This is a genomic window from Gillisia marina, assembly GCF_000258765.1.
In the GTDB taxonomy this organism is placed as follows: Bacteria; Bacteroidota; Bacteroidia; order Flavobacteriales; family Flavobacteriaceae; genus Gillisia; species Gillisia marina.
Genome location: NZ_AJLT01000021.1, coordinates 1 through 52,653 on the forward strand (window position 1 = coordinate 1; position 52,653 = coordinate 52,653).

Sequence of the window (52,653 nt, forward strand, 5' to 3'; positions counted from 1 at the left end):
TTTTTTATTTTACTTATGTTTGGGCGAGAAGCCTGTCTCGAGCGAAGTCGAAGGAAGTCAGTCTATCGGCTCTAAAGTAAAAAAAACCTCCAACTAAGAGAGTTTTTTTTTGTTTAAGGATTTATGAGATTCTTACTTAACTACATTAGTTTGTAAGTGTTCTTAGCACTTCAATTTTAGTGCTTGAAACAATAAGAATTTGAAAGTTATACTCCGGATACTATTTGTTTTAGTTTACTTGTAGAACTTGAATGGGAGTAAGGCAATTAATAAGAATAGAAATAAAAAAAGGCTCCACTTTTTAAGTGGAGCCTTTTACTTTAAGAAAATTGAGTTTTACTGAGCTTCTACTTTTTCTTCAAGCTTTTCATTTTTTCTTCGAACCTTTAAGAAAGATTTTAATTCTTTTCCGTATTTAGATTTTCTAACTTCTGGAGTAAGAGAAGTATAAATAGTATCTAGATATTTAATGTTTGCATCAAACACTTCAGATAATGCTAGATAAGGAGCAATCTCCAAATCTTTGTTATTCATAGCGTAATTAACAGTGTATAAATATTTTCTAGTTAAAAGTTTATCGAAATCTTGATTGGTAGAAAGAATCAATTCTTCATTTTCATCACGTTGCGCTTCAAAATTCTTTTGAATTAATTCTAAATTCTTGTCATTAAAGCGCTGCATCATCTTTCGGTATTCCATCAATTTTTCCTGATTTGCAGAACCTACTACCTTCGCATCGACTTCAAAATTCTTTAAGGTAGTATTAATCGTCACTTCGCCTTCTTCAGCAAAAAACTCGATACGATCATTATAAACTGTGTTGTCTACCTTATCTAAAAATAGATACATAATTTGAGGACTTTTTAAATAATCGCTTAATTCAAAATTTGCATCCCCATCTATCTTTACAGAATCTACGTTGATCAATAAGGTATCTTCAATTTTTTGTAAATAAATGGTTCCCTTTTTTAATCCTTTTACTTGGCCTTTAACAAGTAGGTTATTTTCTTTATCGGAACATGCGGCAATACTCAGGATAATGAGTAATAAAAAGCTAATCTTTTTCATCAATTTCTGTTGGAATGTTGGTGGGCAAATATCTTATTAATTTTCATTTTATACTAACTCCCGGCAGCCATTTGCATAAGAATTGTACACAAAATTGCACCATAGGTTCCAACCACATATCCAAATACAGCCAATAGCACTCCTACAGTAGCTAACGAGGGATGAAACGCAGCAGCAACTACCGGTGCACTTGCCGCACCACCAACGTTCGCCTGGCTTCCAACCGCCAAGAAGAAATATGGAGCTTTTATCAATTTTGCAACTAATATTAATAATCCCGCATGAATTGTCATCCATACCAAACCTATCGCTATTAAACCGGGATTTTCAAAAACCATCTTTAGATCCATTTTCATTCCAATGGTCGCTACAAGTATATATATAAATACGCTTCCTATCTTACTTGCTCCGGCACCTTCATAAGACTTAAATTTCGTGAATGAAAGTAGTATCCCAATTGCAGTTGCAATAGAAATCATCCAGAAAAAAGAGGAGGAAAAGGAGGATAAGGCACTTTTATTATCTGTAAAAACTTCAAAGTTGGCTGATAGATAAGCTGAAATTCCATCTGCTCCCCAATGGGCAATCCCCACCGCTCCAAAGGCGAGTGCTAAGAGGATCATGATATCTGCAAGCGATGGATTTCTGGTAACTCCTTCGGCATAAGCGGCCACTTTATTTTTAAGATTTACAATGGCAGAATCATCTGCACCAAGCCATTTATCGATTTTTTCATTTCTACCAATTCCAAATAAGATAATTGCCATCCAAAGATTTGCTACTACAATATCCACCAAAACCATCCCGCCGTAAAGATCTGGATTGTATTCGTAGATTTCTAGCATCGCTGCTTGGTTGGCTCCACCGCCTATCCAGCTTCCAGCCAGGTAGATAGTCCTCTCCAAACTGCATCTGGCCCAATGCCTCCAACAGTTTCCGGAGATACAATGGAGATTAGAAGGATTGCTATAGGTCCACCTATGATTATTCCAATAGTCCCGGTAAAGAACATGATTAATGCCTTAGGTCCTAAATTAAAAATAGCTTTTAAGTCTATACTTAAGGTCATTAATACCAAAGAAGCCGGTAACAAATACCTACTGGCTATATAGTAGAGTTGTGAGGTTTCATCTGAAATTATATTCAAAGAATTGAATATTGCCGGAATTAAGTAGCACATTAAAAGTGCAGGAACTATAGAATAGAATTTTTTCCAAAACCCTTCTTCCTTTGATGATGTTAAAAAGACAAAGCCTAAGGAGACCATTAATATTCCTAATACAATGGCATCGTTAGTAAATAGGGGAGCATTTTCCATGAATTATTTTATTTGCCCGCCAAAATACAATTTTTATCCCTCATTGAGGGGTAAAATATTTAAGTCTATTGTTGAAGATCTAAATGGTTTTTCCTCCCAATAATAATCGGGAGATACCTCATTAGTATGTATTGAGATTCTTAATTTTGGACAAGAGAATAAAGTTTACCAACTCTCTAACGGGATTAATTGTTTTAAGCTTTGAGCCACACCATCTTCAATACTTAATGCTGTGATATGATTTGCAACAAGTTTAGCCTCTTCTCTCGCATTTCCAACGGCAACACCAAAGCCAACATGGTTTAGCATTTCTACATCATTATAATTATCCCCATAAGCGATTACATCACTAAGGTCAAGATTAAAATGATGATTCAATAGAAATTTAATTGCTGTAAGTTTTGAAATGCTTTTTGGAGAAATTTCCAAATAGGTGTTTTTGGATCGGTATAAATGAAGCTCATTAGAATGCTCTTTGGAAAGAAAATCTACAATTTGATCTATTTGATCCTCTTCGCCCATGGCCATGATTTTATGAGCGCCTTTGTTCTCAGCACTCCATTTTGTAATAACCTCGTCACCTATTTTTACTACTGGTGAAATCTTGGTGTTATTCTCTTCCCGTTTAGCCCAAAAATCCATGGAGGGAACATACCATTCGTCGTTGTGATATAAGCTTAAATGACAGTTTAAGCTAGCATTCCAATCTGTCAAGTTTTTAATAATAGAAACTGGAATCTCCGTGGTACTTACAACTTGATCGTTTACTAGTATTAATCCGCCATTATAACTTATAATGGGAAGCTCTTCTATCGCTAATTCTTTCTGAAGATGCCGCATGGCTGCCGGCATTCTAGCTGAAATGAGAATAAAAGGAATTTTATTTTTTAATTTTTTTATTTCTGAAATTGTTGAAGGAGATAACTGGCGTTCTTTATTTAGTAAAGTGCCATCTATATCTGAAAAAACTATTTTGTACTTCATTTAATTTTCTTCTTTCTTTTTGGGTTGCCTTTTGGCTTCCTTTAATGCTTTAGAAAGCATCCATTCTATCTGTCCATTAGTACTTCGGAAATCATCCGAAGCCCATTTCTCGATAGCTTTTAGCATATCTTCATTTAGCCGTAAGGCAAATGCTTTCTTTTTACTCATTTTATTTAACGGACTTTATAAAATCGACCAAATTCGGAATTAATTCGGGGTGCAATGGTCTGTTAGGTTCGTTGTAAGCCTTTGTGTTCTCTAAGTCGTCTCCTTCAATTTTTCTGAAGATATGATTCATCTTATCCAAAATCACTAGTTCAGCTTTCGGATTAGCTTCTGTCAATAAATTGGCTTCAGTAGTGTCTACTTGAATATCGAAACTTCCATTTATAATAAGAATAGGCATATCTAATTTTGCAATTTCTTCCCTAGGATCATATTTCATCCAGGATTTTAAAAATGGCTGCACACTTGGTCTAAATATAGATTGAAGCAGGGGGCTGTAATTTGAGGTTTTTCCTCGTTCTTGAATTTCTTGAAAGGCATCTTTTGCATTTTCAGATAATTCCGGAGATTGCTTTGCTAATTGATCGATTACAATTTTATCTATACTTCTTCCGGGACCGGCAAGAGAAATAAATGCATCGGCTTTATTGGCTGCAGCAATCATTCCTATTAAAGATCCTTCGCTATGACCGGCAATAATAATATTTTCGAAGCTGTCTTGTGCTTTAAAATGATCTAAAATAGCACTAACATCTTCTATAAAATCTTCAAAGCTGAGCTCTTCTTCACGAATTTTATATTTATTCATTTTAAAGATGCGTTTGTCGAACCTATATGAAGCAATACCATTTTTCGCAAGTTCTCTTGCAATAATCTTGGAGCCATCGTTTTTCATCATAAAGCCATTCCCATTTCTATCTGTAGGGCCCGAACCTTGAATTAAAATAACAAGGTCTGGATGCTCGGTACTTGCGGGGGTGGTTAAAGTACCATCAATAAACTTATTGACGGACACTTCACTTTCCATAATGGAATCATTTTGAGAAAACCCAAAACTGAAGGTCAATACTGTTAATATTATTAAATAGTTTTTCATGATTTTAGTGAGGGTTTATTGCCTAATTTTTTCTGCATATCTTTTTAAAACTCGTTCTACATCTTGAGGTTTTTGAGTTCCAATTAAAAATTTCTTTTTCTCTTTGGTTACAATTTGGATGCCATATTTGCCTGATACATTATAGGCTTTCGCTTCACCCAAGCCTCTAACTCCCCAACCGCCATATTCTGTTAATGGGGAATATTTTCTAACATATACTTTTTCTATCTGAGACCATAAATACTTTTTTCTAAAAAAAGGGAACGGATAAAAATAAGCCTAATTCCTATGGCATCTATATTTGTTCTTAATTCTAATATAAAAATGCAGCCTAAAATTAGTATCACTATTAAAACCGTAAGAATTGAGGAAGTGTTAGTTGCAATATAGCTAAAGCCATCTGTTTCATAGTAGGCATTTATACTAACTCCTATTAAAGGAATAGCCATAATAGCGATTAACCACCACTGGCTGAATTTTTGTTTTTCCTCAAAAATTCTCATACTAATGATTCAAAGTTCCTGCGTTAACAATTGGGGATGCATCTTTATCTCCACAAAGGATAACCATTAAATTACTAACCATAGCGGCTCTGCGCTCATCGTCCAAGTGCACAATGTTTTTCTTGCCTAATTCATCCAAAGCCATTTCCACCATACTTACGGCTCCCTCAACAATTTTATGTCTGGCAGCAACAATGGCAGTTGCTTGTTGACGTTTTAGCATAGCACTCGCAATTTCGTGAGCATAAGCTAGATAACCAATTCGTGCTTCTAAAACTTCGATACCTGCAATATCTAAGCGTTCTTCCAATTCTTTCTCCAATGCTATACTTACTTCATTTACGCTAGAGCGAAGTGTAATATCTTCTTCCAGACCTTCATCTGCAAAATTATCATAAGGATACATACTTGCAAGTTTTCTTACCGCTGCATCTGTTTGTACCACCACAAAATTTTCAAAATTATCTACATCAAACGAAGCTTTAAAAGTATCCTTTACCCTCCATACAAGAATAGTACTAATCATGATTGGGTTTCCAAGCTTATCATTTACTTTTAATCGTTCACTGTCAAAATTTCTTGCTCTAAGTGAGATCTTAGTTTTGGTAAAAAAAGGATTAACCCAAAAAAGGCCGTTATTTTTTACGGTGCCTTTATATTTTCCAAAAAGTAATAATACTCTGGATTCATTTGGATTTACTAAAATTAATCCCGGAATAAGAGAAAGAGTTATCAGAATCAATAAAATGAATAAGGGCATCTTCATCATAATAAGGCCCGTAACACCTATAATTAAGAAAAGAACTATAAGCGAGAGCATTACATAGCCATTGGAAGGAGTGGTGATTTTTTCGTTGGTATCCATATTAGTATAATTAAAAGTGATATTAAAATGATATCATAAATGTATTGTATTAAATTGTAATATCCTAATCAAATATTAACAATTGGATTATTCTAGGATGTATATATTTGTAAAAAATGATTTTATGAAACAATTATTAGTGTTTGCCTGTTTTTTATTTATTATTTCAACCGGATTTGCAGGAGAAAATGATTGGGGCCAAACTGGGCACAGAGCCACAGCAGAAATCGCACAATCTCACCTTAGTAAGAGTGCCAAAAAAGAGATCGCCAAATTATTAAATGGCAGAAGCCTTGCATTTGTATCTACTTTTGGCGATGAGATTAAAAGTGACTCTAAATATAGAAAATACAGTCCTTGGCATTATGTGAATTTGCCTGAAGGTGCGACTAAATATATGGCTGAAGATGCTAATCCCGACGGAGATTTACTAATGGCATTAAGAAAATGCGTGGAAGTATTAAAGGATAAGAATTCACCTAATGAAGAAAAAGAATTTTACTTAAAAATGTTGGTTCATTTTATGGGAGACCTACACCAGCCATTACATGCTGGTAGAGGTGAAGACAAAGGAGGGAACGATATACAGGTAGGGTGGTTTGGCGATGGTACGAATCTTCATAGAGTTTGGGATAGCGAAATGATCGATTCTTATGATATGAGTTATTCAGAAATGGCAGATAATACCTATAATCTTTCAAAAGAAGCTAGACAAAATATTGCTGCCGGAACTTTTGAGGATTGGATGTACGAATCCAAGGCATTAAGCACAAGAGTTTATGCTTCTGCGGAAGTTGGTGAAAAACTAAGTTATAGATATATGTACGATTGGTTTCCAGTGGTTGGAGAACAACTTCAAAAAGGAGGAATTAGACTTGCTCAGGTATTAAATGAGATTTTCGATTAGGCTAATCTTTTTGAAACTTTATTATTAGAAATATTTTCAGAGTCGGCTGCTTTTAAAGCGGCCGATTTTGTTTCTGCTTAATTATTGATGGTAGATAAATGAGTTAATAAATAGTTCTAAAAGTAAGGTTAATTCGTGGTTCGATATTCTTTTTTGTTTTTGGTAACTGATGTTTCCAGAATTCCTGAGTTTGGCCTTTCATAATTAGTAAACTTCCGTGGGCTAGCTGGATTGTCTGTTTTAACGTCGGATTTTTTTTATGCTTAAGCTGAAAATTTCTGATTGCACCGAGACTTAATGAGGCAATTATTGGATTCGTACCTAATTCTTTTTCATCATCTGCATGCCAGCCCATACTGTCATTTCCATCTCTGTAAAGATTTGCTAAACAATGAGTAAAAGTGTTCCCGGTAAGTTTTGCAATTTCAGCATGTATAATTTCGAGCTCATTAGTAAAGATTGTTGGTTTCAATTTAAGCCCTGAATAGGAGTAAGTCTCAGAATTTAAAGCATATAATGCTGTTAATCGAGGTTGCGGAATTGTTTTTCCAAATAATTTAATTGAATATTGTTCCCATTTTAAGGTATTTAAAAGTTTTTTTAAGTAGTAATCAGCTAATTCAGCATCTAAAAAATTTGGATAATATTCCAGATTCGCATTTGGAAGAGTGATTTCTTCGTGAATAAAACTTGAATTCATTTTAAAGATAGAAATAGGCCCACCATATTAAAACAAATTGTAATGGTAAGCGAAGGATTAATGCCCAAACAGGTATTCCTGCAGCTGCTTTTTTGGAGCTTAGCATATAAAAATGGACTAGTAAGAAAATTAGCAACATTAATATTATTCCGTAAATAGCCAGCGTTTTAGTTGCTGTAATAACTAGCCCGATGCCTAATAAGATTTCGGCAGCCCCACTTAAATACACTAATAATTTATGTTGAGGCAAATACCTAGGCATAATTCGCAGATAAGCTTTAGGTTTTAGGAAATGAAAGATTCCGGCTAGAATGTACATTCCAGCCATGAGTAAAAAATGCCAAGGATAAATCATTAATTATAGATTTGAATCATTATAATATTATTCTCAAATTAAATAAAATGTTGATTAAAACCAGTTGCTTTTAAGAAATTCATTTTTAAATCATAATTTTTTTTCAATTTTTTTGCCTAATTAATTAGAATAGAGTAACTTCCCGCCCCTGTTTCGTTTCACTTAACCGTCGTTATATTTGAAAAAAAATTACTTTTTTCTATTATTTTTTGTCTTTATCGCTGGAAATTTGCTTTCTCAGGAGAAATCCTATGAAGATAAATATCTGGATTCTCTTCGCAATGTAACCTCAGACCATTTAGATAAATATGAATATAAGGAATCTATAGAAGTAGCCATGCTATTGCTTGAAGAGTCCAAAAAAAAGTGAGAATGATTATTATAAGTATCATTCTAATAATATTTTAGGCATGAGCTATGCGACTTACAAGATACTATTCATTCAAGAAAATATTATGAGAACGCCTTAAATATAGCTTTAAAATTAAAGAATGATACGCTGCTGTTGACGTCTTATAACAATCTAGGTAATATCTATTCTGAAGATCAGAACACTACGCAGATTGGAATAGATTATTATAATAAGACAATTGCTTTAGCTAAAAAAATGAAACTTGATGCTAGGCTTTTAGCTCCCACAGCTAATATTGCTTGGACTTATTTAGATAATGGGTTGTATAATAAAGCTCTCCCTTATTTAAATAAGACTTGGAAATTGATGGGTGATAGGGATGATAATTTTACTAGAGCTCAACTCCTTACTTTAATGGGTCGCTATTATATGGGAGTAAATGAATTGGAAGAAGCACAATCTCATTTTGAAGAAGCAATTCAGATGGTTGAAAAAGACACCTTGATCCTTGAGGCTACCTTAGTTTATAAGGAATATGCTCAACTGCTTTCAAAACAAGGAAATTACAAGGAGGGCTTTAATGCTTTAGAGAAATTCCAAAAATATAATTCTCAAATTTTTGAAAGACAAAGATTGTCAGATATTGCATCAGCTAACGTCAAATTTGATGTAATCCAATATCAAAAAGATCTGGAAATTGCTAGGAAAGAGCAGTTATACAAAGATGGCTTGATAGAGAAGTCTCAGGAGCGTATGTATGTTATGATTATTGCTTCGATTGTTCTAATTGTTATTATAATTCTAGTTTACCGTATAAATCTTTCCAGAAGAACCTTGATTAATGAATTAAGTGAAAAGAATAAAGAGTTAATAGCAGCAAAAGAAGAAGCCGAAAGGCTTACAATGCTCAAAACAAAGTTCTTTTCTACTATAAGTCATGAGTTGAGAACTCCGCTTTATGGTGTAATTGGACTTACCTCCATATTAATGGATGATGAGTCGCTGCATAAACATGAAGATGATCTTAAATCCCTAAAATTTTCGGCGGATTATTTATTAGCACTAATCAATGATGTGCTTCAAATGAATAAGATGGAATCTAATTTGTTGGATCTAGAGCCAATGCCATTTAATTTGAATGAGTTAATGAGAAGTATTGTGAAATCCTTCGAATTTACCAGACTTCAAAATAAAAATTCTATTCATTTAGAATTATGCAAGGATGCAAATGCTAATTTGGTAGGAGATAAGGTGAGGCTTTCACAAATTTTGATGAACCTTGTGGGGAATGCCATGAAATTCACGGAGCGTGGAGATATTTGGATTAAAACTCAACTTATTGAAAGCTCAGAGAAACGTTCTAAAATCTATTTTGAAATTAAGGATAATGGCTCGGGGATTTCTAAGCATAATCAAGAACTAATTTTCGAAGAATTTTCTCAATTACAATCTTCTAACTATAATTACCAGGGAACAGGTCTCGGTTTGCCTATTGTTAAAAAGCTATTGATCTTATTTAATTCTGAAGTCAACTTAGTTAGTGAAGAAGGAGAAGGTTCTACGTTTAGCTTTACGATTGAATTTGATAATGGAGAAGTTCCTAAAGATAATTTAGAAGTGGAATTACAAAATCAGGCCTTGAGTTTGCAATCTCTCATGGCCTCAGGAGAAAAGCGAATTTTAGTAGTGGATGATAATAGAATTAATCAAGTTGTTACTAAAAGAATACTGGAACAGCAGCAATTCGTAGTAGATATTTGCGATAATGGGATAGATGCTATAGAAAGGGTAAAACTACATCCTTTTGAATTGGTATTAATGGATGTAAATATGCCTGGGATCTCAGGTTTGGAAGCAACAAAAAGGATACGTGAGTTTAATAAAAACCTTCCAATTATAGCATTAACAGCTATGGAAATAGATGAAATAAGAGAGGAGATCTTCGAAGCTGGACTAAATGATATTATTGTTAAACCATATGATACAGCTAGATTTTATCAAGTAATCTTCAAAAATCTCCCTTCTCAAATTTTAAATTAAATTACTCTTTCTCTATAACCTTAGAGTCTTCTGGTTTTTCGAAAAGTTTATCTTCAGCATTAAAAAATACAATATTGCTTAATGTGGCTTCTCCTAACTTATCTCCAAAGCCATCTTTTAAATTCCAATCATGGAAAGACCACTTTGTGGCAACAGGAACTCCATCTATAACTTTATAATCTGAATATACAATGGCGTGCGGATTTTCTTCTGCTTTCTTCTGATCTCCGCTACCATAGGTAACAATATAACCCGCGGCATGTAATAAACCCGTTTCTCTTTCTTGATACACTACATACCAATCATCTGGCGCATCTCCAATGTTTTCCCCAAAGGTTAGTTTTCCAACATCGTAGGTGTTGTTATCCATTTCTACAGATTCTAATTGTTCCCAATTTGTTCCAGGATCTGTTAATTTAAAAGGTAGCGCAAAGAAATACTGCCATGTAAACATATCGAATCTAGCACCTTTAGCATCAGCATTTGCAGGGCATAGAAACACTTGTTCTCCATCATAGATCAACTGCGTATTATTGTTTTTATCTACGCGAACTTTTGAAGAATTTGTAAGGCTAGTAACTTTTCCATTCAATCTTTCCTGTCCGCCAAAGCTTAGGGAAATATCAAAAGAAACAGCCTTTTTGGCATTCCAGTCTTCTTTATTATGAGCACTTTCTATTCCTTGTGCAAATGCCACCTCGGGAGAAACAGCTCCATTGCCAATTCCGCCATCTGGTTCGGTCATTATAATTTCCTCGTTATTTTTTTCGCTCTTTTGTTCCTCTTTACAGCTTATTATTGTGAGGATAGAGAGTAGCAGAATTAGATTTTTCATAATTAGTTTTTTGTTTAGGTCTATAAAATTACGAAAGCTTTCATTAAAGCGTAAAAAAAAACCGTCTAGTCGTAATTATACGAACTAAACGGTTCCATTCTAACAAAGTTGAAAAAGTGCTTATTTCACCATTTCAAAACTTCTTTTTATAAATGCCGTTAACTCTTCACCTTTTAATAGGTTTTGGGATAATCTGGCTAAGTCTAAAGACTGCTTAATTAAACGCTCTTGTTTCTTCTCTGTTTTCGTGTTTAATATTTCAGAAATTAACTCATGGTTGGTATTTACCACCAAATTGTACATTTCTGGCATATTGCCCATTCCAAACATTCCACCGCCACCGGTTTGCTGCATCTCCTTCATTCTTCTCATGAATTCAGGTTGCGTGATGATTAGCGGAGAAGCATTGCTATCCATAGATTCTAACTGAACAGTATATTTTCCTTGTGGAATCACCTTTTCGAAATCTGCTTTTAATTTCTCCTTTTCTTCTTCAGAAAGTTTAGAGATTTTATCGTCTTCTTTCTTGATTAAATTATCAATCTGATCTCCATCTACACGAACAAAAGAAATCTTCTCTTTACTTGTTTCTAATTTCTGAATTAAATGCGAAACAATTGGAGAATCTAATAATAGCACTTGGTAACCTTTTTCTTTTGCAGCTTCAATATAACTGTGCTGCGCATCGGTATTAGATGCATAAAGAATAATTAGATTTCCATCCTTATCTGTTTGAGAATCTTTAATTTTCTCCTGAAGCTCTTCAAAAGTGAAATAAGTATTATCTACAGTTGGGTATAGTGCAAATTTATCAGCTTTTTCAAAGAATTTATCTTCAGAAAGCATTCCGTATTCAATCACAATTTTGATATCGTTCCATTTCTTTTCGAAATCTTCACGATTATTATTGAAAAGAGATTTCAACTTATCGGCAACCTTACGAGTAATGTAACTGGAGATTTTCTTTACAGCACCATCTGCTTGAAGATAAGATCTGGAAACATTCAACGGAATATCCGGAGAATCTATTACCCCACGTAACATTGTTAAGAATTCCGGTACGATCCCTTCAACATTGTCTGTTACATACACTTGATTTTGATACAATTGGATCTTATCCTTTTGCATATTCATATCCTGACCCATTTTTGGGAAATATAAAATCCCGGTAAGGTTAAAAGGATAATCTACATTAAGGTGAATATGGAACAACGGATCTTCAAATTGCATTGGGTATAATTCCCTGTAAAATCCTTTATAATCTTCATCTTCCAAATCGGCTGGTTGCTTTGTCCAAGCCGGAGTTGGATTGTTGATAATGTTATCTACTTCTTTAGTCTCTGGCTTTGCATCTTTCTCTGCATCCTCCGGAAGTGGTAATTCTTCTTCTTTTGTACCGAATTTAATTGGCACAGGCATAAACTTATTATACTTAACTAAAAGTTCTTGAATTCTTCCTTCTTCCAAAAATTGTTTATCCTCATCATTTATATGAAGAATGATCTCTGTTCCTCGTTCAGTTTTATCTGAAGCTTCTAAAGTGAATTCCGTAGTCCCTTCACAAATCCAGTGAGCAGCAGGCTCGTCTTTATAAGACTTAGTGATGATCTCTACTTTATTTGCAACCATAAAGGCAGAATAGAAACCAAGACCAAAATGTCCTATAATTCCGCTATCCTTAGCAGAATCTTTATATTTTTCAAGAAATTCTTCAGCACCAGAAAAGGCAACTTCGTTTATGTATTTTTCAACCTCATCTTTGGTCATCCCAATTCCTTGGTCAATTACATGAAGCGTATTGTTTTCCTTGTTTATTTTAACCTCGATCTTCGGGTCTCCGTAAGCAACATCTATCTCACCAATACTAGTAAGATGCTTCAATTTTAATGTAGCATCTGTTGCGTTAGAAATTAATTCTCTTAAAAAGATCTCATGATCACTGTATAAAAACTTCTTTATTAACGGAAAAATGTTTTCTACAGATACATTAATGTTTCCTTTAGCCATATATCAAAAATTTATTGAATTATTACTTTCCACTTTACAGTCAAAAAAAATACCAAGACCGATGCGCTGACAAACTGACACTTGTAATGAGTATTTTCCAATTACGTCTAAAGATTATTGGCAATTTGATGACAATGAAGATTTAACAAATATTTCTGTTTAATATTTGAGCGTAAAGATTAAACAATTTGTATCTTTGGAAAAGAAAGAAAGAATTATGGCAACGAAAAAGCAACCACAAGAAAAGAAGTTTAGTAAAGAGATCTTAATTGGGCTTTATATGAATTACGTTTTAGAGCATGAACAAATGCCTAAAAGTGTTTATAAGTTCGCAAAAGAGCATAAGATCACAGAAGATCAGTTCTACGAATATTTTGGAAGTTTTGAAGGATTGAGAAAAGGAGTCTGGAATCAGTTTTTCGTAAATACTATGGAAGTAATGCATAAAAGTCTCGAGTTCGAAGCTTTTAGTCCTAGAGAAAAATTACTCACTTTTTATTATACCTTTTTTGAATTATTAACTGCCAATAGAAGTTATGTGCTGTTAACTCTAAATGAACATCCAGATAAATTTAAAAATTTAGAGCAGTTAAAAGAATTGCGAAAAGATATTAAAGGCTACGCAAAGGAATTGATTTCTGAAGGGAATGAATCTAAAAACGTAGAAATCCTTAAACAATCTGAGACAATCTTTTCTGAAGCAACTTGGGTTCAGTTTTTATTTATTTTGAAATTTTGGTTGGATGACAATTCTGCAAAATTTGAAAGTACCGATGTTGCAATAGAAAAATCTGTAAATACTATATTTGACCTTTTTGATAGTACTCCACTAGAGCGGGTAATAGATCTTGGAAAATTTCTATGGAAAGAAAAAATGAACTAAATAGTTTTTAATAATCATTCAGGTGTGGTACCCTACAATTGTATTCCCTATAATTAATTTCTATACCTGAGTGGTTTTAAAAACATTCCAATAATATGAAGACAATAGATAGCATACCCACTGGAAAACTTGGAAGAACGAGTAAAATGGTTCAAACAGGAGTTAAGATTGGTGGGAATTATATAAAATATTACAGTAAAAAGGCTTTCGATAAAAATTTAAATCGAGATGAGTTAAATGAAGATAATGCATCAGATATTTATGATGGATTAAAAAGTTTAAAAGGAAGCGCACTTAAAGTAGCACAAATGCTTTCTATGGAAAAAAGCTTGATGCCCAGCGCGTATGTAGAGAAGTTTTCTTTGGCACAATTTAGTGTGCCACCATTATCTGCCCCCTTAGTTAGAAAGACATTTAAAAAATATAATGGAAGCTACCCCGAGCAACTTTATGATACGTTTGCAACGCAGTCGGTAAATGCAGCTAGCATTGGACAAGTGCATAAGGCTACAAAGAATGGGAAAAAACTTGCTGTGAAAATCCAATATCCGGGCGTTGCAGATAGTATCAGTTCAGACTTAGCAATGGTGAAACCTATTGCAACACGAATGTTCAACCTGCAAGGGAAAGATTCAGAAAAGTATTTTAAAGAAGTAGAAAGTAAACTATTAGAAGAAACAGATTATTTGTTGGAAGTGCAGCAGAGTAAAGAGATTTCTTCGGCTTGTTCACATATTCCAAATCTAAAATTTCCAAAGTATTACGAAGAGCTTTCCAGTGAACGTATTATCACAATGGACTGGATGGATGGCGAACATTTAAGTGAGTTTTATAATCGAAATTCTAATCAGGAATTAGCTAATAAAATTGGGCAGGCTTTGTGGAATTTTTATATGTTCCAGATGCACGGACTAAAAGCTGTTCATGCCGATCCGCATCCGGGTAATTTTTTAGTAGATAAAGACCACCACTTAATAGCAATCGATTTTGGTTGTATTAAAAGAATACCGGAAGATTTTTATACTCCTTACTTTCAGTTAGCCGAAAGAAAAAACTTAGATGATAAAAAGTTTTTCAATGAGAAGTTATTTGAGCTAGAGATTTTACGTGAAAGCGATTCAAAAAAAGAAAGAGTTTTCTTTTCAGAAATGTTTTATGAAATGTTCAATATGTTCTCAACTCCGTTTCAATCGGAAACTTTCGATTTTACCGATGAGGCTTTTTGGAATAATCTCACAGATTTGAGCGAGCGATATAGCAAGGATCCGGAATTACGAAAAATGAATGGTTCTCGGGGAAGTCAGCATTTTTTATACATGAGTAGAACTTTCTTCGGACTATATAATTTATTGCACGATTTAAAAGCTACCATACAAGTAAATGACTATAAGAAAATGATTTAAAGATTAATATTGGTTAGGTTGAATAGAAGAGCATCACTATTGCGAGTGGTGCTTTTCTTATATAATTCTTATGTATATCCATTTTCTGTCCTAAGAGTTCTCTCGTCACCCTGAATTTATTTCAGGGTCTCAATGTTTTATTGATTTACATTGAAATGAGATTCTGAAACAAGTTCAGAATGACGTCATTTTTCAGTTTAGGATAATTTAAGGACAAATATATATTTTTTTGCTATTCAATAAAAATGTCAGAATTAAGTGAGAAATTTTTTCTTTAATCTTTAACCGTACACTAATATCTAAAAAGTCATAAAAATCAATAGGCTGTCTAAATTAGACAGCCTATTGATAATAGTATATCAGATTTCTTAATCTTGCATCATCTCTTCTTTTTTACTTATTTCGGTTTTTACTCTATTTTTCACATAGGTCTCCAACCATTGGTCTTGTTCCCAAAGCACATGCAGTACAGATTCTTTTGCGCTATACCCATGACTTTCTTTAGGAAGAATTACTAATCTGGCAGTTGCTCCAAGCCCCTTTAAAGCATTAAAGTAACGTTCGCTTTGCATAGGATAAGTTCCAGAATTATTATCGGCCTCCCCATGAATTAATAACAATGGCGTTTTCATTTTATCGGCATGCATAAAAGGAGACATGGTATTATAGACATCTGGTGCTTCCCAATAGCTACGCTCTTCGCTTTGAAATCCAAATGGTGTTAAGGTTCTATTGTATGCACCACTTCTTGCAATTCCGGCAGCAAAAAGATTAGAGTGAGATAATAAGTTAGCTGTCATAAATGCACCATAACTATGGCCACCCACAGCCACTCTATTTCTATCTACATATCCCATTTCGTCTACCGCATCAATCGCAGCTTTTCCATTAGCCACCAATTGTTTTCTAAAACTATCATTAGGTTCTTCGTCTCCTTCCCCAATTATAGGAAATGAAGCATCATCTAAAACTACATACCCAAGATTAACCCAGTAAATTGGGGATCCATAGTACGGATATGTAAAATCGTTTGCATTTGAAGTATTTTGAGAAGCTGAATTCTTGTCCTTGAATTCTCTTGGATACGCCCAAAGGATCATTGGTAATTTTTCTTTTGCGTCCTTATTGTAGTTGGCAGGAAGATATAAGGTTCCGTTTAATTCCAGTCCATCATCTCTTTTATAGGTGATCACTTCTTTGTGAACATCCTGTAAACTTTTAAAAGGATTTTCGAAGTTGGTGATTTGATCTAAAGCATCTTTCTTATTGATATCTCTCATATAATAATTAGGATATTCTGTAGAAGATTCTATTCTCACTAAAATTTTACCCTTAGCAATATCTATAGCTTCCACTAAAGTTTCCTTTTTCTTATTGTAGTTGGAGCGATATAAATTAATAGTTTTTGCAGATTTAAGATCTATCTGATCTACAAAGGGGAATTGCCCTTTTTCAGTAAAACCTCGACCTAATAAATAAGCATTTCCATCTTTAAGGTCCAAAGTACTCAGTCCGAATTGATTCTTCTTAGTCACAAAACTTCCAGGATCGCTGTATTGATCTTGATAATTTCTATTAAATAAAACCTTAGGCTCTTTCTTGTTATCTGAAGGATCAAAAACATAGGTTCTGGTATTTCTATTATTCCACCAGTAATCGTAAGCAATGGCTGTGTTATTTGTTCCCCAAGTAATTCCCGAGAATCTGTCTTTAGTTTTTAAAATAGATTTTCCTTCCCCGGTGAATGGCGCATCTAATAAAAAAACTTCGTCTCTAAATGCTACATCGTTTTCTGGATCTCCACCATCTAATACTTTTGCATATACCAAAGTGGCCGGTGCATCACTTCTCCAGTTCATATCTCTTCTTCCTTCTCTTTCGGCCATAAATCCAATTGGCAATACTTCAGAAAGAGGAACATCATTCACTTTGCTTACTTCCTTTCCGGTTTTATCATAGATCACCGTTTCAAAAGGAAACCTATAATAAGGCACTAAATAGGAAAATGGCTTTTTAATACTAGAGACCATTACATAATTTCCATCTGGAGAAAAAGAAATGTTACTATACATTTTAGAGCTTTTCCATTCTGTAGCCGTACCATTTAAATCTACTTTTACTAGAGAAGCATGAGCTAATTGCTCAAAATTAAATTCATCATTAGGAGTTTGAAGCAAATCTTGATAGGTTCTGTTTTGTGCTTTTTGCCCATCGCTGGTAGAAATAGTTGGTCCTGTTGGTACTGCTGTATTCGTATTAATTAAGTCTTTTCTATTCTCTGGCAACATTTTTACTAATATGGAAGAGCCGTCTTTAAACCAATTTATAACATCTCTCATATTGGCATTAAGTGTTCCTTCAGTTAATTTCTTAGCCGTAGCAGTTTTAAAATCTGCAACCCATAATTCTACACCGGTAGCAGTAGTATGCGTCATAGCCATCTTAGTTTCATCTGGAGACCAAGAAAAATTAGCCAAGCGTGGATTTTCCGGTAATCCGGCAATAGCTTTTGCTTCTTTATCTTTTATAGATTTTACTTCCAGATTATTATAATAGGTTGTTCTACTATTTATATTAGTAACAGGATTAATTCGGAGTCCGCCTAATCTTAATTCCTGCTCGCTTAATTCAGCTATAGATTTATATTGATCTCTGTATATAAAAACCATCATTTCCCCTTTACTATCTACAAGAGTTGCAGGTGCTAAGGTACATCTACCAATTCCATTATTTCCTGTGGTGGTTTTTGGTAGGTTAAATTTTCTTGAGCCTGAATGCTTGTAAACAGAAAACTCGCTAAAATGCATAAAAGGATTTTTTTCATAAGTTGTTTTTTAAATATTTCACTAAGCCTTGCTAATATTAGAGTTTCAAAAAATTAATGTTTCTTATATTGCGCTGCCAAAAATTATTAATTGCTTAAATTTAAGGAGAATAAATATTAATACCATAATTATAAACGTATGTATCAATCTAAAATAGCAGGATTGGGAAGTTATGTTCCTGAAAATGTAGTAACAAATGACGATCTCTCTAAATTGATGGATACCAACGACGAATGGATTCAGGAGAGAACAGGAATTCAGGAACGTAGACATATTAAAAAAGGAGATGGCAATTCTACTGCTGTCATGGGTGTAAAAGCAGCTAAAATTGCTTTAGAGCGCGCAAAAATTTCTAAGGATGATATAGATCTAATAGTATTTGCCACTTTGAGTCCAGATTATTATTTCCCAGGATGTGGGGTGCAGGTTCAAGAAATGTTAGATATTCACACTTGTCCGGCTTTAGATGTTCGCAATCAGTGTAGCGGATTTATATATGCACTTTCTGTGGCAGACCAGTTTATAAAGACCGGGATGTATAAAAATGTACTGGTTATAGGAAGTGAAAATCATAGTGGAGGTTTGGATTTTACAACTCGTGGCAGATCTGTATCTGTGATTTTTGGGGATGGGGCAGGAGCTGCAGTATTAACCAGAAGTAACCATATTGGGCAAGGAATTCTTTCTACTCATTTACATTCTGAAGGAAAACATGCTATGGAACTTTCTTTAAAAGGGCCAAGTACAATGCACTGGGTGCCGGAGATAATTGCTGAAAATCCACAAGGGGAGGATATTCCTTATTATCCGTATATGAATGGACAATTCGTTTTCAAAAATGCTATTGGTCGATTTTCTGAAGTGATCCATGAAGGGCTAAAAGCGAATGGACTGGAAGTAAAAGATATAAATTTGCTTATTCCTCATCAGGCAAACTTGAGAATCTCTCAGTTTATTCAGAAGAAAATGCAATTAAGTGACGATCAAGTGTTTAATAATATTCAGAAGTATGGAAATACTACTGCGGCGTCAATTCCTATTGCGCTTACTGAAGCTTGGGAACAAGGAAAAATAAAAGACGGAGATGTTGTTGTATTAGCTGCTTTCGGTAGCGGCTTTACCTGGGGTAGTGCTATTATAGAGTGGTAATAGTTACCATTATTTCAATATTCAGAAAATAAATAAAACCCGCGTAGGTGATGCTTCGCGGGTTTTTTGGCTAAAGAAATAAACGACTATTAAAATAATCCACCACCATCTTTCTCGTTGTCATCTCGATTTTTACGTCTCAATGCTTTATTTTTTCCGCCTCCAAATCTATAAGAGAAGCCTACAAACACGGTCTGGCTGTCCGGGTTAAATTTCCCTTCCTGTCGTGAAGGACGATCTGCTGTAAAAGAGAATTGTTGCGTATTAAGTATATCGGTAAAATTTAAACTTAAGGTTGCCTTGTCTTTTAAGAAATTATAGCGTGCGCCGGTATTTACAAAATAGAAGGCATCAGATCTAAATTGAAGATTTTTTTCTGGAGCACGGTAATATCCAAATAACTGAAAGGTTAGATCTTTGGTTGCCTTAAAGCTGTTATTAATTCTGAAGTTAAAACTGGTATTTTCAACCTCTACCTGCTCATCTCCTAAAACGCCTCTACTGTTACTATTATATACTTCAAAACTAGTATTGATGCTCCACCACTTAGCAGGCTTGTAGCTTCCGGATAATTCAATTCCAAAAGCGTTGTTATCGTTCCCATTTATATGGGTTAAAAGTAATTTTGATGGATCTTCCGGGTCTTCTAAAAATGTCTGTTGGATCTCATTCTGAATAAATCTATAGAACGTCCCTGCGGTTAAACTTCCTTTTTCGAAATTTTGAGTGTAGTTTAATTCAACCGAATTTGTGAATTGAGGGTCTAATTGAGGGTTTCCAACACCGGTAATTCTTGGAGAACTAAATTCTCTAACAGGATTCACTTGGCTTAAACTAGGTCTATCCACACGTCTTCCATAATTAATTTGAAGAGTTTTCATTTCAGATAGCGTATAGCTCAAAAAAGCTGTAGGGTACAAAGTGATATAGTCATCTTCAAAAACCTTTGTGCCGTTCAAGACTGCTTCAACATCGTACTGCTCTAATCTGGCTCCTAATTGATAAGACCATTTTTCAAAACTTTGCCCATAGGTGCTGTATAGAGAATAGATTGTATTGTCGTAAGTATATTCAGAATCATTTAAATTAGAATTTGTGGTTTTGTAGCTGTTATTGCTTTCACGTAGACGAACTTCAGCCCCTAACTCTAATTTGGTTTTTTCATTTAACGGATTTATGTAGTCTAAGTTTGCAGTCGTATTGGAATTATTATCCGTAACATCATCCCGATAAGAAACAAAATTGGTTCCGCCTCCAACAAAATCGAAGACAGCAATTTCCGTATTGTCACTTTCATTATAATTTAACTCTAGCTCTATATTATGTCCTTCTTTTTCAAAATCCCTTTTATAATCAAAATTATAAGTGCTCGAAACTCCATCATTATCTAAATCAAATTTTTGGGAGATATTGGAATCTGGATCATCAAAATAAGTCAGTGAGATTTCTGCATTGGGGTTGCCGTTAGAATTGTTCTGATTTGTATAGAAAGAGAAGGTGTTCTTTTCGTTCAAATAAAAATCTACTCCCACTTTATATAGGTAAGAATTATTATCGTTTACAAAATCAATATTCTCTTCCAGATTAATATCCGGACTAAAGATCCTTCCTACCATTCTACGTTTCCCGGTATTTCCTCCAAGATTGGCGAAGAAGTTAAATTTCCCGGTGCGGTAATTCATATCTACTGAACCATTAAGTCGGGTATCTTTAGCAAATGTGATTCCTGTATTTAAGTTTCCATTAAAACCTAAATTGGAATTTTTGTGTAAAATTATATTGATGATTCCACTCATTCCTTCAGGATTATATTTAGCTGAAGGATTTGTGATGAGTTCCACACTTTTGATAGAGGTGCTTGGAATTTGTTTTAATAATTGTGCAGCAGAGATGCTGGTAGGTTTTCCGTCTACTAAGATTCGAACATTAGCATTACCTCGCATGGCGATATTTCCATCCTGATCTACGGTAAGTGTTGGAAGGTTCCCCATGATATCTGAAGCAGAAGCCCCGCTGGTTGTAAGATCTTTCCCAATATTTATAACTTTTCTGTCTATTTTTTGTTCAATGGTAGAACGTTCAGCAACAATAGTAACATCGTCTAAACTTGCAATATCTGATTCCAAGGGAATTGTACCCAAATTAACCATTTTATTACCAGAATCAATTTCTATGGATTTGGAATATGTTTTATACCCAATAAACTGGACTTGTAAAGTATATGTGCCTTCGGGAATATCTTTAATGATAAAGCTTCCGTCATCCAAAGAACTATTTCCTGAAACCAATTTTCCTTCAGAATCATTAATTAATACGGTGGCATAGGGGATAGGATCCCCAAGTTCTTTGTCTAAAACGGTGCCTGAAATTTGACCTAATACGCTTCCTTTTGCTGCTTGAAAAGCATTCGCTTGCAGAAGACTGAACAAGCTTAAAATTAAAATTAACTGTTTCATTTTTGATTGATGTTGATGATTGATGATAATTAATTATGCAAGGTAGCTTGCAATGCATAATAAATTGAACTAAAAAAAAGCCTTCCGGCGATTCTCTATATCTAATAGACGATTCATTTTTAAAAATGTTACACTATTATTTTAAAAAAAACCCATCTTCCCCTGCGAAGATGGGTTTAAAACCGCAAACTTATAAAACACTACCATCAAAGTGTTTCGTTTACAGATGTCCTTATATATAAAAGACGACCATAATTTTAATTTGTTACACTTAATCCTAAATATTAACTTTGATGTATATGAAAAAGAAAACCCTAGTCCTTGGAGCCTCGTTAAATCCTGCTCGTTATTCTAATCTTGCTATCGAACGTCTTGTAAGAAAAAATATAGCAACAGAAGCTGTTGGTTTAAAAGAAGGCACCGTTAATGGAGTTACTATTAATTCAGAAATGATAGATTTTGAAGGTATAGATACTATAACACTTTATCTTAACGCAAAAAGACAAGAAGCATTCTACGATTACATCATCGACTTGCAACCGAAAAGGGTGATTTTTAATCCGGGAACGGAAAATCCTGTGTTGTATGACTTATTGCGTAAAAACAATATAGATTTTCAGAATGCATGCACTTTAGTCATGCTTTCTACGAATCATTATTAATCCCAAAAAGGTTAAGGCTCCATTTAAAATAAGTACAAAGAAACCAAACTCAAAGCCAAACCAAACTTCACTATTCATACTTATTAAATAGCACACAATTGGAGATAAAATGGCGATCATTGGTACTAATTTATCTTTTACCATCCATTTGGTAAAAAGTCCAAAACTATAAAGACCTAATAGAGGGCCGTAGGTATATCCGGCAAATACAAAGAGTTTAGCGATTACACTTTCGTCCTTAATTATATACTTAAAACTTACGATCACAAGAATTAGCACGATAGAAACTGCAACATGAATTCGTTTTCTAACAATTTCCTGTTTAGCTGCTTCATATCTTTTTTCAATATCTAAAATATCAATGCTAAAAGATGTTGTTAATGAAGTAAGGGCGCTATCTGCACTACTATAGGCAGCCGCGATGAGACCTAATATAAAGAAAGTTGCGATTCCTATACCTAAACCACTTTGTGTAGCAATCACCGGAAAAAGATCATCTTTAAAAGCGTCTATCCCGTTTAATCGAGCATATTCTGTTAGCAACAAACCAAGTGCTAAAAACACTAAATTCACAAAAGTAAGTACGATGGTAAACCAAAACATGTTCTTTTGTGCATCTTTTAAATTTCTACACGTAAGGTTCTTTTGCATCATATCTTGATCTAAACCAGTCATAACAATCGCTATAAATGCACCGGAAATAAATTGCTTCCAGAAGTAATTAGCACTTTTAAAATCATCGAAAAAGAACATTTTTGAGAAGTCGCTATCCGCAACATGTCCAATTAAATTACTTCCTTGGATTCCTAGACTATCAGACACATAATAAATGCTAACTCCCACAGCAATAAGCATACAAAGGGTTTGTAGTGTATCTGTATAAACGATAGTTTTTATTCCAGATTTAAAAGTATATAACCAAATTAAAGCAATGGTCATAACCACGGTGGCCCAAAAGGGAATTCCTAAGGCATCAAAAAGAATTATCTGTAAAACATTGGCTACAAGAAAGAGCCTAAAACTTGCGCCTACAACTCGGGATAAAAGAAAGAATGAAGCTCCTGTTTTATAGGAATACCTGCCAAACCTGCTTTCCAAATAAGTATAGATGGATGTGAGGTTCATTTTATAATAAAGCGGGAGTAGCACCAATCCAATAACTGCGTATCCTACAATATATCCCAGAACTACCTGCATATAGCTAAACTGGCTGGCTTCTACCCAACCAGGAACCGAGATGAAGGTAACGCCACTCAGCGATGCGCCAATCATTCCAAAAGCAACCACATACCAAGGCGATTGTCTGTTTGCCTTGAAAAAAGCATCGTTGTTAGAGTTTTTACCGGTAAAGTAGGAAATGATTAATAATGCTCCAAAATAGGAAGCAATAAGTAGTAGGATGAAAACTGGTTGCATAAAATTTTAATTTCGCAGCCAAAATACAAATTAATGGGATAAGTTCTTGATTAGTATGCGGTACTAAAATTTAAATGTAACCTATAAAAAATGTAATTTTGAACTATGGATTTTTCTTCTAAATTATTGGAACAAGCCGTGACAGAAATGTCACAATTGCCGGGGATTGGTAAAAGAACTGCCTTAAGGTTGGTATTGCACTTGCTAAAACAACCGGCTGCACAAACAACACAACTTGCGGAAGCTCTTTTAGATCTAAAGGCAAATATCAAATTATGCAAAAACTGTCATAATATTAGTGATACCGAAGTTTGTGAAATCTGTGCTAATCCTAATAGAACAAGAGAATTTGTGTGTGTGGTAGAAGATATTAGGGATGTCATGGCTATAGAAAATACAGGTCAATATCGTGGATTATATCATGTCCTTGGAGGTAAAATAAGTCCTATGGATGGGATTGGCCCTTCGCAGTTAACCATAAAATCTTTGGTAGATAAGGTGAAAGAAGGCGAGGTTAAAGAAATTATTTTTGCGCTTAGTAGTACTTTAGAGGGGGATACTACCAACTTTTATATTTTTAGGCAGTTGGAAGGCATGGAAATAAAAACTTCTACCATTGCAAGAGGAATATCTGTAGGAGACGAATTGGAGTATGCAGATGAGGTTACTTTAGGTAGAAGTATTACAAATAGAATTCCTTTTGAGAGTTCCTTAAAAAGTTGATAGGTTAAGAAGATCTTACTTAATTTTTCTTGAAATGAATACAATCCCTTTAATTTAAAGGATCATAATTGTAATTTTACCGGCATTGGAACGGATTGTTTTAAGGCTGAATTCAACTTTTAAAATAATTTTATTACATATTTAATACTTATGAAGTGTTAAATTGAGTAATTTCGCAATCAGAATTATAAAAATCATCGTTGAGATAATAATATGGCAAAGTTTGAACTTAAGTTACCCAAAATGGGGGAAAGCGTCGCAGAAGCAACTATCACTAGCTGGTTAAAAGAAGTTGGAGATACTATTGAGGCAGATGAGGCAGTACTGGAAATAGCAACAGATAAAGTTGATAGTGAAGTACCAAGTGAGGTGGATGGCGTGCTTATTGAAAAACTTTTTGAGCCGGATGATGTTGTACAAGTTGGACAAACCATCGCTATTATTGAAATAGCAGGAGGGGACGATTCCAAAGCTCAGGTCACTGAAGCTAAGAAACCGGAAGGAGCATTAGTGGAAGAAGCTGAAAAAATGGTGACTTCAGCTAAGCAATCTTCAGAGCCTACTACCACAGATTTTTCTGACTCTACAAAATTCTATTCTCCGTTAGTGAAGAATATCGCTAAGAAGGAAGGTGTTTCACTTCAGGAATTAGAAAAACTGGAAGGAACAGGAAAAGACGGAAGGGTTACTAAAAATGATATTTTAAGATATTTAGAAGATAGATCAGCACAACCAAAATCTACGGCAGGAGTTTCTGCTCCAGCTCAAGCTGCACCTGCGTCTAAAAAGCCTGCTGCACCGGTAAGTTTAAACGGCGGGGATGAGATTGTGGAAATGACAAGAATGGGTAAAATGATCGCTCACCATATGGTGGAAAGCGTTCAAACCTCGGCTCATGTACAATCTTTTATAGAAGTAGATGTTACCAATATTTGGAATTGGAGAAGCAAGAATAAAGTTTCTTTTGAAAAAAGAGAAGGAGAGAAGTTGACTTTTACTCCAATTTTTATGGAAGCTGTTGCAAAGGCAATCAAAGATTTCCCAATGATCAATATCGCATTAGACGGAGATAAAATCATTAAAAGAAAGAATATTAACTTAGGAATGGCTGCGGCTCTTGGAAATGGCGATTTAATTGTGCCGGTTATCAAAAATGCCGATAGATTAAACCTTGTGGGAATGGCGAAAGCTGTGAACGATCTCGCAAACAGAGCTCGCGAAAATAAATTGAAACCAGACGATATTCAAGGTGGTACATATACAGTAACTAATGTTGGAACTTTTGGAAGTATCATGGGAACTCCAATTATCAATCAGCCGCAAGTGGCTATTCTAGCTCTTGGAGCGATAAGAAAAGTTCCTGCAGTTATAGAGACTCCAGAAGGAGACTTTATCGGGATTCGTTACAAGATGTTCTTATCTCATAGTTACGATCATCGTGTTGTTAACGGAGCTTTGGGAGGACAATTTGTGCAACGTGTTGCACAGTACCTGGAATCTTTCGACAAGAATAGAGAAGTTTAACTCAAAGCATTTAATATAAGCTTAATAGCCACGAATACTACACGAAAAATGTGGTATTGGTGGCTTTTAATTTTTCTGAAAAATCAATTTACATTGATAAGGGATATGAATGTTTAGAACATTCAAAATATAGTATCTTTACAAAAACCAACTATTTTTATGGAGTTAAAACTCACAAAACCAATTTGCTTTTTCGACCTTGAAACCACCGGTACCAATGTCGCTAAGGATCGAATTGTTGAAATTTCTATTTTAAAAGTATTTCCCAATGGGAATAAAGAAAGTAAAACCTGGTTGGTGAATCCTGAAATGAATATTCCCACAGAGGTAATTGCTATTCATGGAATTTCTAATGAAAAAGTAGCAAATGAGCCAACTTTTAAAACGTTGGCACCAAAGATCTATGAAATGATTAAAGGTTGCGATTTGGGAGGTTATAATTCCAACAGATTTGATATTCCTTTACTTGCTGAAGAGTTACTACGTGCAGATATAGACTTTGATATGAAAAGTCAGGCTTCTGTAGATGTACAAACGATCTTTCATAAAATGGAACAGCGAACATTATCTGCGGCTTATAAATTCTACTGCGATAAAGAACTAGAAGGAGCGCATGGTGCTGAAGCAGATACTAATGCTACTTACGAAGTGTTGAAATCTCAGCTAGACAAATATGAAGATCTAGAGAACGATATGTCTTGGTTATCTAAATATAGTGAAAGAAGAAAATTTGCAGACTTTGCAGGGTTTATCGCATTCGATAAAAAAGGGGAAGAAGTTTTTGCTTTTGGGAAATACAAAGGGAAACATGTAGAAAAAGTGTTGGAGGAAGAACCAGGATATTTCGGATGGATTCAAAACGCCGATTTTCCATTGTACACAAAGAAAGTTTTAACTGGTATCAAATTAAGAAAGCTCAATACCAAAGTGAAATAGTAGGGATTATATGAAAATTATTTGCATTGGGAGGAATTATAGTGCCCACATTTCAGAATTAAAGAATGAAAAGCCAACAGATCCAGTTATATTTTTAAAGCCGGATACTGCCATCCTTTTAAAAAAACAGCCTTTTTTCATACCAGATTTCAGCAATGATGTGCATTACGAGGTGGAAGTATTGGTGAAAATAAATAGGGTAGGAAAATATATTGAAGTGCAATATGCTCATAAATATTATAATGAAATTGGTTTAGGGATAGATTTTACGGCCAGAGATCTTCAGCAGAGGTTGAAAGATAAAGGCTTACCATGGGAAAAAGCGAAAGGTTTTGACGGGGCAGCGGTGATTGGCGAAAAATGGATTGATAAAAATTCTTTTTCCAACCTAAATAATATTAACTTTAGCTTGATTAAAAATAACGAGCCGGTGCAAACTGGGAATACCAGCGATATGTTGTGGAAAATTGATGAGCTTATTTCTTATGTCTCACAGTATTTCACTTTAAAAATCGGGGATATTATTTTTACAGGAACTCCAGAAGGAGTTGGCAAGGTGGAGGCAAACGATGTCTTAACCGGACTATTAGAAGGAAAGCAACTATTTTCAATACAGGTAAAATAAATGAAGAACTACAACTTAGACGACGTAATTGAGATGGCCGGTGGTGACGAGGATTTTGTGAAGGTAATTGTACAAACATTTTTAGAAGAAATCCCACCCGATGTAGTTTCAATGTCAGAGGCTATTTCTAATAGTAATCCTGCATTAGCGTATCAATTTGCGCATAAAATGAAGCCCAATCTTGCACTTTTTGGCTTAAATCAAATGGATAATATATTAATGATTGAAGCTTGGTCTAAAGGAAAGGAACGGGAAACAAATGCTCGGGAAGCAGGTGAAAAGATAGCCGCTAAGGTTAGATTGGTAGAAAGAGAGTTGAAGAATGATTTTGTACTCTAAATGATTGCAGAAATTATTACGATTGGAGATGAGATTCTTATTGGTCAGATTGTAGATACCAATTCTGCTCATATTGCCCAAGAACTTAATAAAATTGGCATATCTGTTCATCAAATCACTTCTATAGAAGATGAGCATGATCATATACTTACCACTCTTAAACAAGCTTATTCCAGAGCTGATGTCATCCTCATTACCGGTGGCTTAGGTCCTACAAAGGACGATATTACAAAAAAAAGTCTTATGTGAATTTTTTGAAGATACTCTTATAAGAGATGATGATGTGCTAAGTCATATAGAATCTATTTTCGCTAAATATGTTAGCACCCCGATTTCAGATTTAAATAGAGAGCAAGCACTAATGCCTTCAAAAGCAATTGCGATGCATAATGAGTATGGAACAGCTCCTGGGTTGTGGATGAAAAAGGGTAAAAAGGTTTTTATTGCAATGCCTGGCGTGCCATTCGAGATGAAATCTTTGATGAAGCGGGAAGTATTACCGAGATTAATTAAGGAATTTAAAAGGCCATATATCTATCATAAGACAATTAGAACTTATGGCTTGGGAGAAAGTGCGATTGCTCAAAGAATAGAAGATTGGGAAAACAATTTACCTGCTCATATAAAATTAGCCTATTTACCGAGTTTTGGAACAGTGAGGCTCAGACTTTCTGGGAAAGGGCATAATGAAGAGGCGCTAAGATCTTCTATTGAAAAGGAATTTGAGAAAATTTATCCAATTTTACAGGATATCATTGCTGATGTTAATGGTGAAAATGAGGATATCACTATCACTATTAGACAATTATTGAATTTAAAAAAACAATTTTTGTCTGTTGCTGAAAGCTGTACAGGTGGCGAGCTGGCTACAGAATTCACTAAAAATCCCGGAGCATCTACATTTTTTAAAGGTGGGATTGTTACTTATGCTACGGAAGCTAAGGAAGATATTTTAAATATCCCACATACTGTTATCGAGAAGGATACTGTGGTGAGTGCTGAGGTAGCAGAAGAAATGGCTAAAAATTCTAAGCGTATTTTTAAATCTGATTATGCTATTGCAACTACAGGAAATGCGGGCCCGGATAAAGGCGATAGTGATAAGGATGTTGGAACGGTTTTTATTGGAATAGCTACTCCGGAAAAAACTTTTTCCGAAGAATTTAAATTTGGAAGAAGCAGGGAGCAAGTAGTGAAAAAAACAGTTAATAAAGCCCTGGAAATGTTGCTTAGAGAGCTACTTTCAAATTAAATTTTCACTGCGAAGTATTTGATTGCAAAACAACTAGAATGCATCCTAATGAAAAACAGGATATAGGCTAGAAAATATTTTTATTTTTATGTTGGCAGTTACTTAAAAAAATCGTTAATTTGCAGCCTGTTTTGAAATAACAAGATAAAGATTAGAGCAATGTCAAGAGTTTGTGAACTTACAGGTAAAAAAGCAATGGTTGGGAACAATGTTTCTCACGCCATGAATAAAACCAAACGTAAATTTAATATCAATTTATTAAAGAAACGTTTTTATATTCCTGAAGAAGATAAGTGGGTAACCCTAAAAATATCTGCTTCTGCATTAAAGAACATCAATAAAAAAGGGATCTCTGCTGTCATGAAAGAAGCTAGAGAAAAAGGGTTTTTAAACAAATAATCCTAAACCATAAAGACACGAGAAAATGGCAAAGAAAGGCAATAGAATACAGGTTATCTTAGAATGTACAGAGCATAAAGAATCCGGAAAACCGGGTACTTCAAGATATATATCAACAAAAAATAAAAAGAACACGCCAGATAGATTGGAGTTAAAGAAATTTAACCCTATCCTTAAGAAAATGACGGTTCATAAAGAAATTAAATAAGTATAAGTCATGGCAAAAAAAATCAGTAGCATCGTTACAAACAGGATCTAAGAGATTATCGAAAGCCATTAAAATGGTAAAATCTCCAAAAACTGGCTCTTATACTTTTGTTGAAAGTATCATGATTCCAGAACAAGTAAATGACTTTTTAGCTAAAAAATAAGTCGTTTTAAAATATTTTAAAAGCCGTCCTGAGCCATCTGGACGGCTTTTTCTTTTTATGTATATTTACGTATGAATTTTTGCTGAATTCTTGGTTTAATTTTCAGCAAAAAAAACCAGCCAATCGAAATGAGTTTATTTAAAAAAATATTTTCCAAGGAGAAAAAAGAAACCTTGGACAAAGGACTTGAGAAATCCAAGACCACTTTTCTTTCTAAAATGAGTAAAGCCGTTGCCGGTAAATCTACGGTAGACGAGGATGTTTTAGATGATCTTGAAGATGTATTGGTAAGCAGCGATGTAGGTGTTGCTACCACGATCAAGATAATTAAGAGAATAGAAGAACGTGTAGAGCGTGATAAATATTTAGGAACTGCCGAGCTTAATGAAATTTTAAGGGAAGAAATCGCCGGTTTGCTTTCTGAAACAGAAACAGGTTCCGGGAATGGATTCGATTTTGATACGTCTAGCAAACCCTATGTAATAATGGTAGTCGGTGTGAACGGAGTTGGTAAAACTACTACCATCGGGAAACTAGCTCATCAGTTTAAGAAGGATGGTAAAAAAGTGCTTTTAGGTGCGGCAGATACCTTTAGGGCAGCGGCAATAGACCAACTTCAAGTTTGGGCAGATAGAACAGGAGTGCCAATCGTAAAACAACAAATGGGGAGCGACCCTGCATCTGTTGCTTTCGATGCGGTAGAAAGCGCAGTGAAACAGGATGTAGATGTTGTAATTATAGATACCGCCGGAAGGTTGCATAATAAAGTGAATTTGATGAATGAGCTTACCAAAGTGAAAAGGGTAATGCAAAAAGTGATTCCCAATGCACCTCATGAAGTTTTGTTAGTACTGGATGGCTCAACAGGTCAGAATGCATTTGAGCAGGCTAAACAATTTACAGCAGCAACTGAAGTGACTTCGCTTGCTGTTACTAAATTGGACGGTACTGCTAAAGGTGGTGTGGTTATTGGCATTAGCGATCAGTTTAAAATTCCTGTAAAATATATTGGCGTTGGAGAAGGACTAGAAGATTTACAAACCTTCAATAAATTTGAATTTGTTGATTCGTTCTTTAAGAAACAATAATTCAAATATTTAGTCAATTTTAATTCCAAATTAAATACATCCTAAATTTCAAATATTTATTGAATAAAAAATCAATTTAATCTCATTGTTTATGAAACAGCTTTTATTCTCCCTTTCTTTATTTGTGCTCATAGGTTGTAAAGAAGAATCGAAAACACAAAAAATGGATCTTGCGGTTCAGGATACTACAAAAGTGGCTGATTTCAGAGAGTTTAAAGTCTTGGATTCAAAATATATCGAATCAGATTCTATTTGGGCACCATTCAATAAGGAATTAGAAGCTTTTTCTGAAAACAGATATGAGCAATTACTACCACTTATCTTAGATCAAGATATTCCTAGCTTACAAAAAGCTATTCGTTTAGGAAATTTCAGTTACGAGGAAATGGTGTTATTTTACCTGAAGCGTATTCAGAAATACGATAGAGATAATGATTTGAGTTTAAATTCTGTTATTTCCTTAAACCCTCATGTTTTGGAAGAAGCAAAAATGAAAGATCAAGGACTTAAAAATAAAATGATGAAGCATCCAATCTTTGGAATCCCCGTGCTTCTAAAAGATAATATAAATACTGCAAACATGCCTACTACGGCGGGTGCTATTGCCTTAGCCAATAATACAACAGAAGATGCTTTTATAGTAAAGCGTCTAAAAGATAACGGGGCTCTTATTTTAGGAAAAGCAAACTTGAGCGAATGGGCTTATTTCTTTTGTGGAGATTGCCCAAGTGGATATTCTGCAGTTGGAGGTCAAACGCTTAACCCATATGGAAGAAGAATTTTAGATACAGGTGGTTCCAGTTCAGGAAGCGCGGTTTCTATCGCTGCAAATTTTGCTGCAGCTGCTGTAGGATCTGAGACTGCAGGTTCTATCCTGTCTCCTGCTAGTCAGAATTCTTTGGTAGGATTAAAGCCAACTATTGGAGTTTTAAGTAGAGGAGGGATTGTTCCAATTTCCAGTTATTTGGATACTCCGGGACCAATCACTAAAAATGTAAGAGATAATGCGATCTTGTTTTCAGCTATGTCTGGGAGAGATTCACAAGATCCTGCCTCGGTAGCGAATAAAAACAACACTTCTAATTATTATGAAACTTTAGCTGAAGTATCTTTAAAAGGAAAACGTTTTGGTGCACTAAAATCTTTGATGGAAGATAGCTTATACGTTGCTGCACTAAATGATCTTAAGTCTGCTGGAGCTGAAATTGTAGAATTTGTAGGAGAGGATCTAGACCTTCCAAGTTTTACGCGTTTCCTTAATATAGAGATGAAAAGAGATCTTCCTGTGTATTTCAAAAGGTATGCAAATAAGGATTTATCCTTTAAGAACGTGAAAGATGTAGTTTCTTATAATAACACCGATTCTTTGATGCGTTCACCTTATGGACAGAAATTATTTGATGGAATTGTAGCCGACTCTGCTACTCCCGAAGAATTTGCAGCGATTAAAGATACTTTAACTACCAATGGGAAACGCTTCTTCGAGGAGCCGATGACTACCTATAATTTAGATGGGATTCTCTCTATAAATAACTATCATGCAGGATATGCTGCGGTTGCTAAATATCCGGCACTCACGGTTCCTATGGGATATGCTGATAATAATGCTCCAAAAGGTTTAACCTTTATAGCTAGACCTTATCAGGAAGCAGCACTTTTTAGCTGGGCTTTAGCTTATGAAAAAGCTTCAGGTAAAAGAGTTTCACCTTCAAATTATAAGAATTAGAATGCCTAAAACCAATTTCAAAGCAATTATTAGTAAGATCATTGTTTTTTACAGTGTATTCTATGTGGTAATGAAGCTGATTGCAATACTTTTTGAAGATGCATGGGCGCTCCCAAATCTAATTTTGGCTTTACCATTTCTCGTATTTGCAATTGTAGGCGGACTATTAATGAAAAAGGAACAATTCTCATGGATCTATGTGATCGTCGGAGTACTTGTAATAAGCGTGATTAGATTTTATGAAGTAAGGTGGGTAATCGCTTTGCATGAATATTTTAGCTAAGACCTCATTGAGATTTTTTAAATCTCTGGTTTGGTTATAATTTTGAAGCGTGGTTTCCTCCTTACAATAATCCCTACATATCAAGCGAGCTTCACTTAAAGCTCTAGATTTTATAGAAAACCTTTAATCTTCTTTTAATCAATTTTTAGGTTGTATCTTTGCAGCCGTTTTCGGCTATCACTATTTTGTAATATTCGGAAATCCAAAAAGGTATTAGGTTATGAGAACAAAGTCCAGAAGAAAGAACAAAATTAATGTAGTAACACTTGGTTGTAGTAAGAATGTTTACGACAGTGAGGTGTTAATGGGGCAGTTGAAGGCAAACGATAAGGATGTTGTTCACGAAGAAGAAGGGAATATTGTTGTAATTAACACGTGTGGATTTATAGATAATGCCAAGGAAGAGTCTGTTAATACTATTCTGGAATATGTTGGAAAGAAGCAAGAAGGAGAAGTAGATAAGGTGTTTGTAACAGGTTGTTTGAGTGAAAGATATAAGCCAGATCTTCAGAAAGAAATTCCGGATGTAGATCAATATTTTGGAACTACAGAATTACCTGAATTATTAGCTGCTTTAGAAGCAGATTATAAACACGAACTTTTAGGAGATCGATTAACTACAACTCCAAAAAATTACGCCTATTTAAAAATTGCTGAAGGTTGTGACCGTCCTTGTTCCTTTTGTGCAATCCCATTGATGCGTGGAAAGCATAGATCTACTCCAATAGAACAATTGGTTAAGGAAGCAAAAGGTTTGGCTGCAAATGGCGTAAAAGAATTAATATTGATTGCTCAAGATCTTACCTATTATGGTCTTGACCTTTATAAGAAAAGAAACCTTGCAGAACTGTTAGAAAATCTTGTACAGGTGGAAGGAATAGAATGGATCAGGCTGCATTATGCATTTCCAACAGGCTTCCCGATGGATGTATTGGACGTTATGAATAGAGAGCCTAAGATCTGTAATTATTTAGATATTCCGCTTCAGCATATTTCAGATTCAATTTTGAAATCTATGCGAAGAGGAACTACAGAAGTGAAAACTACAAAATTACTTCAGGAGTTTAGAAAGGCTGTTCCGGATATGACCATAAGAACCACTTTAATTGTTGGGTATCCCGGAGAAACTGAAGAAGATTATCAAACATTGAAGAATTGGGTGATTAAAATGCGTTTTGAGCGTTTAGGATGCTTCACTTATTCTCATGAGGAAAATACGCATGCTTTCAATTTGGTTGATGATGTTCCGCAGGAAGTGAAGCAACAGCGAGCTAATGAAATCATGGAAATTCAATCTCAAATCTCTTGGGAATTGAATCAGCAGAAAATTGGTCAAACTTTTAAGGTAATCATCGATAGAAAAGACGGGAATTATTTTATTGGTAGAACAGAATTTGACTCTCCAGATGTAGATAATGAGGTTTTGATTGATGCTACAGAGATCTATCTGAAAACAGGTGAATTCTATGATGTGAAAATTCACGAAGCAGCAGATTTCGATCTTTACGGTACTCCCGTAAATGCTAATGTTGCAAAGCCTGTAAGAAAAGAATTAAAAGTGAAAAATATTCTTTAACGGTAGTGAAATAAAATTCCATCTGCAAAGGGTGTCCAGAGGCAGGCTTTTAATCCTGATGTTTTCAAGGCATTATTCACCCAAGTATTGCAGGTGTTAAATAGATTTAAGGATCCTTTAGACCTATAAAAAACATCAGAATTATTATAATGCAAATTTGGGATGGGCTGCGTATTTCCCATTGTATCGTATTCAAAACTAGTCTGAATATAGTTTACTAAATCTCGATACTGCTCTCTGCTTACTTTTAGCGAAATAACATTTTCTTTCTGTGAGATGTCCTCAATAAAAGTAACATGCAAAGCCGCCGGAGATTTCAAAAATAATGCATTAATGGCTGAATAAAAGCTGAGATCTTTCCATTCCGGGGTGTTTTTGTAAAATTCCAGATCGCCCCACCCGAAACTTATATAATTAGTATTCTTTTTTGATACCGTGTGTTCAGGTTTCACTATTTCGCTCCAATCTATAATATCGGTTTTCGTGGGTAGTACAATATCGGTATGAATTCCATTTGACATTAGAAAAATTTTATATTCCTCTTCACTAATACCCTCATCTTTATTAATACGAACTAAAGAACCAATAAAGGCTGCCAAAAAATAAAGTAGCAACAGCATAAGCAAAGTAGCCGACCCTTTTCTAAAATATTTGACTAGTGACTTCATAGGTGACTATGCTAGTTTTAAAGATATCATAACATTAAAATTACCTAAGAATTTTAAATAAACTGCATATTTGACTCATCTTAAGAGATTAAGATGATTTCATAAAATCTTTAGTTTTTGTCGACATCGATTTATGAAAAAGCCGTCCAATGGGCGGCTTTTATTTTAAATCATTAATTTTGACTTAAGCATAACTTCCAAGTAACATTAACTTAACATTGGAATCGCACATTTGCACCGACAAAAACAAACAAAAGGTTATGAAATTAAAATGGACTATGTTACTTCTCTTCGGAATGGTAACATCTTATTTTACACAAGCGCAAGATATTACCAATAACAAATTTGGTAAAGGTTTAGTAAACATTGTAGCAAAAGATAGCTCATATAGCTTAAAGTTTGCAGCTCGTTTTCAGTCTTTATACACTGGTTCTTGGGATTTTCCTAACAATGATAATTTGGAAAATGGGGAAGGGAATTTTTTGATTAGAAGATCTAGATTAAAATTTGAAGGATTTGCATACTCTCCAAAATTAGAATATAAAATCGAATTAGGACTTTCTAACAGAGATATTGGTGGAGCTTCAGCATTTACAAATAATGCTCCTAGATACATCTTAGATGCGGTACTTAAATGGAATTTTTACGAAAATTTTGTTTTATGGGCAGGACAAACTAAACTTCCGGGGAACAGGGAGCGAGTAATCTCTTCTGCAAATATGCAAACTGTAGACCGTTCTCTTGTAAATAGCAAATTCAATGTAGATCGTGATATGGGAATGCAATTACATCACCATTTTAACCTAGGGAATAACGTAATCGTTAAGGAAGCATTTGCATTTTCTCAAGGGGAAGGTAGAAATGTAACATCTGGAAACCTTGGTGGTTACCAATATACCGGTAGGATAGAGGTTCTTCCATTTGGAGATTTCGATGATTACACAGGAGCAGATTTAAAAAGAGAGCAAACGCCAAAATTAGGTGTTGGTGTAAGTTACGATCATAATAGCAATGCTGTGAAAACTCGTTCTAATGGAGGAAGTTACATGACAACAGATACCGGTTTTTTTGAAACAGATATAAATACATTCTTTGTAGATGGAATTTTTAAATACCAAGGATTCTCTGCAATGGCTGAATATGCAAAAAGAACTGCCGATAATGCTGTAGCTGTAAATTCTGATGGAACTCCAACAGGTAGAGTAGTAGAAGTGGGTGATGGGTTTAATATGCAAGCGGGTTATGTGTTCAAGAACAACTATGAAGTAGTTGGTAGATACACGCAGGTTTCCTTGGATGAATCTATCACCGGTCAAGGTGTAGAGAATCAATATACCTTAGGGCTTTCAAAATATATTGTTGGTCATAAATTAAAAGTACAAACAGATGTTAGTTGGAACGATTACGAGAACAACTTAGACAATAGCTTGGCATATAGATTACAAATAGACATTCATTTTTAAATAACTAAACCATGAAAAAAGTATTATTAATTGCAATTTTATCTTTCGCAGTTATTTCTTGCGGAAATAATAAAGGTCAGGATAAAGATAACGAAGGATCTGGAACAATATCCATAGACGGTTCTAGTACCGTGTATCCTATTACAGAAGCTGTTGCTGAAGAATTTAGAGCAGAGCAACCTAGAGTAGATGTTACTATTGGTGTTTCCGGAACTGGTGGAGGTTTCAAAAAATTTGGAAGAGGAGAAATTAATATTTCTGATGCCTCTAGACCAATCAAAGAAGCTGAAGCTGCAATTGCAAGAGAGAACAACATTACTTATGTAGAATTGGAAGTCGCTTATGATGGACTTGCAGTGGTAATTAATCCGGAAAACGACTGGGCGACTTCTTTTACAGTAGAAGAATTGAAAAAGATTTGGGAGCCGGCGGCACAAGGGAAAATTATGAAATGGAATCAGATAAACCCGGCTTGGCCAGATGAAGAAATTCATTTATTCGGACCTGGGGTTGCTTCTGGAACTTTCGATTATTTCACCGAAGCTATCGTTGGAGAAAGCGGATCTAGTAGAGGTGACTTTACCGCCAGTGAAGATGATAACGTGTTAGTTCAAGGGGTTTCCGGAGATAAATACGGATTAGGGTTTTTTGGAATAGCGTACTATGAAGCTAATGCCGACAAATTAGCCTTAGCATCTGTAGATGGAGGAAATGGTCCTGTAAGACCTTCAACTGAAACTGTGAAAAATGGAACATATGCTCCATTGTCTAGACCGTTGTATATTTATGTAAATAGTTCATCTTTAAAAGATAAACAAGTTATAGATTTCGTGAGATTTTACTTAGATGAAGCTGGTGCACTAGCTAAAGATGTTGGATATATTGCAATGACAGAAGAAGAGTATGCAGCTCAAAAAGAAAAATTCAATAAGTTTGTGAAAGAAAATCAATAGTTAGATATTGAATGAATTCTGAATTTGAAAAAGTATCATTATAATAAGGACTGAAATCACCTGCCCATTGTATGGGTGGGTTTTCGGTTTATTTTAGCCTTTTACCCTAATTTTAATTTTATAAATGCGAAAAATTAAGGAATTAGTAATTGAAAGGGGACTTTTATTGAGTGCCCTCATTACTATTGCCGTAACCGTTGGAATTGTTTTGGTACTCTCTATAGAGGCCGTAAATTTTTTCAGTGAGGTTTCGATAATAGACTTTCTTACAGATCCGGAATGGACTCCGTTATTTACCGATAAACATTTTGGAATTCTACCATTGCTTTCCGGAACCCTATTAACTTCGTTTATTGCAATTGCATTTGCAGTACCGGTAGGTTTATCCATAAGTATCTATCTTAGTGAATATGCGCCAAAAAGTTTTAGAAGGACCATTAAGCCCCTTTTAGAATTGCTGGCTGCAGTTCCTACTGTAGTTTACGGATTCTTTGCTTTAATGGTGGTAACTCCATTTTTGCAATCCTTCATTCCTGGAATGTCCAGTTTTAACTCGTTATCTGCGGGATTGGTTATGGGAATCATGATTATTCCTTATATCTCCTCCTTGAGTGAAGATGCGCTTCATGCGGTACCAAACTCATTAAGAGAAGCCGCTTATGGGATGGGTTCTACAAGATTACAAAATTCATTTAAGGTAATGGTACCGGCTGCATCATCCGGGATTATAGTTTCTATAATTTTAGCAATTTCAAGAGCCATAGGAGAAACCATGATTGTTGCTATTGCGGCAGGACAGCAGCCAAGATTAACTTTTGATCCTACGGTTCCTGTAGAAACAATTACAGCATATATCGTTCAGGTGAGTTTGGGAGATGTGCAACATGATTCTTTGGAGTACAAAACTATTTTTGCTGCCGGGATCACGTTGTTTATATTCACTTTTCTACTGAATACAATTAGTTATAGAATTAGAAAAAAATTCCAGGAGAAATATGAATAATATTAGAAAGAACAGGCTGAAAGATCAGGCTTTCAAAATATGGGGAATTTTCTGTACGTTGTTAGGTCTTGTACTGCTTGCAGTCTTTATAGGAAATATTCTCGTAGATGGAATTATGAGAATAGATTGGGAATTTGTGATGAATCTTCCATCGAGAAAACCTGAAAAAGCAGGAATATATACTGCCCTAATGGGAAGTATTTGGGTTTTATTACTTACTACGATAATTGCATTGCCCGTTGGTATTGCAGCGGCTATTTATTTAGAAGAATATTCTAAAAAGAATAAATTGGCTACTATCTTAGAAGTGAATATTTCGAACCTTGCCGGAGTACCATCTATTATTTATGGATTATTAGGATTGGAAGTTTTTGTAAGGATTATGGAGATGGGTGCTAGTGTACTAGCAGGGAGTTTTACTTTAGCATTGTTAATATTACCTATAGTTATAGTCTCCACACGTGAAGCATTAAAAGCAGTGCCTAAATCTATTAGAGATGCATCTTTTGCAATGGGAGCATCTAAATGGCAAACGGTTTATCATCAATTATTACCTGCTTCCTTTGGAGGGATCTTAACAGGGATTATTCTAGCATTGTCCAGAGCGGTAGGAGAGACAGCACCCTTAATTGTAATTGGAGCTTTGGCATATGTACCATTTGCACCATCCTCTGTAATGGATGAGTTTTCGGTATTACCAATTCAAATATTTAACTGGATTACACGACCGCAACACGGATTTGTGGAAAATGCGGCCGCAGCTATAATTATTTTATTGTTGATTACTTTTGTAATGAACGGGATTGCAGTTTATTTCAGAAATAAATGGCAGAAAAAATTTAAATAACAGAAGTGTTATACTATGAGTAAAGATAAAAAGGAAAGCGTGATAGAAAGTAGCATTAAACGCAAGTATAAGTTACAGGCGAAAGATGTAAAAGTGTGGTACGGTGATTTCATGGCGATTAAAGGGATTAGCATGGATATTAAACCTAATAAGGTTACTGCGTTTATTGGTCCTTCTGGTTGTGGGAAATCTACGTTTTTAAGATTGTTCAATAGAATGAACGATTATGTAGATGGATTTAAGATGGGTGGAGAAATCAATATTGATGGGAGCAACATAAACGCGAAAGATATAAATGTTGAATTGCTTAGAAAGCAAGTGGGGATGGTGTTTCAAAAACCTAACCCGTTTCCAAAATCTATATTTGAAAATGTAGCTTACGGATTGAAAATTCAAGGCTTAAAGGATAAGGCATTTTTGGAAGAACGAGTGGAGAGTTCTTTAAAACAAGTGGCACTTTGGGATGAGGTTAAGAACGATCTTAACAAATCGGCTTTGGCGCTTTCCGGGGGACAGCAACAACGTTTATGCATCGCCAGAACATTGGCAGTAGAACCATCTATTATTTTAATGGATGAGCCTACTTCGGCTTTGGATCCTATCTCTACCGCTAAAATTGAAGAACTTATTTATAAGTTAAAAGATAAGTATACCATCGTAATTGTTACGCATAATATGCAACAAGCAAGTAGGATTAGTGATAATACGGCATTTTTCTATTTAGGAGAACTAATAGAATATGATAAAACCAACAAGATTTTTACCAACCCTGAAAAAGAACAAACCGAAAATTACATTACAGGTCGTTTCGGATAAAACTTAAACATTATGTTGAATTTAGAAGATCACAGAGAAATTTTGAATCAGTCAGGTTTGGAAATGTTCCAACTTGTGAGAAAACAATTCATAAAATCTAAAGACGCATTTCTCAATCACGATAGCGATCTGGCAGAAGAAGTTTTGCATACAGAAAATCGTGTAAATGGAATGGATTTGAAGTTAGATAGGGAATGTGAGCGTTTTATAGCTTTGCATAATCCTGTAGCGGGAGATCTTAGGTTTGTGCTGGCTTTGCGTAAAATCAATTTTGATTTGGAGCGTATTGGTGACCATGCTTATGGAATTTCTAGTTATATAGTAGAAGTAGATACTCCGGTTAACAAGGAAGTATTGGAAAAGTTGGATTTCGAGGAAATGTACAAAGCAGCCTTATCTATGCTAGATGATATTCGGGATGCTTATAAATCTGGAAACACCAAAAAGGCCAGAAAAGTATTTAAGAAAGATAAAATCTTGAATAAAATAAACTTGAATTCTTTTGGTGTTATATCTGAAGAAGTTCAAAAAGATCCAAAATTGATAGATCAATATTTATTGCTTTTTTCAGTAATAAAGAAGATTGAAAGAGTTGGAGATCTTATTACGAATATAGGTGAAGAGATTATATTTTATCTTGAAGCAGAAGTATTGAAGCACAGAAAAAAGAAAGGTCCATCTAAGCCTAGTAAATAAAGGTTTAGATAATTTTTTCGGACAAGCGGAAGATTGATCATCTCATCATGCTGAACGGTCTTGTTTAATGCAAGTGGCGTAGAGTAGGGACGCGTCCTTGTCGGCTTAGTTGTTTTTTACTTGGTGTCTAAAATAACACTTTTCACCACCATACCCGCTATTTGCTGGTAACCGATGTTTGGCGGAGTTATTTTGTTTTGGTACTCTGCAAATATTCCTCGGCAGTCATTACTGGCAATAAAGACTTTTTAAAATCTTTTCCATTTCTGGTTATTATAATCTCGCATTCAGAATCTACCGCGCTAAAATATTGAAGTCCATCTTCGAAATCTGAAAAGGAAGAATTTAATCCCTTTTCAATTATATGTTCATCCAATTTACAAATCTCACATATGATTTTAAATTTTCTGAGTTTTTCCTGTGCAATTTGGGCTGATTCAAATTTTGAAAGGAAATAGTTTAGAGTTGCAAATGATATAGGTGACACCACGATCGTTATAATTTCTTTATCAGCTAATGTTGCTAATTTTGCAATTGAGTCATAAAATGGATCTCTTTCACCGAGTAAATCAAGAATCACGTTCGTATCTAGAAATAATCTTTTTCTCATTTATATTTTTCTAATAATTGATCAGAATATTCTTTTTTATAATCCAAATCAGTTGGGATTTTTATTCCGGTTGCCAAGCTTCTAACAAATGGAGAAATCGAAAAATCTGAATCTTTCTTGTCCATTGTTAAAGATTGAAGATAAGATTCTACAATTCGGGACAAACTCATTTTTTTTGTCTGATGCATATACTTTCGCTCTTTCAATTATTTCTTGATTAAGCTTTAAAGTCAGTTTTGTATCCATGATAAAATATTTATACGTATAAAATTAATTAAAATATCCGTATAACATAAGTTTTTGCAGAATTTTTCTGAATAGTTACGCCCAATTTGTTTCAGCATCTCAATAAATCGGGAGTAGTCCCTGAAACAATTCCGATACTTATCGGAAAAGGGTGACGAAAAACTTTAATGTAGCAATTAAATATAATATCTAGAAAAAGAAAATTACGGCTAGATAGAAATTACAAATATTGAGAATGCAGCTTTAAATAATAGTTTAGGGCTGCTTTTTTATTTTTACTAAGTTCCATATCGCATATTAATTGCTTTCTGGGATATTTTGAGGGTTGAAAAATTGAAGTTTCTGAGGCTTGTAATTTTTCAAATTGATCTAGACATACATACACTCGAGAAAGCCCAAAAAGAACAATTCTTGTAAAGGTTTTTTGTTGTTTTCTTGGATACTTACATTCTCGTAATAATTCTATTGTTTTATCTAATTCTGAAGTAAAAGAATTTCGCAGTAGATGTATTGAAGAAGTTTTGGTCGCAAGGGTTTCTATTCCCTGCTGCACATCTTCCCAAACATCAAAAATATCGTTTCCCAATTGCATTAATCCACCTAGATGATAGATCATTTTTCTTTCAGTATCTTCTAAAGTGTTATTTAAACACAGTCTGTAAAATAAAAAAGAATGTCCTCCTTTTAAAAAAGTGAGTTTTCTAATTTCTTTTTCAGATAACGTGGTGTTATGCTGAAGTTTGCTGTCTGCTTCTGTCCTAAAAACTTCTTTCGCTTGTTGTTTTAAAGCTTGTGGGTTTTCTGAATAACTCAAACCTTTGCTATAGCAATGTTTCAACAGGCCTTCGTAACTGTTACTAGGAATTAGATTTTCTGGAGTACTTATAAAACTTTCTAGATGCTGTACCTCTTTGTGAGGTTCGTCAAAAAGATCGTCTAAAAGTCCGGAGATTCCGCCTAAATAAGTGATGCAGGATCTTTCTTTTATATTCAAAAGAGCTCCTCTTAAAGTACTAAATCCATAGCCAAGGATTACGGGAACACCAAACCCGTAGTAATTTGTAATCTTTTTAAAATCGGCCTCTTTCAAGGAACCGTCATTATTATCTTTAAAAGTCTTCAAATCTGGTAGCAAATGTGCCTTAATAAACCGCTTCTGCTTTCGTACACTTTTAAACAAAAAAAAATGCAACTGAAGGAAGTTTTAAAATCCCGACAGTTGCATTCAAAAAAGAATTTCGATTATTTTTCATTTAAAAGAATTGGTTTCCCAAATTCAAGTTGCTCTAATTTTTCTAATTGTGTAGCGGCATCTCCAACTATGAGATAGTACATTTTAAAAGGATTCACATATTCTGCAGCCAATGCTTTCAATTCTATTAAACTCAAATCATTTACAATAACTTCCTGTTGTTTAATAAAATCGTCTTCGTAATCGAAGTTTGCGATATCACTTAGCATGTTTAGTTTTGCTCCCAAAGTTTCGAATTTTCTCGCATTACTTTTAATCATGAAGCTCTTAGTGACCTCAAGATCTTCAGGTTCTAAACTTTCAGAATAGTTGATTAAAATATCCTTGATCAAGGCTACAGCTTCATAAGTGATGTTGGATCGTACTCCGCTTGAGATCTCGAAAGATCCTACAGTATTACTGCCATCAAAACGGGATCTAATTCCGTAGGTATAACCTTTTCCTTCTCTTAGCTGCTGTGTAAGTTGCGATGCAAAACTTCCGCCACCGAGGCGATAATTCGTTACTTCTGCTTTATAAAAATCCTCGTCTGTTGCTTTTAAAGCTGGGGCACCAATTTTAACAACAGATTGCTTTGCGCCAGGTACATCGTAAAAATATACCGTAGATTTTTCTGGTTCAGTAGGCGTAGGGAAACTCGGTATCTTTACAGACACAGGTTTCCAATTTGCGGAGATCGCTTTTAAGGATTCTTTTGCCATTTCTTGATCCAGATCTCCCACGGCCATAAATTTCGCTCTCATAGGAGAAAGCTTGTTTTTATAATAGTCTTTAAGATCTTGTAATGAAATTGCTTCTACGGTTTCCGGTGTTCCTAGAATGTTCTTGGATAGAATATGATTTTCACCATAAATCAGTTTGTTGAATTCTAAAGCCGCTATACTGTTTGGATTTGCCTGCTGTTGTTGCAACTGACTAAGAACTTGCTGTTTTGCCAATTTAAATTCAGCTTCATCCCATCTAGGTTCTAGTAGAATTTCCTCTACCAATTTCATGGTTTTAGCAAAATTACGAGTCAAACTACTCCCGGAAAGAACTATTTTTTCATCTTCAGCATTTACGTAGATCGTAGAACCTAAAAGTTCTATAGCTTCTTCTAGCTCTTGCGGAGTTTTCTTTGCAGTACCTTTTGTAAGTAAGGTTGCTAATAAATTTGAAATGCCTGTTTTATTTATGTTTTCTAAAAGTAAGCCGCCTTCCATTTCCAGACTAAACTGAATAATTGGCACTTCTCTTGATGTAATTCCGGAAACACTTAAACCGGAAGGCAAATTGAATTTCCATATTTCAGGAACTACGATCTCCGGATTTCCCCAATAAGGTGGTTCGCTGCTTCTATCAAAACTACTAGGAGTTTTTTCGTAGGAAACGCTTGTTGTGAAATCAAATTCTTCTTCGGCGCCTTCCACGATTTTTTCTTCAGTAACTCTTGCTAATATTGAATTTTCTAAAGCGAGTTCTTTTTGCCCTTTCGGAACAAAACTAGTTGCAACATATGGCTTTCCTTTAATGTATTTAGTATATACTCGCATCACATCTTTCGCAGAAACATTCAAAATTTTCTCTACATTTTTATTGATCTCATTTGGGTCGTTTGCGAAGATCTGATATTGTGCCAGTTGAAATCCTTTACCTAAAACGCTGGAAATACTATTATAAAAATCTGTTTCCTGCCCGGCTTTAATTCTTTTTAAATCTTTTTCTGAAATTCCATTCTTTTCGAACTCTTTAAAAGTTTCATTAATAGCTTTGTGAACTTCATCTAGATCTTTCCCATCATAGGCTCGTACCTGAAGCATTAATTGTCCGGCCAATTCTGAAGTATAATCGAACATTCTAACTCTATCTGTAAACTCTTTTTCTACAACCAACTTCTTATAAAGCGGCGCATTTTTGCCATCTGCCAAATATTTAGCCAGGATTTCCAAGGCATAAGAATCTTCGTGATACGAATATTGTGATGGCCAGGTTAGGGTTAACTCGGGAAGGTTCGCAAAATTATCCTCATAATAAAGGTTTTTGGTTTCTTTTAGATTAGCCGGTCTTTTTGCTTGTCTGGCGATATCTGTTCCTGCAGGAATCTCATCGAAATATTTATGAACCCATTCTTTAGCTTGTTCCTTATCAAAATTTCCTGCGATAGTCAAGGTTACATTATTTGGAACATACCATTTGTTGTAAAAATCTTTTACATCTTGTAACGTGGCATTTTGAAGGTCTTCCAAAGAACCAATCACCTGCCAATGGTAAGGATGATCGCTCGGATATAAATTCTGATCTATTACTGCAAACGTATGCCCGTAAGGTCTGTTATCAACTCCTTGTCTTTTTTCATTCTTTACAACTTGCTTCTCCTTAGCTAACACGGGCTCTGTCACCGTATTGATGAAATATCCTAATTTATCGGCTTCTGCCCAAATCATTTTTTCTAAAGCGTCACTAGGAACGGTCTGGAAATAGTTGGTTCTATCTCTACTCGTAGAACCATTAGCGCCGGAACCACCAATGCGGGCACTCATTTTATCTAAGCCGCCTTTTCCAAGATTTTCAGACTCCAAAAACAATAAATGCTCAAAAAGATGCGCAAAACCTGTCCTGCCTTCAATTTCTCGTGCAGAACCAACATGGCTGGTAAGTGCTACCGCAACAACAGGATCCGACTTGTCCTCATGTAGGATCACTCTTAATCCATTTTTCAAGGTAAAAGTCTCAAAATCTACATTGATTTTGCTGCCTTTTTCTTGAGCTATTATTGAAATTGGAATCGCTAAGAAAAGGAGTAATAATGCTGAAAAAGTATTTCTCATGTGTTTTATTTCTAAGTGTTTTTTAAATTTTTAATAACCCGTTTTTCTTTGAACGGGAGATCTAACCATCTCGTAACCCTGTTCCGATCCATCAGGAGGTTTAGGTTCTCTACTTTTATAGGGATGCTGAACTGAGTTCAGCATGACGAAAAAAAAATATGTCGAGTTAAATCTTCAATCTATATGTATCGTTGTTCACAAAGAACAATGAATTCACAAAAAACAATTTTCCGTTTTCCCAGAAAGCTCTAAATAATGGATTATCCACCATATAAATAATACTTCCTTGTCCAATGCGTTCTTCCCCGAAAATCATTGAATTTTTCATATTTTTTGCTGCCTCGCTTCCCGCGAATCCAGATACTACTTCCGGAGAATCCTTTAAATAGGCCACATTATAGCCTTTAGATAAATAACTGTAACTATCGCTACTTAATTTTAAACTGAAATAGGTGTCCCCATATCCAAATGCCATTGGATGTGTTTTATCTAGGCTAGTTTTTACAATGCTCCCGGTAATTAATTCTTTTATATTTTCTCGTTCTCGGCTGCTGTAAGGAATAAGGTTTACTGTCGCTGTTGTGTCTTTTTCAGTTTCAGGTTTATTCTCTTTTAAATTGAACCCGGCTTCTCCTGCAAAATTACCTACTGCATTTCCTATAGCGATTACTTTTCCACCTCCCTGAATCCAAGATTTAAGTTTTTCTAAGGCTTTTTTGTCTAATAAACTGCTATATCTTCCAGATGGAATTACTAATATATCAATTAACGAGAAGTCTATATTCTTAAAATAATCGGTATCAATTGGCGTGATTGGATAGTGCAAATCTTTTTCAAAAAAGTGCCAAATCTCCCCAAAATTTAAAGAGGACACACCGTCTCCTCGCAGTACCCCAACTCTTGGTTGATTAATAATTTTTATTTCTGAAGAACCGAAATCGGGTCCGCTTTTGGAAAAACCTGAATTTGCTGCGGTAAGTTGGCGGCCATGGTTGTTGGCGATTTCAATTAGTTTAGTGTTGAAATCTTTAAAAGTTCTATTATCACTTTTAGTAATAACTAGGCTACCGGGATTAAATTTCTGATCTCCATTTTCAAATTCCAAAGTACTAAAGCGAACTTTAATGCCTTCTTTTAATAAAGCCGATAGAAAACGGGCGTCTTCCATACTATCCCATTTAGAGATATATCCACTTGCATTAGTTGATGTATTTACAACAGAATTGGCTGAAGCAATTTGAGAACTATTTAATAGTTTGTTACTGGCTACGGCTTCTAATCCATAAGCATAAGGCAAACTCCAAGCAGTAATATCGTAAGTCAAAGAATCGCTTAATTTTGCATTTGGCTCGAATAAAACCTTTACCATTTTTCCCTTAGGCTGATTGGTATTAATGAGCAAGGTGTTTTCATTAGCAGTAAAATCTGCCTGTTTATTTGCGGTATAATTGAAACCTTTTATTTTTCCGGAATTGGTAGAACCATATTTTATTTCATGCAGATCCATTAGATTTTTTAGAGCTGCAATTTTATCTGGACTCCCATTTAAAGCATAACTTTTATAGGATAACTGATCGTTATTATAGAATTTATTGAATTCCGCATTCAATTTTTCAACATTTTGTGATGCAATTTCAACCGTAGATAATCCTGTGGTGAGATGATGCGCTACGCGATCTACAAGAGTTAATTCATAACCTTCGGTGGTTTGAATTCCAAGACCAGCTTGGCCATTTCCCGCTTGTTCGTAGGTCATTCCAATAGCGCCCATATAGGTTGGGTACGTATCGCCATAGCTAGGGTATAATAAATCGAAACGTTCTTTTGTAAAATATAACCAGCCATTTTCATCGAAATATTTAGCATGATTTTTACCTATTTCGCTTTGAAAATCTCGCTGAAATGGAGTGATGATCTCATGAAAAGGTTCTGCCGCAGGTGCGAAATAATAAGGATCGTTGATGCCTTGCTCATGAAAATCTACATGAATATGTGGCAACCACGTATTGTATATTTTAAGTCGGTTTTTGGTTTCCACCTGTGTAGCCCAAGCCCAATCTCTGTTTAGATCGAAAAGATAGTGATTTGGTCTTCCTCCCGGCCAAGGTTCATGATGTTCTGCCGCTAAAGGCGACGCATTGTAAGGAGTAGCTTTCACTTGATTGTACCAGTTGGCATATCGATCTCTTCCATCGGGATTAATGCAGGGATCCAAAATAACCACAGTATTCTTCAGCCATTCCTTATTGTTGGTAACCAAATCATACACTGTTTGCATCGCAGCTTCGGTACTGGAGGCTTCATTACCGTGCACGTTATAACTTAACCATACAATTGCTTTATCAGCTTTTTTAGATGAGTTAGAGGAAAGAACGCCCGTATTGCTTAAATGATTCGCTCGAATCTCTTCAATATTTTTCAAGTTTTCTTCTGAAGAAATTACTGCATACGTAAGCGGTCTATTTTCATTCGTTTTTCCGTAGGTAGTATATTCAACTGAAGTAGAATTTTCAGCAACGTGCTTGAAATAATTTACCACATCTGCATGCCGCGTAAATTGAGTACCGATTTCATAGCCTAAAAATTGCTCTGGAGATTGAAGGTTTTGTGAGAAGATTGAAGCTGTTATTAAACAATTGAATAGGAGGAATAAGATTGTTTTTTTCATTTATATGGGATATTGTTGAAATTTGCGTAGTAAAGATAGCATACAGCGCGGAATTAACTAAAAATTAGGGCATAAAATGCTTATCTTCGATATCTTTGATATTTAAAATTTATTTATGCCTTCAGACTGTCTTTCCTACCGGGAAACCAATTATTACTCCAAGCTTATTTCAGATTATCTGGACCAAAAAGAGGAACTTAAACCATTCTATCATAGATTCCCAAGCATAGAAAATTTTGAGGCCCAATTGCAGGATAAAAAAAGCTTTTTTCTGAAGAGAGACGCAAGGTATTGGTGAAGGTTTTAGAGCAACAATATGCAAAACTTGAACATGGAGAAGAGGTTTCGGCTAATATTGAGGCTTTATTAGATGAAAATACATTTACGGTTACTACAGGGCATCAATTAAATCTTTTTACCGGTCCGCTTTACTTTTTATATAAAATTGTTTCTACCATTAATTTGGCTTCGGCATTAAAAAAGCAATATCCTAAAAATAGTTTTGTGCCAATTTATTGGATGGCTACAGAAGACCATGATTTTGAAGAGATCAATTTTTTCAATCTAAACGGTAAGAAATTCAAATGGAATAGCCTTGAAAAAGTAGCGGGAGCTACTGCGGTTGGAGAATTACATACCGAAGGTCTGGATGAAGTTTTTAATCTTTTTTCAGCAGAACTAGGAGGAGGGAAGAATGCTGAAGATCTTAAAGGTCTCTTTAAATCGGCATATTTGGAGCATTCCAATTTAACCGACGCTACCCGGTATCTGGCTCATCAACTTTTTAATGAATATGGACTTGTAATCCTCGATGCTCATAATAAGGAGCTAAAGACAGAATTTATTCCCTATCTCAAAAAAGAGCTATTTGAAAAAGTGTCTTATGCTTCAACTACCCTAACAGCTCAAAAACTGGAGGATTTAGGTTATGGGGTGCAAGTAAACCCTAGGGAGATCAATTTATTTTATTTACACAATGGCCTGCGAGAAAGAATTATTGAAAGGGAAGGTGATTTTTATGTAAATGAAACCGAAATTAAATGGAGTAAAGCTGAAATGCGGAAAGAAGTTCAGGAGTTTCCTAAACGGTTTAGTCCTAATGTGATGCTAAGGCCATTATATCAAGAAGTAATCTTGCCAAATCTCTGCTATATAGGTGGAGGAGGAGAACTCGCTTATTGGTTTGAGCTGAAGGATATGTTTGATAAATTAGAGGTTCCATTTCCAATACTTTTACTTCGGAATTCTGCCTTGATAGAAACAAGCAAGCAAAACGAAAAGCGTAGAAAATTAGACATTTCTCAGTCTGAATTATTTTTGAAGCAACACGAACTCATTAATAGAAAAGTGAGAAAAATATCCAATATCGATATTGATTTTTCAACTCAAAAAGAACATTTGGTTAAGCAATTTCAAGAAATGTACGATTTAGCCGAGCAAACCGATGCTACTTTTCTAGGAGCAGTAAAAGCTCAGGAAGTAAAACAACTGAAAGGTCTAGATCATTTGGAGAACAGATTGTTAAAGGCTCAAAAACGAAAATTGAAAGATGAGGTTTCCAGAATTGCAAGGCTTCAAAATGAATTATTTCCGAATAAGAGTTTACAAGAACGCCAAACCAATTTTTCTGAAATGTATTTAGAATTTGGACAATCCCTGATTCCGCAGTTAATCGAAAATTTAGATCCCTTAGAATTAAAATTTAAAATCCTTACTCTTGGAGAAAAATAAAATGCACACCATAGATATGGAACTGGTGGAAATGACGCTAGATGTCATGAAATATACTATAGACCGTATTTCTAATATCACTCCAGAACTTGGAGCGCCTAAAAAAGAAGAAGAATTATTCGAAATGGTTGGAGAAACCATTACTCCTAAAGGGATTGGGGGAGAGAATGCCTTTAAACTTTTTAAAGATGTGCTGGTCAAAGCAACCGTTCCCATAGATCACCCGAGGCATTTGGCTTTTGTACCCGCAGCGCCTACCAGAGCAGCAATTATGTTCGATTTGGTGACATCGGCTTCTAGTATTCATGGCGCTTATTGGATGGAAGGAGCAGGAGGGATTTTTTGTGAAAATGAGGCGATGAAATGGTTAGTGTCCTTAACAGGATTGCCTAAAGATGCATTTGGTGTTTTTACCAGTGGAGGTACAGCAGCGAATTTATCGGCACTTGTTGCAGCACGTGAGGAATGGCGAAATAGAGATGAAAATAATAAGACTGTAAAAGGGCTTTTATTGACTTCAAATGGAGCGCATAGTTCTATTCAGGCAATGGCAAAAGTGATGGATGCAGACCTAGAAATGATCGTCTGTGAAGGAGAGAACCTTACCGGTATTGAATTACATTCTGCTATTGAGAATTTGAATCAAGAAGATCGTAAAAGATTATTTGCAGTAGTTGCAACTGGTGGAACAACCAATGCGGGAATTATAGATGAATTGGATACCATTGCTGAGGTTTGTGAAAAACAGCAAGTTTGGTTTCATGTAGATTGCGCTTATGGAGGTGGAGCTTTGGCTGCGCCGTCGGTACGACATTTGTTCAACGGAATTGAAAAAGCAGATAGTATTACGATAGACCCTCATAAATGGCTTTTTTCACCCTACGATTGTGGAGCAGTGATTTATAAAGATTTGGAATTGGCTAAAAATGCGCATTCTCAAAAAGGTTCTTATCTGGAGATTTTTAAAGATGAAGGAGCACACGGATTTAATCCAGCAGATTACCAGATTCAGTTAACCAGAAGGTTACGAGGAATGCCTTTGTGGTTTTCTTTAGCGATGCACGGCACCGAGAAATACAGAGATTCTATAGAACGCGGAATTGAACTTGCCAAAATTGCTGCAGAAAAGATTGAAAAAAGAGATTATTTAGAATTGGTAAGACCTGCAAGTCTTTCGGTGGTCTTGTATAGAAGAAGAGGTTGGACTCCAGATCAATATAGAGATTGGACGTACAGAAACCATAGGGAAGGTATTGCTTTGGTAACACCTACAAAATGGAAAACAAACGGGGAGGAAGAAACCATTTCAAGATTTTGTTTTATTAATCCGGATACTACAGAAGCAGACATCGATTTGATTTTAGATACGATGGAGTAAGAATCTAAATTCTTACTTCGAAGCACTCTTCGACAAGCTCAGAGTGACACAGTGAACTAAGAGTAACGTTAAAAAACCAACTGTCAGACTGAGCCTGTCGAAGTCTCTTTTGTATTCCAAAGCACTCTTTGACAAGCTCAGAGTGACACAGTGAATTAAGAGTAGCATTAAAAAAAAACCAATTGTCAGGCTGAGCCTGTCGAAGTCTCTGAAGAGCCCATCAAAGAGTAATTTTAAATCGAATTTGTATCAGGTTTTCCGAAATCTGTGTGATTCTTGGAATATAGAATTAATCGCCCCCAATCCTCTTCTATCAGTGCGATCTTTTTAGCTCTGCTCCAACCTTTAAGTTGCTTTTCAAATTTAATTGCTTCTGCTGGGTTTGTGAAATTCTGAAACCATTTTAAAATTAAAGGTCTTCTTTTATTGGTGTACGAAGACGTATTATTTCCATTCTTATGTTGTTCTAATCTTAAATCCAAGTTGGAAGTTATTCCAACATAAAAGGTGTTGTCACTACATTCTAGAATATAGACTGTATAGAATTTCATACTTAAAATTAATAATAAATAAGCACCCTTCGACAGGCTCAGGATGACATTGAGAAAATAACGTTGAAAACGTTGTGTCAGGCTGAGCTTGTCGAAGCCCGATTGTAGTTCTCGAGTACCTTTCGACAGGCTCAGGGTGACAAAAGACAAAAATGTAAGCCCTTCGGCAAGCTCAGGAGGGCCTATCGAAGCCGCAGGGTGACAGTGTAGGTTTGTCCTTATTTGCATAAAATGACCTCTCGAATCCGCTCGAGGTGACAAATAAGTCTTGAAAATAAAAAAAAATCCTGAA

46 protein-coding genes and 4 pseudogenes are annotated in these 52,653 nt (G+C 35.0%); 28 read left to right on the top strand and 22 right to left on the bottom strand.

Features of this window, described 5'->3' with window-relative positions:
• Positions 1-336 precede the first annotated feature (336 nt).
• The 7 genes and pseudogenes from ON07_RS06515 to ON07_RS06540 all read right to left on the bottom strand — a co-directional run bounded on the left by ON07_RS06515 (position 337) and on the right by ON07_RS06540 (position 5,840).
• On the bottom strand, positions 337-1,068 hold the full coding sequence (locus tag ON07_RS06515) for a DUF4369 domain-containing protein (RefSeq protein WP_010229243.1): 732 nt from the start codon (positions 1,066-1,068) through the stop codon (positions 337-339).
• Between the two features lie 53 nt (positions 1,069-1,121).
• Positions 1,122-2,386: pseudogene (locus ON07_RS14755) on the bottom strand (DUF819 family protein).
• Positions 2,387-2,551: 165 nt separating this feature from the next.
• Positions 2,552-3,370, bottom strand: coding sequence for a Cof-type HAD-IIB family hydrolase (locus tag ON07_RS06525; RefSeq protein ID WP_010229245.1), 819 nt, complete (start codon positions 3,368-3,370; stop codon positions 2,552-2,554).
• Positions 3,371-3,538, bottom strand: a complete 168-nt coding sequence (locus ON07_RS16190; RefSeq protein WP_010229249.1) for a hypothetical protein — start codon at positions 3,536-3,538, stop codon at positions 3,371-3,373.
• A 1-nt stretch (position 3,539) separates the two neighbouring features.
• Positions 3,540-4,472, bottom strand: coding sequence for an alpha/beta hydrolase (locus ON07_RS06530; protein ID WP_010229251.1), 933 nt, complete (start codon positions 4,470-4,472; stop codon positions 3,540-3,542).
• A gap of 224 nt (positions 4,473-4,696) precedes the next feature.
• Complete coding sequence (locus ON07_RS06535; protein ID WP_010229257.1) at positions 4,697-4,975, bottom strand: hypothetical protein; 279 nt, start codon at positions 4,973-4,975, stop codon at positions 4,697-4,699.
• 1 nt (position 4,976) lies between these two features.
• A complete protein-coding gene (locus ON07_RS06540) occupies positions 4,977-5,840 on the bottom strand; it encodes an SPFH domain-containing protein (RefSeq protein WP_010229259.1) in 864 nt (287 codons plus the stop codon).
• Positions 5,841-5,964: 124 nt separating this feature from the next.
• On the opposite strand from ON07_RS06540, the gene ON07_RS06545 reads away from it, so the two are divergent.
• Positions 5,965-6,747: a S1/P1 nuclease gene (locus ON07_RS06545; RefSeq protein WP_029331607.1), complete on the top strand. Its 783-nt coding sequence runs from the start codon at positions 5,965-5,967 to the stop codon at positions 6,745-6,747.
• Positions 6,748-6,850: 103 nt separating this feature from the next.
• On the opposite strand, the gene ON07_RS06550 is transcribed toward ON07_RS06545, so the two are convergent.
• Both ON07_RS06550 and ON07_RS06555 read right to left on the bottom strand, forming a co-directional pair.
• Positions 6,851-7,447, bottom strand: coding sequence for an alpha-ketoglutarate-dependent dioxygenase AlkB family protein (locus tag ON07_RS06550; RefSeq protein ID WP_010229263.1), 597 nt, complete (start codon positions 7,445-7,447; stop codon positions 6,851-6,853).
• Position 7,448: 1 nt separating this feature from the next.
• Positions 7,449-7,802 carry a DoxX family protein gene (locus ON07_RS06555; protein ID WP_010229265.1) on the bottom strand — a complete coding sequence of 118 codons (354 nt, stop codon included), beginning with the start codon at positions 7,800-7,802 and terminating at the stop codon, positions 7,449-7,451.
• A 178-nt stretch (positions 7,803-7,980) separates the two neighbouring features.
• Between ON07_RS06555 and ON07_RS17030 the strand changes: the two genes are divergently transcribed.
• Both ON07_RS17030 and ON07_RS06565 read left to right on the top strand, forming a co-directional pair.
• Entirely contained in the window at positions 7,981-8,172 is a 192-nt protein-coding gene (locus tag ON07_RS17030) for a hypothetical protein (RefSeq protein WP_010229266.1), read from the top strand.
• Between the two features lie 135 nt (positions 8,173-8,307).
• Positions 8,308-10,194 (top strand): tetratricopeptide repeat-containing hybrid sensor histidine kinase/response regulator, encoded by a 1,887-nt coding sequence (locus ON07_RS06565; RefSeq protein WP_010229267.1) that lies wholly within the window; start codon positions 8,308-8,310, stop codon positions 10,192-10,194.
• A gap of 1 nt (position 10,195) precedes the next feature.
• Here ON07_RS06565 and ON07_RS06570 read toward each other — a convergent pair whose 3' ends face one another.
• On the bottom strand, positions 10,196-11,029 hold the full coding sequence (locus ON07_RS06570) for a DUF6503 family protein (RefSeq protein ID WP_010229270.1): 834 nt from the start codon (positions 11,027-11,029) through the stop codon (positions 10,196-10,198).
• 120 nt (positions 11,030-11,149) lie between these two features.
• A complete protein-coding gene (gene htpG, locus ON07_RS06575; RefSeq protein WP_010229273.1) occupies positions 11,150-13,036 on the bottom strand; it encodes a molecular chaperone HtpG in 1,887 nt (628 codons plus the stop codon).
• Between the two features lie 217 nt (positions 13,037-13,253).
• On the opposite strand from htpG, the gene ON07_RS06580 reads away from it, so the two are divergent.
• Positions 13,254-13,919: a TetR family transcriptional regulator C-terminal domain-containing protein gene (locus tag ON07_RS06580; RefSeq protein WP_029331608.1), complete on the top strand. Its 666-nt coding sequence runs from the start codon at positions 13,254-13,256 to the stop codon at positions 13,917-13,919.
• A gap of 95 nt (positions 13,920-14,014) precedes the next feature.
• Complete coding sequence (locus tag ON07_RS06585; protein WP_010229279.1) at positions 14,015-15,322, top strand: ABC1 kinase family protein; 1,308 nt, start codon at positions 14,015-14,017, stop codon at positions 15,320-15,322.
• A gap of 368 nt (positions 15,323-15,690) precedes the next feature.
• Here ON07_RS06585 and ON07_RS14760 read toward each other — a convergent pair.
• Positions 15,691-18,146, bottom strand: a pseudogene (locus tag ON07_RS14760) (prolyl oligopeptidase family serine peptidase).
• A gap of 139 nt (positions 18,147-18,285) precedes the next feature.
• Between ON07_RS14760 and ON07_RS06595 the strand changes: the two are divergent.
• Entirely contained in the window at positions 18,286-19,296 is a 1,011-nt protein-coding gene (locus tag ON07_RS06595) for a 3-oxoacyl-ACP synthase III family protein (RefSeq protein ID WP_010229284.1), read from the top strand.
• Between the two features lie 89 nt (positions 19,297-19,385).
• Here ON07_RS06595 and ON07_RS06600 read toward each other — a convergent pair whose 3' ends face one another.
• Positions 19,386-21,752, bottom strand: coding sequence for a TonB-dependent receptor domain-containing protein (locus ON07_RS06600; RefSeq protein WP_010229286.1), 2,367 nt, complete (start codon positions 21,750-21,752; stop codon positions 19,386-19,388).
• Positions 21,753-22,051: 299 nt separating this feature from the next.
• On the opposite strand from ON07_RS06600, the gene ON07_RS06605 reads away from it, so the two are divergent.
• Complete coding sequence (locus tag ON07_RS06605) at positions 22,052-22,414, top strand: CoA-binding protein (RefSeq protein ID WP_029331609.1); 363 nt, start codon at positions 22,052-22,054, stop codon at positions 22,412-22,414.
• Here ON07_RS06605 and ON07_RS06610 read toward each other — a convergent pair.
• Positions 22,385-23,830, bottom strand: a complete 1,446-nt coding sequence (locus tag ON07_RS06610) for a sodium:solute symporter (RefSeq protein ID WP_010229291.1) — start codon at positions 23,828-23,830, stop codon at positions 22,385-22,387. The genes ON07_RS06605 and ON07_RS06610 overlap by 30 nt on opposite strands.
• A 105-nt stretch (positions 23,831-23,935) precedes the next feature.
• On the opposite strand from ON07_RS06610, the gene recR reads away from it, so the two are divergent.
• From recR to rimO, 13 genes and pseudogenes are all read left to right on the top strand, one after another.
• Positions 23,936-24,553 (top strand): recombination mediator RecR, encoded by a 618-nt coding sequence (gene recR / locus ON07_RS06615; RefSeq protein WP_010229293.1) that lies wholly within the window; start codon positions 23,936-23,938, stop codon positions 24,551-24,553.
• Positions 24,554-24,766: 213 nt separating this feature from the next.
• A complete protein-coding gene (locus ON07_RS06620; RefSeq protein ID WP_010229294.1) occupies positions 24,767-26,077 on the top strand; it encodes a dihydrolipoamide acetyltransferase family protein in 1,311 nt (436 codons plus the stop codon).
• Positions 26,078-26,236: 159 nt separating this feature from the next.
• Positions 26,237-27,013: a 3'-5' exonuclease gene (locus ON07_RS06625; protein ID WP_010229295.1), complete on the top strand. Its 777-nt coding sequence runs from the start codon at positions 26,237-26,239 to the stop codon at positions 27,011-27,013.
• Positions 27,014-27,023: 10 nt separating this feature from the next.
• Positions 27,024-27,638 carry a fumarylacetoacetate hydrolase family protein gene (locus ON07_RS06630; RefSeq protein WP_010229297.1) on the top strand — a complete coding sequence of 205 codons (615 nt, stop codon included), beginning with the start codon at positions 27,024-27,026 and terminating at the stop codon, positions 27,636-27,638.
• Complete coding sequence (locus tag ON07_RS06635; protein ID WP_010229298.1) at positions 27,639-27,977, top strand: Hpt domain-containing protein; 339 nt, start codon at positions 27,639-27,641, stop codon at positions 27,975-27,977. It begins immediately after the preceding gene.
• Positions 27,978-29,229 (top strand): annotated as a pseudogene (locus ON07_RS14765) (competence/damage-inducible protein A).
• 159 nt (positions 29,230-29,388) lie between these two features.
• Positions 29,389-29,628 (top strand): 50S ribosomal protein L28, encoded by a 240-nt coding sequence (rpmB, locus tag ON07_RS06645; protein WP_010229300.1) that lies wholly within the window; start codon positions 29,389-29,391, stop codon positions 29,626-29,628.
• Positions 29,629-29,653: 25 nt separating this feature from the next.
• A complete protein-coding gene (gene rpmG / locus ON07_RS06650; protein ID WP_010229301.1) occupies positions 29,654-29,836 on the top strand; it encodes a 50S ribosomal protein L33 in 183 nt (60 codons plus the stop codon).
• On the top strand, positions 29,820-29,999 hold the full coding sequence (locus tag ON07_RS16205) for a DUF4295 domain-containing protein (protein ID WP_081483377.1): 180 nt from the start codon (positions 29,820-29,822) through the stop codon (positions 29,997-29,999). Before rpmG ends, ON07_RS16205 begins: the two co-directional genes overlap by 17 nt.
• A 128-nt stretch (positions 30,000-30,127) precedes the next feature.
• Positions 30,128-31,087: a signal recognition particle-docking protein FtsY gene (gene ftsY / locus ON07_RS06655; protein ID WP_010229303.1), complete on the top strand. Its 960-nt coding sequence runs from the start codon at positions 30,128-30,130 to the stop codon at positions 31,085-31,087.
• 91 nt (positions 31,088-31,178) lie between these two features.
• Entirely contained in the window at positions 31,179-32,813 is a 1,635-nt protein-coding gene (locus tag ON07_RS06660) for an amidase family protein (protein WP_010229306.1), read from the top strand.
• Position 32,814: 1 nt separating this feature from the next.
• Positions 32,815-33,096: a hypothetical protein gene (locus tag ON07_RS06665; protein WP_155807161.1), complete on the top strand. Its 282-nt coding sequence runs from the start codon at positions 32,815-32,817 to the stop codon at positions 33,094-33,096.
• 220 nt (positions 33,097-33,316) lie between these two features.
• The gene (gene rimO / locus ON07_RS06670) at positions 33,317-34,672 is read left to right on the top strand and encodes a 30S ribosomal protein S12 methylthiotransferase RimO (protein WP_010229309.1); all 1,356 of its coding nucleotides are present in this window, start codon (positions 33,317-33,319) and stop codon (positions 34,670-34,672) included.
• Here rimO and ON07_RS06675 read toward each other — a convergent pair.
• Positions 34,669-35,340: a TIGR02117 family protein gene (locus ON07_RS06675; protein WP_010229311.1), complete on the bottom strand. Its 672-nt coding sequence runs from the start codon at positions 35,338-35,340 to the stop codon at positions 34,669-34,671. The two genes, rimO and ON07_RS06675, sit on opposite strands and share 4 nt — an antisense overlap.
• A gap of 260 nt (positions 35,341-35,600) precedes the next feature.
• Between ON07_RS06675 and ON07_RS06680 the strand changes: the two genes are divergently transcribed.
• The 6 genes from ON07_RS06680 to phoU all read left to right on the top strand — a co-directional run bounded on the left by ON07_RS06680 (position 35,601) and on the right by phoU (position 41,118).
• Positions 35,601-36,803, top strand: coding sequence for a porin (locus tag ON07_RS06680; RefSeq protein WP_029331610.1), 1,203 nt, complete (start codon positions 35,601-35,603; stop codon positions 36,801-36,803).
• A gap of 11 nt (positions 36,804-36,814) precedes the next feature.
• Positions 36,815-37,756: a PstS family phosphate ABC transporter substrate-binding protein gene (locus ON07_RS06685; RefSeq protein WP_010229314.1), complete on the top strand. Its 942-nt coding sequence runs from the start codon at positions 36,815-36,817 to the stop codon at positions 37,754-37,756.
• A 124-nt stretch (positions 37,757-37,880) separates the two neighbouring features.
• The gene (pstC, locus tag ON07_RS06690; protein WP_010229316.1) at positions 37,881-38,759 is read left to right on the top strand and encodes a phosphate ABC transporter permease subunit PstC; all 879 of its coding nucleotides are present in this window, start codon (positions 37,881-37,883) and stop codon (positions 38,757-38,759) included.
• Entirely contained in the window at positions 38,752-39,606 is an 855-nt protein-coding gene (gene pstA / locus ON07_RS06695; RefSeq protein ID WP_010229319.1) for a phosphate ABC transporter permease PstA, read from the top strand. The genes pstC and pstA overlap by 8 nt, the downstream gene beginning before the upstream one ends.
• A gap of 15 nt (positions 39,607-39,621) precedes the next feature.
• Positions 39,622-40,422: a phosphate ABC transporter ATP-binding protein PstB gene (pstB, locus tag ON07_RS06700; RefSeq protein ID WP_010229322.1), complete on the top strand. Its 801-nt coding sequence runs from the start codon at positions 39,622-39,624 to the stop codon at positions 40,420-40,422.
• A gap of 12 nt (positions 40,423-40,434) precedes the next feature.
• Positions 40,435-41,118, top strand: coding sequence for a phosphate signaling complex protein PhoU (gene phoU / locus ON07_RS06705; protein WP_010229324.1), 684 nt, complete (start codon positions 40,435-40,437; stop codon positions 41,116-41,118).
• 187 nt (positions 41,119-41,305) lie between these two features.
• On the opposite strand, the gene ON07_RS06710 is transcribed toward phoU, so the two are convergent.
• The 6 genes from ON07_RS06710 to ON07_RS06730 all read right to left on the bottom strand — a co-directional run bounded on the left by ON07_RS06710 (position 41,306) and on the right by ON07_RS06730 (position 48,701).
• Entirely contained in the window at positions 41,306-41,728 is a 423-nt protein-coding gene (locus ON07_RS06710) for a type II toxin-antitoxin system VapC family toxin (protein ID WP_010229327.1), read from the bottom strand.
• Positions 41,725-41,883, bottom strand: coding sequence for a DUF6364 family protein (locus ON07_RS06715; RefSeq protein WP_394330130.1), 159 nt, complete (start codon positions 41,881-41,883; stop codon positions 41,725-41,727). Before ON07_RS06715 ends, ON07_RS06710 begins: the two co-directional genes overlap by 4 nt.
• Complete coding sequence (locus ON07_RS17915) at positions 41,810-41,974, bottom strand: DUF6364 family protein (protein ID WP_394330129.1); 165 nt, start codon at positions 41,972-41,974, stop codon at positions 41,810-41,812. The genes ON07_RS06715 and ON07_RS17915 overlap by 74 nt, the downstream gene beginning before the upstream one ends.
• 220 nt (positions 41,975-42,194) lie before the next feature.
• Positions 42,195-43,097 carry a hypothetical protein gene (locus tag ON07_RS06720; protein WP_162097760.1) on the bottom strand — a complete coding sequence of 301 codons (903 nt, stop codon included), beginning with the start codon at positions 43,095-43,097 and terminating at the stop codon, positions 42,195-42,197.
• Positions 43,098-43,216: 119 nt separating this feature from the next.
• The gene (locus ON07_RS06725) at positions 43,217-46,033 is read right to left on the bottom strand and encodes a M16 family metallopeptidase (RefSeq protein WP_010229332.1); all 2,817 of its coding nucleotides are present in this window, start codon (positions 46,031-46,033) and stop codon (positions 43,217-43,219) included.
• 166 nt (positions 46,034-46,199) lie between these two features.
• Positions 46,200-48,701, bottom strand: a complete 2,502-nt coding sequence (locus tag ON07_RS06730) for a M14 family metallopeptidase (RefSeq protein WP_010229333.1) — start codon at positions 48,699-48,701, stop codon at positions 46,200-46,202.
• 115 nt (positions 48,702-48,816) lie between these two features.
• Between ON07_RS06730 and bshC the strand changes: the two are divergent.
• Together bshC and ON07_RS06740 are read left to right on the top strand one after the other, a co-directional pair.
• Positions 48,817-50,432 (top strand): annotated as a pseudogene (bshC, locus tag ON07_RS14770) (bacillithiol biosynthesis cysteine-adding enzyme BshC).
• A gap of 1 nt (position 50,433) precedes the next feature.
• Entirely contained in the window at positions 50,434-51,810 is a 1,377-nt protein-coding gene (locus tag ON07_RS06740) for a pyridoxal phosphate-dependent decarboxylase family protein (protein ID WP_029331616.1), read from the top strand.
• 233 nt (positions 51,811-52,043) lie between these two features.
• On the opposite strand, the gene ON07_RS06745 is transcribed toward ON07_RS06740, so the two are convergent.
• Positions 52,044-52,361: a GIY-YIG nuclease family protein gene (locus ON07_RS06745; RefSeq protein WP_029331618.1), complete on the bottom strand. Its 318-nt coding sequence runs from the start codon at positions 52,359-52,361 to the stop codon at positions 52,044-52,046.
• Between the last annotated feature and the right edge of the window lie 292 nt (positions 52,362-52,653).

Coding starts and splice junctions, on each gene's coding strand:
- ON07_RS06515 (WP_010229243.1), bottom strand. CDS start 1,068: ATGAAAAAGATTAGCTTTTTATTACTCATTATCCTGAGTATTGCCGCA.
- ON07_RS06525 (WP_010229245.1), bottom strand. CDS start 3,370: ATGAAGTACAAAATAGTTTTTTCAGATATAGATGGCACTTTACTAAAT.
- ON07_RS16190 (WP_010229249.1), bottom strand. CDS start 3,538: ATGAGTAAAAAGAAAGCATTTGCCTTACGGCTAAATGAAGATATGCTA.
- ON07_RS06530 (WP_010229251.1), bottom strand. CDS start 4,472: ATGAAAAACTATTTAATAATATTAACAGTATTGACCTTCAGTTTTGGG.
- ON07_RS06535 (WP_010229257.1), bottom strand. CDS start 4,975: ATGAGAATTTTTGAGGAAAAACAAAAATTCAGCCAGTGGTGGTTAATC.
- ON07_RS06540 (WP_010229259.1), bottom strand. CDS start 5,840: ATGGATACCAACGAAAAAATCACCACTCCTTCCAATGGCTATGTAATG.
- ON07_RS06545 (WP_029331607.1), top strand. CDS start 5,965: ATGAAACAATTATTAGTGTTTGCCTGTTTTTTATTTATTATTTCAACC.
- ON07_RS06550 (WP_010229263.1), bottom strand. CDS start 7,447: ATGAATTCAAGTTTTATTCACGAAGAAATCACTCTTCCAAATGCGAAT.
- ON07_RS06555 (WP_010229265.1), bottom strand. CDS start 7,802: ATGATTTATCCTTGGCATTTTTTACTCATGGCTGGAATGTACATTCTA.
- ON07_RS06570 (WP_010229270.1), bottom strand. CDS start 11,029: ATGAAAAATCTAATTCTGCTACTCTCTATCCTCACAATAATAAGCTGT.
- htpG (WP_010229273.1), bottom strand. CDS start 13,036: ATGGCTAAAGGAAACATTAATGTATCTGTAGAAAACATTTTTCCGTTA.
- ON07_RS06580 (WP_029331608.1), top strand. CDS start 13,254: ATGGCAACGAAAAAGCAACCACAAGAAAAGAAGTTTAGTAAAGAGATC.
- ON07_RS06585 (WP_010229279.1), top strand. CDS start 14,015: ATGAAGACAATAGATAGCATACCCACTGGAAAACTTGGAAGAACGAGT.
- ON07_RS06595 (WP_010229284.1), top strand. CDS start 18,286: ATGTATCAATCTAAAATAGCAGGATTGGGAAGTTATGTTCCTGAAAAT.
- ON07_RS06600 (WP_010229286.1), bottom strand. CDS start 21,752: ATGAAACAGTTAATTTTAATTTTAAGCTTGTTCAGTCTTCTGCAAGCG.
- ON07_RS06605 (WP_029331609.1), top strand. CDS start 22,052: ATGAAAAAGAAAACCCTAGTCCTTGGAGCCTCGTTAAATCCTGCTCGT.
- ON07_RS06610 (WP_010229291.1), bottom strand. CDS start 23,830: ATGCAACCAGTTTTCATCCTACTACTTATTGCTTCCTATTTTGGAGCA.
- recR (WP_010229293.1), top strand. CDS start 23,936: ATGGATTTTTCTTCTAAATTATTGGAACAAGCCGTGACAGAAATGTCA.
- ON07_RS06620 (WP_010229294.1), top strand. CDS start 24,767: ATGGCAAAGTTTGAACTTAAGTTACCCAAAATGGGGGAAAGCGTCGCA.
- ON07_RS06625 (WP_010229295.1), top strand. CDS start 26,237: ATGGAGTTAAAACTCACAAAACCAATTTGCTTTTTCGACCTTGAAACC.
- ON07_RS06630 (WP_010229297.1), top strand. CDS start 27,024: ATGAAAATTATTTGCATTGGGAGGAATTATAGTGCCCACATTTCAGAA.
- ON07_RS06635 (WP_010229298.1), top strand. CDS start 27,639: ATGAAGAACTACAACTTAGACGACGTAATTGAGATGGCCGGTGGTGAC.
- rpmB (WP_010229300.1), top strand. CDS start 29,389: ATGTCAAGAGTTTGTGAACTTACAGGTAAAAAAGCAATGGTTGGGAAC.
- rpmG (WP_010229301.1), top strand. CDS start 29,654: ATGGCAAAGAAAGGCAATAGAATACAGGTTATCTTAGAATGTACAGAG.
- ftsY (WP_010229303.1), top strand. CDS start 30,128: ATGAGTTTATTTAAAAAAATATTTTCCAAGGAGAAAAAAGAAACCTTG.
- ON07_RS06660 (WP_010229306.1), top strand. CDS start 31,179: ATGAAACAGCTTTTATTCTCCCTTTCTTTATTTGTGCTCATAGGTTGT.
- ON07_RS06665 (WP_155807161.1), top strand. CDS start 32,815: ATGCCTAAAACCAATTTCAAAGCAATTATTAGTAAGATCATTGTTTTT.
- rimO (WP_010229309.1), top strand. CDS start 33,317: ATGAGAACAAAGTCCAGAAGAAAGAACAAAATTAATGTAGTAACACTT.
- ON07_RS06675 (WP_010229311.1), bottom strand. CDS start 35,340: ATGAAGTCACTAGTCAAATATTTTAGAAAAGGGTCGGCTACTTTGCTT.
- ON07_RS06680 (WP_029331610.1), top strand. CDS start 35,601: ATGAAATTAAAATGGACTATGTTACTTCTCTTCGGAATGGTAACATCT.
- ON07_RS06685 (WP_010229314.1), top strand. CDS start 36,815: ATGAAAAAAGTATTATTAATTGCAATTTTATCTTTCGCAGTTATTTCT.
- pstC (WP_010229316.1), top strand. CDS start 37,881: ATGCGAAAAATTAAGGAATTAGTAATTGAAAGGGGACTTTTATTGAGT.
- pstA (WP_010229319.1), top strand. CDS start 38,752: ATGAATAATATTAGAAAGAACAGGCTGAAAGATCAGGCTTTCAAAATA.
- pstB (WP_010229322.1), top strand. CDS start 39,622: ATGAGTAAAGATAAAAAGGAAAGCGTGATAGAAAGTAGCATTAAACGC.
- phoU (WP_010229324.1), top strand. CDS start 40,435: ATGTTGAATTTAGAAGATCACAGAGAAATTTTGAATCAGTCAGGTTTG.
- ON07_RS06710 (WP_010229327.1), bottom strand. CDS start 41,728: ATGAGAAAAAGATTATTTCTAGATACGAACGTGATTCTTGATTTACTC.
- ON07_RS17915 (WP_394330129.1), bottom strand. CDS start 41,974: ATGGATACAAAACTGACTTTAAAGCTTAATCAAGAAATAATTGAAAGA.
- ON07_RS06725 (WP_010229332.1), bottom strand. CDS start 46,033: ATGAGAAATACTTTTTCAGCATTATTACTCCTTTTCTTAGCGATTCCA.
- ON07_RS06730 (WP_010229333.1), bottom strand. CDS start 48,701: ATGAAAAAAACAATCTTATTCCTCCTATTCAATTGTTTAATAACAGCT.
- ON07_RS06740 (WP_029331616.1), top strand. CDS start 50,434: ATGCACACCATAGATATGGAACTGGTGGAAATGACGCTAGATGTCATG.
- ON07_RS06745 (WP_029331618.1), bottom strand. CDS start 52,361: ATGAAATTCTATACAGTCTATATTCTAGAATGTAGTGACAACACCTTT.